This is a genomic window from Isoptericola sp. NPDC056573 (assembly GCF_042793335.1).
GTDB lineage: Bacteria > Actinomycetota > Actinomycetes > Actinomycetales > Cellulomonadaceae > Isoptericola.
Map to the genome: position 1 here is coordinate 56,391 of NZ_JBHTUY010000008.1, position 54,795 is coordinate 111,185.

Below are 54,795 nucleotides of genomic sequence, written 5' to 3' on the forward strand. Positions count from 1 at the left end.
CCGCACCGACTCTGTCCCACCTAGAGCGCGCACCGCCGTCGTCGTCAGGCACGACCCGATTGTTCCCGGGCCACGCCCCGTCGCGCCAGCCCCGGGGATCGACGTAGTACCTGGTGAGGGTTCACGACGATGAAGCGTCACCAGGTACTACGTCGAGGGGCGTCAGCGGTGCAGCACCTTGCGCGCCAGGCGGTTCCCCACCCACTGCACGACCTGCACGATGACGATGATCACGGCGACGGTGACCAGCACGACCATCCAGTTGTAGCGCTGGTAGCCGTACCGCAGGGCGAAGTCACCGAGCCCGCCACCGCCGATGAGGCCGGCGATCGCCGACATGTCGAGCACCGCGATGAACAGGAACGTGTAGCCGAGGATCAGCGGGGCGAGGGCCTCGGGGACCAGCACCGTGGTGATGATGCGCCACGACGACGCCCCCATCGCGCGGGCCGCCTCGACGACGCCGGGGTCGATGCCGACGAGGTTCTGCTCCACGATCCGCGACGTGCCGAACGCCGTCATGACCGACAGCGGGAAGATGAACGCCTCGGTGCCGAGCGTCGTGCCCACGACCTGCAGCGTCACGGGCCCGAGCAGCGTCACGAAGATGATGAACGGGATCGGGCGGACGATGTTGACGATCACGTTGAGGATGCCGAACACGGCCTTGTTGGCCAGCAGGTTGCCCGGCCGGGTCACGTAGAGCGCGAGCCCCAGCGCCAGGCCGGCGATGCCGCCGGTGAGCAGCGCGATCGTGACCATCTGCAGGGTCTGGCCGAACGCCTCCCACAGCAGCGGCCACAGGGTGGACCAGTCGCGGTTCATGAGCGACCTCCCAGGTTGCCGAAGAAGCCGTGGCGGGTGATCGCGTCACGCGCCTCGCGGTACGGGTCGCCGAGCTCGTCATCCTCGTCCGGCGCAGGCGTGCCGCCCTGTGGACCACGGTCGGCCCGGATCGCCCGCGGGTCGTCGACCGGGTGCTCGGCCGTGCCCAGGTCGACGACGTCGGCCCGCTCGCGCAGCGCGGCGAGGAGCGCCGCGATGCGGTCGTCGGGCGCGACGAGCTCGACGGTGAGCGAGCCGAACGGCCGCTGGCCGACCTCGCTGATGCCGCCGAAGACGACGGCGCCGTCCACCTCGTGCTCGCGCAGCAGGCGGAACAGCTCGGTGCCGGAGCTCGCGCCCTCCCGCACGCCGACGGTGACGAGCCGCCCGGGGTGGCGCTCGCGCAGGCGGGCGAGCGCGTCGGGCGAGGGCCGGTCGTGCATGGACGTGCCGACGAACCGCTGGGCGGCGTCGGCGCTGGGCGCGGAGAAGACGTCGTACACGTCGCCGACCTCGACCACCTTGCCGTGCTCCATGACGGCGACGCGGTCGCACAGGGAACGCACGACGTCCATCTCGTGGGTGATGACGACGATGGTGAGGCCGAGCTCCGCGTTGACGCGGCGCAGCAGCGCCAGCACGTCGCGGGTGGTCTCGGGGTCGAGGGCGGACGTCGCCTCGTCGGCGAGCAGGATGGTGGGCGACGTCGCCAGGGCGCGGGCGATGCCCACGCGCTGCTTCTGCCCGCCGGAGAGCTGGCGCGGGTACGCGCGCGCCTTGTCGGAGAGCCCCACGAACTCGAGCAGCTCGGCCACCCGGGCCGCGCGCTTCTCCTTCGGCCAGCGCGCCACCTTGAGCGGGTAGGCGACGTTGCCCGCGACGGTGCGCGAGCTCAGCAGGTTGAACTGCTGGAAGATCATGCCGATCCGCGCGCGGATCCCGCGGACCTTGCGCTCCGGCAGGCCGGTGAGGTCCGTGCCCTCGACGAGCACCGAGCCCGACGTGACGGTCTCCAGCGCGTTGACGAGGCGCACCAGCGTGGACTTACCCGCGCCGGAGTAGCCGATGACGCCGAAGATCTCGCCCGCGCGCACCGTGAGGGACACGTCGTCGACGGCGTGCACGGCTCGGTCGCCCTCGCCGAACGTCTTCGACACCCCGCGCAGCTCGATCGCCGGCGTCCCGGGGGCCGGTCCGGCCTGGTTGTCGCTCACCTGTTCGTCCTCACTGGTCTGCGCTCGCTCGTCGTCGCCCGTGGTCGGCCCGTCGTCCGCTCGACCGGTCGTGCTGCCCATCGTGCCCAGCACGACGGCCGGGGCGCGCGGGCTGGCCCGCGCTCCCCGGCCGTCGTCGGGTCAGGACGCGTTGCGGATGTCGTCCTCGAGGCCGGCCAGGATCTCCTGCAGCTCCTCGGGCGAGTTGTCCTTGATGACGGCGGTGCCGCCGGACTGCTTCTGCTCGGCCGCGACGACCTCGTCGGAGTGCGAGATCTCGACCAGCTTCGCCAGGTCGGGGTCGCCGGAGTCCTCGGCCCGCGCCACCCACACGTTGATGTAGGGGGCGGCGGCCTCGGAGTCGGGGTCGTCCTGGAAGAGGGCGTCGTCCGCGGACAGCCCGGAGTCCTCGAGGAAGTCGTTGTTGACGATGGACGCGTCCACCGACTTGAGCTGGATCGGCGTCTGCTCGGCGGCGACCGGCGTCACGGTGACCTTGGAGCTGGGCAGCACGTCGGCCTCGGTGGAGACGGCGCTGCCGCCGTCCTTGAGCTCGATGAGGCCGGCGTCCTGCAGCACGAGGAGCGCGCGGGCCAGGTTGGTCGGGTCGTTCGGCACGGCGACCTCGCCGCCGGCGGGGATCTGGTCGACGGAGGTGTGCTTCTCCGAGTACAGGCCCAGCGGGTAGACGGCCGTGGCGCCGATCGGCGTCAGGTCGTCGTCGGCGTCGACGTTGTAGCCGGCGAGGAACTGCAGGTGCTGGAACTGGTTCGCGTCCAGCTCGCCCTGCGAGAGGGAGGGGTTGGCCTGCGTGTAGTCCTGCAGGTCGACCAGCTCGATGTCGAGGCCCTCCTCCTTCGCCTTGTCGGTGAAGACGGCCCACTTGTCGTCGGACGCGCCGACGACGCCGATGCGGAGCGTGCCGTCACCCTCGGCGTTGCCGGAGCCGCCGCCGCAGGCGGACAGGGTGAGGGTGGTGGCCGCCGCGATCGCGGTGACGGCGAGGAAGCGGGTGCGGGTGGTACGGGACACGGGTGGGTCCTTCCGGGCGGGCGCCGGGTACGGCGCCGGTGAGGGGTGGGGTGCGGCAGCCACGGCCATCAGCTCGAGGCGGCGGGAAGAGTGGTCCCCCGGCGGGCCGGGGAGGGCGACGACGACGTCGTCGGGCGATGCCGGTGCGGCGTCAGCCGAGCTCACACATTCGGCCCGGGATCATCGCGGGGCGGCACATCTCGCCGCGACGGCGGGTGCGCGCGGTCGAGGTGGCTGCGGGAGCGATGCGGGGCATGCCATCAGAGTGACCACCCGCGGCCCGGTTCACCAAGCCGACGCGGGGAGAATCTCACGCAGTGGACGATTCTGCGTCCACATCATGGATTCTGTGACCCGCGGCACTGTCGCGACGCTGCGAAGGCGGGACCAGCCGACCGGCCTGGACGTAGAGGACCCCCCGCACACCCACCAGAGCTCACTTACCCTTGCTGCCTTCCGGCCCTGGGGGAGTTCGGCGAGATGGTGCCGCACGAGGGGTCTGCCCGACAGCCTAACCGAGACCCCGCCCCGTCCCGAAACTCGGGGGCGAGACCGCCGTCACCCCCGCAGGATTCGGAGCCACGGCGGGGTGTCGGCTATTCTTCTGGGGCTGCCCGCGCAGGATGCGGGTCGCGCTCCAGGAGGATTCGCCTAGCGGCCTATGGCGCACGCTTGGAAAGCGTGTTGGGTTCACGCCCTCGGGGGTTCGAATCCCCCATCCTCCGCCGACCGACGGGGCCCGCACCACACGGTGCGGGCCCCGTCGTCGTTCACGCGCCCTTCTCGTCGGCGGGTCGCCAGATGATGTCGCCCACGTAGGCCTCGACCTGGGGGCGGACCCCCGCGAAGTCCGTCACGACGCGCGTCATCGGGCCCGCACCGCCCGGACCCCGACCACGGCGACGACGACGCCGACGGCCGCGGCGACCGCCGGTATCACCAGTGCGGCCTGGTACGACCCCAGGAGCGCGGCCGACGACGTCTCCGCACCGAGCGCCGCCACCTGGACGGCCGTCACGCCCGAGATGCCGAGCGCGGCGCCCAGCTGGAAGGACGTGTTCACGAGCCCGCCGGCCAGCCCCTGCTCCTCGGCCGCCACGCCGTCCGTGGCCGCGCTCACCAGCGGCCCGTAGGTGAGCCCGATGGCCAGCGCGACGAGCAGGAAGCTCGGGAGCATCGCCGCGTACGGCCAGTCGGCACCGACGCCCAGGAAGATCACGTAGGCGACCGTGGCGATGACGAACCCGCCCACCACGACCCGGACGTTGCCGAACCGACGCACCAGCACCGGGGTGAGCAGCGGGGCCAGGACGACGTCCGCACCGAGGACCAGGAAGGCGAGGCCGGCCTCCAGGCTGCTCCAGCCGCGCAGCTCCTGCAGGTAGAGCGTCACGACGAACTGGAAGCCGAAGAACGACGCCGTGAGCAGCGCCGCGCCCAGGTTCGCCCGGACCAGGGGCGACGAGCGCAGGATCCCGAGCCGCACCAGCGGCGACGCCGACCGGCGCTCGACGGCGACGAAGGCGGCCAGGAGCGCGGCGGCGCCGACGAAGACGCCGACGGTGGTGGCCACGCCGTCGCCCGGGTGCTCCAGCCGGACGACGCCGTAGACGAGCAGCAGCATGCCTGCCGTGATCGTCGCGGCGCCGGCCAGGTCGAAGCCGGCCCGCGTCGCGGCACGCGCGGGGTCGCGGGGCAGGACACGGACGGCGGTCGCGAGCAGCACGGCCGCGAGCACGACCGGGGCGAAGAACACCCACCGCCACCCGAGCGACGTCAGCAGCCCGCCGGCCACGACCCCCAGCGAGAACCCACCCGCCGCGATCCCCGAGTACACGAGTACCGCACGGTCGCGCCGGGGCCCCTCGGGGAACGTCGTGGTGAGCAACGACAGCCCGGCCGGGGTGAGGAACGCCGCGGCGACGCCGGTGACGAACCGGGAGAGCAGCAGCACCCCGCCGCTGTCCGCGAGCCCGCCGAGACCGGAGAACACGAGGAAGACGACCAACCACACGAGGAACATCCGGCGGCGCCCGAGCAGGTCGGCCGTCCGCCCGCCGAGGAGCATGAACCCGCCGTAGCCGAGGACGTACGCGCTGACGATGCCGCTGAGGGTGGCCGTGGACAGCCCGAGGTCGGCGCGGATCGCCGGCAGCGCGACGTTGAGCATGCCGATGTCGATCCCCTCGAGGAAGATCGCGCCGCTGACGACCACCAGCACCGCGAGCTCGCGGCCCGCCGGTCGGCCCGGTGGGCGGGCGGGTGCCGCCGGGCGGCTCGCGGCGGCGTCCGTTGCGGGTCGTGACATGGGCGGCTCCGTTCTGTCCGAGGGTTCGGTTCCTGTTCGACCTGTCGGTTCCCTCTTGTAACTGACCTCACCCTGGGGCAGCATCGACGGGTATGGAAGAAGGCACTTTTCCCGCACCCGGTTCCTGCGAAGGAACCGACGGGGAGTTCGACGTCATGAACTGGGACTCCCGAGAGGACTGCGAGGTGCGGCAGATCCTCGACCGCGTCGCCGACAAGTGGTCGCTCCTGGTGATCGCGCTGCTCGAGCGCCGCAGCCTGCGGTTCACCGAGCTCAAGCGCGAGATCGACGGCATCAGCCAGCGGATGCTCACCCAGACGCTGCGGCACCTCGAGCGCGACGGCCTCGTGCGTCGCACGGTGTACCCCGTCGTCCCGCCCCGCGTGGACTACGACCTGACGCCCCTCGGCGCGAGCCTGCACTCCACGATCAAGGCGCTCGTCACGTGGACGGAGGAGCACCAGCGGGAGATCGCCGTCGCCCGCACCCGGTACGACCGGCAGTCCGAGGCCGACGACGCCCCGCGGCCGGCCGCCGCGCGGGCCTGACCCGGCTCCCCGTCCGCGCCGAATTCCCGTGCCCGGGCAGGGCGGCTCTGGGCAGGATGTGCGGCATGGACCGCACGTTCGACGAGCTCGTCGCCGAGGCCGACGCCGCACCGATGTCCGGCTGGGACTTCTCCTGGCTGGAGGGCCGCGCCACGGAGGAGCGCCCGAGCTGGCGGTACTCCCGCCTCCTGCACGAGCGGCTCGGCACCGTCGAGGCCGCGCTCGACCTGCAGACCGGCGGGGGCGAGGTGCTGGCCGCCGCGCCGTCGTTCCCCCGTCTCCTCGTCGCCACCGAGGGGTGGCCCCCGAACGTCGCGGCGGCGACCGCGCGGCTGCACCCGCGCGGCATCGCGCTGGTCGCGCACGACGACGAGTCGCCGCTCCCCTTCGGCGACGCGTCGTTCGACCTGGTCACGAGCCGGCACCCCGTCGTCCCCCGCTGGGCGGAGATCGCCCGCGTGCTGCGCCCGGGCGGCGCCTACCTCGCCCAGCACGTCGGGCCGGCGAGCGTCTTCGAGCTCGTCGAGCTCTTCCTCGGCCCCCAGCCCGAGGACGTCCGGCGCGGCCGCGACCCGCAGGACGAGGTGGCCGCCGCCCGCGCGGCCGGGCTCGAGCTCGTCGACCTGCGGGCGGAGCGCCTGCGGATCGAGTTCCACGACGTCGGCGCCGTCGTCTGGTTCCTGCGGAAGGTGGTGTGGATGGTGCCGGGCTTCACCGTCGACGCCTACCGGACCGAGCTGCGCGACCTGCACGAACGGATCGTGGCCGACGGCCCGTTCGTCGCGCACTCGGCCCGGCACCTGGTGGAGCTGCGCCGGTAGCCCGGGGCCCGGCCGCCCCGGGCGGCCCGGCCGCCCCGGGCGGCCCGGGCGGCCCGCTCAGGTGAGGGCGGGCACCGCGAGGTCGACCAGCTCGTCCGCCTGCTCCACGAACCACTGCCCGGCGGGCGGGTCCACCGTGCCGCGCTCAGGGTCGAGCGGCCCGCCGGTGCCGCGGAAGCACTGGCCGTCGGACTCCCCCGGCACCTTGATCCACAGGTAGGCGTCCACCAGCGGCTCGCCGGTGTCCAGGGTGGGCCGCAGGCCCAGACCGCGCGCCGGCGGGTTGCACCAGTCCTCGGCGTCCGCGTACACGTTCTCGGACGTCGCCGGGTCCCACGGCCCCCGCCCGTTGCGCGACGTGTCGACGACGAACGGCGTCGTGGCCCGCACGTCACCGAGCTGCTGGGCGTACCGGGAGTCGACGCCGGCCGTGCTCAGGGCCGGGTCGGCCGCGTCGGCCGACCACCGTCCGTACGGCGACATCTCCACGCCCGACCAGCCGTTCGCGGGGCCGCCGTTCCAGTACTGGTTCCCGCAGTCGCCGAACGCCCCGCCCGCCTGGGTGACGAGCGCGAGGCACGACGAGATCCACCGCCCGTACGCCACCGAGTTCTCGGTGTACTGGTAGTTCGAGGCGTTGAGGAAGAACCCGTCCGCGCGCTCGACGCCCGCCTTCAGGAGCCGGTCGGCGTTGTCGCCCACGTTGAGCCACTTGCTGTTGCCGGCGTCGAGGTAGACCTTCGTGCCCGGCAGGGCGCCGAGGGTGTCGACGGCGTGGCGCAGCATGGTGAACCGTTCCGCCGCGGCCGTCGCCGGGTCCGCCTCCTCCGGCTGGCACCACTCCTGGTTCCCCTCGACGGTCGTGTACCAGGGGATGATGCCGAGCCCGTCCGGCTCGAGGACCACGACCGCCCGCTTGTTCCCGATCCCACGTGCGAACCCGTCGATCCACGCGGTGTACTCCGCGAGGGACGTGGCGCCGCCCGCGGAGTACTGCGCGCAGTCTCGGAAGGGGAGGTTGTAGGCGACCAGCACGGGGACCGCCTTGTCGGCGTGCGCGTGCACGACGACGTCCTTGACGTCCTGCCTCACCTCGCGCGGCGTGCCCCCGGTGAACCAGGTCGCCGTGGGGACGCCCGCGAGCGCGAGCGCGTCGTCGCGCGCGTCCCCGGTCAGGCCCAGCTCCTCGACGTGGCCGATCGTCGAGCTGTCCGGGTCCACCCACAGCTGCGGGTCCGGCCGCGGTGGCGGCGCCGCGGACGCCGAGAGCCCGCCCAGGGCGAGACCCGCGGCCGCGGCGAGGACGGCGACCGCCCGGACCGTCGGGCTGGAGGGACGACGAGAGGAACCGAGGACCACGGCGATCTCCTTTGATCGGCGCCCGCGCGATGAGAGCGCTCCCACGCTGCTGTCGGTCCCAGCGTGCCACAGGGTTCCGACCGAGGCCAGGGTGGGCACGCGTCGCAGCCCCGCCGGGCGCCCGTGACGGGATCGTGACGGGATCGTGTCCGTATCGCGAGGCAACGAGACGGCCGGTCACAGGCCCACCCCTACGATGGCAGCCATGATCTTCAAGGCCGTGGGGGACGGCCGTCCCTACCCCGACCACGGGCACGTCACCGCCAAGGACTGGGTGGACGTGCCGCCGCGCCAGGTACGGCTCGACGAGCTCGTCACCACCAAGCGCACGCTGGACCTCGACCACCTGCTCGCGGAGGACTCCACGTTCTTCGGCGATCTCTTCGCCCACGTCGTCGAGTACCAGGGCGTGCTGTACCTCGAGGACGGTCTGCACCGCGCCGTGCGGGCCGCGCTCCAGCAGCGGCCCGTGCTGCACGCCCGGGTCCTCGTGCTCCGGTGACTCCCGCCACGACCGGCGGCGCTCCCGCGAACGTTCCCGCGAACTCGGGTAGTTTCTTCGCGTGACATCACCTGCCCCCGACCCGGTCCGCGAGACGCGCCGCAAGCGCGAGCACGAGCGGCAGGCCGTGGTCTTCGGGCTCATCATCGCGTTCCTGCTGCTCGCGGGCCTGGCGGCCGCCGCGATGTACTCGGGCGCGTTCAGCTCGCCGTTCTCGCGGCCCATCCACACGCCCGTCGCCGAGGCCCCCCAGCCCGAGCCGTGCCTGCCGCAGGTCAAGGGCCAGCCCGACGGCGCCCTGCCCGTGGCGTACTCCAAGGTCAAGGTGCGCGTCTACAACGCCGCCGACGGCAGCGAGCCCCTCGCCGGCGCGAACGAGGACGTTCTCAGCGAGCGCGGCTTCAACATCGTCGACACCGGCAACTGGGTGGAGCAGCTGGGGCAGTCGGAGGTGCGCTTCGGCACCAAGGGCATCACCCGCGCCTACACCCTCGCGGCCCAGTACCCCGACGTCCGCCTCGTGCTCGACGACCGCAAGGGCAACACCGTCGACCTCCTGGTCGGCGAGGAGTACAGCCCGCCGCTCAGCGAGGACAGCGTGCTGCTCGACGCCGAGACCCCGATGAAGGACGCCGAGGGGTGCGAGCCCGCCGACGAGATCACGCCGATCCCCCAGGTGACCCTGCCCAAGAAGTAGGGCCGGGCCACCCGGGCGGACGTCAGTCCGTCACGTCGGCCGCGGCGGGGGCCGACGCCGGCGAGGCCGGCTCCTGGCCGGTGCCGCGCCACCGGGCGATCGCGCGCATGCCGTGGTAGATCACGAGCGCGGACGCGGTGCCGATCGCGATGCCCTCGAAGGTGAGGTCGCCGGCGGCGAACGTGAAGTTCGCGATGCCGATGATCAGCGGGACGGCGGCGGTGGTGAGGTTCACCGGGTTGCCGAAGTCCACCTTGCCCTGCACCCAGATGCGGGCGCCGAGGATGCCGATCATGCCGTAGAGCATCGTCGTCGCCCCGCCGAGCACGCCCGCGGGGATCGTGGCGACGAGCGCGCCGAACTTGGGCGACATCGACAGCAGCAGCGCCGTCGCCGCCGCCACCCAGTACGCCGCCGTCGAGTACACGCGGGTCGCGGCCATGACGCCGATGTTCTCGGCGTAGGTCGTGGTGCCGGAGCCGCCGCCGACGCCCGCGAACGTGGTCGCGAGACCGTCGGCGAAAAGCGCCCGGCCCGCGACGTCGTCGAGGTTCTTGCCGGTCATCGCCGCGACCGACTTCACGTGCCCCACGTTCTCCGCGATGAGCACCAGCACCACGGGCACGAAGAGGCCCAGCACCGCCGGGTCGAACGACGGCGTGACGAAGTGCGGGAAGCCGAACCAGCCGGCCTTCGTGACCGCGGCGAAGCTCACCTGGCCCTGGAGCAGCGCCGCCACGTAGCCGATCACGACGCCGACCAGGATCGACAGGCGGCCGATGATGCCCTTGAACAGCACCGTCACGAGGATGATCGCCGCCAGCGTGATCGTCGCCGTGAGCGGCGCGGCGCGGAAGCCGCTGTCGCACGCCTGCACGATCTCGCCGTCCACGACGGACTCCGTGCAGGTGCCCCAGGCCGCCGGCGCCAGGTTCAGGCCGATGAGCGCGACGATCGTGCCGGTGACGACCGGCGGCATCACGACGTCGATCCAGCGGGCGCCGGCGAAGTGCACCAGCGCGCCGATCGCCGCGAGCACGACGCCCGTGACGAGGATGCCGCCCACGGCCACGGACTCGCCGTGCGAGGCCGTCGCCGCGGTGATGGGGGCGATGAACGCGAAGCTCGACCCCAGGTAGCTGGGCAGGCGGTTCCGTGTGATCAGCAGGAACAGCGCCGTGCCGATGGCCGAGAAGAACAGCGTCGTCGCGGGCGAGAACCCGGTGATCAGCGGCACGATGAACGTGGAGCCGAACATCGCCACCACGTGCTGCATGCCGATGCCGATGGTGCGCGGCCAGCTCAGCCGCTCGTCGGGTGCGACGACGTCGCCGGGGGCGACGTGCCTGCCGTCACCGTGCTTGGTCCAGCCGAGGCTCATGGTGCTCCGTCCGTCGGGCCCGCGTGCGGGCCGTCGTGCTCACCGCTGTCGCTCGCCCGTGAACGTCCGGTGAAGATTGCCGCCGCACAGCGTACTGGCCGGACGCCGAGGTAGTTCACCTCCTGCCGAGGTAGTTCGTGACACGGTGTCACGAACTACCTCGGCGGGACCGGAGCTACCTCGGCGGGAGGCGGTGGCCGACGAGCGCGAGGTTCTGGATCGTGGCGAGGCTGCACTGGGCGGCGTCGTTCGTGGACAGCGTCCGCGCCTCGTCGATCCGCACCAGGGTCTCGGGCGGCAGCACCGGCACGGGGTGGAAGGCCTCCTCCCCCATGAACTCCCCGCCCCGGAAGTAGGCGCGCCACGCGACGTCGGCCAGGGCGTCGTCACCGAGCTGCGCCGCGGCGTACGCGGCGAGGCGCGAGTGCGCCTGCTCGAGGTTCGTGCCCGACGGCGCGACGCCGAGCTCGGCCTCCTGCTCCGCCGGCGTCGCGAGGTACAGGCGGCAGTACTGCAGCCATGCCTCCTTGAAGCCGGGCGCGTCGACGAGGCCCGCGTCGACCAGCGACACGAGCTCCGAGCAGATCTCCACGAGCCCGAAGACCGCGGACAGGTGCGACACGGTCACCCGGTCGCGGTCGGTGGCGAACCGGCCGGTGCCCAGGTCGTACAGCGCCTCGCCGGTGAAGAAGCCGTGCCTCAGCGAGCCGATGTCGGTCATGGTGCCGACCAGCCGGTCGCGCGACCGCTCGTTCCCCGTGGTCTCCCAGTCCGCGAGCCAGGTGGCGGCCAGGGCGCTCCAGTCCGTGCCGAGCCCGACGGCGAGCGCCTCCGGCCGCGGACGGTAGGTCGCGGCGTCGGGCCGCACCTTGCGCGTCGGGTCGAGCCCGAGGAAGCTCCGGTCGGAGTCGCGCAGCTCGAGCATCAGGTCGCGCGTGTGCTCGTCACCCGTGAGGAAGTAGTGCGGCCGCCGGTAGGCCGGCGTCGAGATGCGCACCTGCTTGGCGCTGCACCCCCAGTGCTGCACGTTGTGCCGGCTGCCCAGGCCCTGCCAGGGGCCCGCGTGGTAGACGTCCACGTCCCCCGTGTGGCGGGTCATGCGCTCGGCGAGCCGGAAGACGTCGGCCCTGCCCGTGCGCAGGAACGACGTCCACAGCCACAGGTCCGGCGACAGCTCGGAGTTGTCCCAGGCGTAGCCGCCCACGTCGTAGCGCCACACGTGCCGGTCGGGGTCGTAGGCGTGCATGACGTCGCCGTAGCTCCAGAACCCGTACCAGGACCGCTGGTCCACCTGTCCGACGTAGAAGTCGAGCATCGTGGCGAGCCGGTCCTCCAGCGCCGCCCGCTCGGGGGTGCCCCGGTCGACGAGGTCCCAGTCGCCGAGCACGCGCGCGGCGTGCAGCGCCTCGGGGGCGGGCACGAGCTGGGGCCGGGCCGCGGTGCCCGCGGCGAGGCGGGCCAGCGCGTCGGCGTCGGGCGTGGAGGCGAACGCGGTGACGGTGAGCTCGTGCGTGCGGCCGATGCCGTGCGCGTTCCCGAACCCCGGCTCGTAGTCCTCGTAGGTGATCTCGAGGGCGTCGAGCTGGTCGTCGTACGTGTCCTGGCCGAGGCCGTCGTGGTAGAAGCGCAGGTCCATCGGCGCGGCGTCGGGCGACCAGAGCCAGGTCGTGAGGGAGCCGACGTCGGAGGTCGCGCGCTCGACGTCGATCCCGGTGGGGTGCGACTGCCAGAAGCCGGTGAGCCCCACGGCCAGGCCGCCGCCGGTGTCCCCCAGGTAGCCCAGGCCCTCGGACCGGGTGCCCTGCGCGACGTCGATCCACGGCCGGTCGGGGGCCGTGCGCTTGTGCACGGTGAAGCCGTGGGCGGAGAGCTGGCGCAGCGACCAGGCCTCCCAGGTCGGCACCCACCGCAGGCGCCCGGAGACGCTCTCGTCCCACTCCTCCGGCGGCGGGGTGGCGCGGCCCGCGACCTGCGCGGCACGCACCTCCTCGCCCGGGTCACGACGCAGCCCGGTGATCCCCTGCACCGCCTCGCGCACCAGCCCGCCGTCAGCCCCCGCGAGGCGCACGTGCCGGTCGTAGGGCGCGGCACGCAGCGGGACGTCGAAGCGCAGGCCGAGGGACGACAGGAAGTCGCGCTCGGGGTCGCCGTCCCACACGAACGAGTGCACCAGCCGGAACGTCGGCGCCCCGGCCGCGAGCACCAGCCGCAGCGTGAACGGCAGCCAGGCGGGCGCGCCGTCCTCGTGGGCGCGGTCGACGTCGCGGTGCACGCCCGTCACCCGCACGACGGCGCGCACCGGGCCGGCCTGCTCCACGACGACGTCGCGCACCACGCCCACCGACTCGCGCCGCGCCCGGTGGTCGGGCTCCGGCCGGTCCTGGCGGCTGGACACCAGCCGCCCCGCGCGGGCCACCTCCGCGCCCCGTACCCGCACGGACCGCACGACGTCCGGCCCGGAACGCCCCACGACCACCGTGCACGCGCCGGTGTCCACGACGACCTCGTCGGCGTGCTCCGTCACCGTGACGGCGGGCCCGGTGCCGCCTTGCGCGTCCCTCGGGTCGGCGGCGACCACGCGGTACGACGCGCTGGGCGGCGTCGCCGCGCCGAGCGCGACACCGGACCACTTCACGCTGCCGTCGGGCCACGTCGCGAGCGGCCACGTCTGCGCCGGGACGGTGCGGTCCCAGGCGTCGACGACGGCGAGCGCCGCGGCGTCGCGCACCGCGCCCGGCCGGAACGGGACGCCGCAGGTGACGCCCCCGACCGTGAGGTCCGGCGCGACGTCGTCGAGCCAGCGCAGCGGGACGTCGACCGCCCGCGGGGCGTCGGCGGAGTCGGCGGTGTGGACGGCGGTAGCGGTGGTCATGACAGCGGGGTCACCTCGAGGTTGCGGTAGTGGGCGACGAGCGGGGCCATCTGCCGGAAGCCGATCCGGCCGGCGCCCAGCGGCGCGTCGTCGTGGAACGTGAAGAGGGTGAGGTCGTCGATCGCGAAGGCGACGTCGGCGCCGCGCTTGGTCACGCGCACCCGGTAGGGGCCGTCGGCGTCGTCGGGGCCCGGCAGCGGGTCGGCCCCCTGCGCGACGAGGCGGAAGCCGGGGCTCTTGCGCAGGTTGCAGGTGCGGAACCGCTTCTCGGACGCCCACTTGCGGCGCAGGTAGCTCACGTGGAGCGTCGACACGTCGCCCGAGTGGTACTGCGGGTAGAACCCGGTGCGCTCGGCCAGCGACGGGTCGAAGAGGTCGCGGCCGTCGGTGCCCGTGGCGGCGAAGAACAGCATCGCCAGGCCGTCGCCGGCCAACGGGCGGAAGTCCCAGGAGATCTCGACGTCCGCCGCGAAGACCTCCGGGCACCAGTAGGTGACGTGCGCGTGGTCCCCGCGGCCGTCGGCCACCAGCGCGGCCTCGTCGGCCGTGCTGCGCAGCACCAGGCCGTCGTCGCCGTGCTCGACGCCGACCGGGCCCTCCGCCACCCACCCGGCGAGGTCGGCGGGGTCGGCCAGGGCGTTCCGGTAGGTCCCCGCCACCGTGACGTGCGAGCCGGCGACGGGCGCCGTCACGGCTGCATCACCCACGCCCCGAGCGGCTCCTCGGCGTCGTGCACGCCGTCGAGCGACGCCAGCGCCTCGCCCACGTAGCGGGCGACGGCGCGCGCCCCCGCCGTCGTGAAGTGGGTGTTGTCCTTGCTCAGCGCGTCGTCGACGGGAAGCGCGTCCGCATCGGCCGCGCCGTGCGGGAACAGCGCGGCCGAGGCGTCGCGACCCAGCCACCCGTACAGCCAGCGCGTGAACGCCGTGAGGTCGAGCACCGGCACGTCGAGCTCGTGCCCGAGCGTCCGCACCGCCGCCGGGTAGGGCCCGTGCGACCAGCGCAGCGGCGCGTCGGGGCCGTCGCCGTCGTAGAGGCGGCGCTCGACGCTCGTGGCCAGCACCGGCCGCCCCCCGTTCGCGCGCGCCTCCGCCACGAACTGCGCGAGCCGGTCGGTGTATCCGCCCTCGGCGGCGAGCTCGTCCGGCTGCTTCTGGTCGTTGTGGCCGAACTGGATCACCACCGTGTCGCCGGGGCGCAGCTCGGCGAGCAGCGCGTCCCAGCGCCCCTCGGCGCGGAACGACGCCGTGGTGGCGCCGCCGATCGCGTGGTTGCGGACGACGTCGCCGGTGAACGGGGCGAGCTCGTCGCCCCAGCCCAGCAGGGGGATCGCGGCGTACCCGGAGGTGCGGCCGTGGTCGGTGGGGGCGACGGTCGAGTCGCCCGCGAGGTGGATGGTCATGTCAGCCCTTCACGCTCCCGATGAGCATTCCCTTGGCGAAGTGCTTCTGGAGGAACGGGTAGGCCAGCAGCACGGGGATGGTGGCCACGATGACCACCGCGAACTTGATGCCCTGCGCGGGCGGGGGCAGCTCGGTGCCCATGTCCTGCGCGGACATCGACGCCGAGGCCGTCACCTGCCGCAGGAACATCTGCAGGGTCCACATGTCCTGGTCGTTCAGGTACAGCAGCGGGGACATGTAGTCGTTCCAGATCCCCACCGCGTAGAACAGGGCGAACGTCGCGAGCACCGGCTTGGACAGCGGCACCACCACGTGCCGCAGGATCTGCAGCTCGTGCGCGCCGTCGATCTTGGCGGACTCCTCCAGCTCCTGCGGCAGCTGCTGGAAGAAGTTCTTGATGATGATGAGGCTGAAGGGGTTGATCGCCGCGGGCAGGATCAGCGCCCAGTAGGAGTCGAGCAGGCCGAGCTCCTTGACCACGAGGAACGTGGGGATCATGCCCGCGGAGAACACCATCGTGAACACGACGACGGTCATGATGGTGCGCCGCCCGGGCAGGTCGACCTTCGACAGCGGGTAGGCCATCAGCGCCGTCAGGGCGAGCTGGACGAGCGTGCCGACCAGCGTGACGAGCACGGTGGTGACGAAGGCGCGCACGAACGCGTCCGAGGACAGGATCGAGGCGTAGGAGCCGGTCGTGAACTCGCGCGGCCACAGGAAGAACGGGCGCGTGGTGATCTCGAGCTCGGTCGCGAACGAGCCCGCGAGCACGTACAGGAACGGCAGCAGCGCGAGCAGCCCGACGGCGACGAGCAGCACCACGTTGACGACGTCGAACGCCCGCCCCGCGCGGGTGTTGAACCGCTGGTGCTGGGTGGACGGCTTCGAGGCCCGCCGGGCGCGGGGCGTCGGCACGGGCGCGGGCGCGGGGACAACGGTCTCGGTCGTGGCCATCAGAAGATCCCCTGCTGGTTGAAGCGCTTGGCGAGCCAGTTGGTGCCGAAGATCAGCACCAGCCCGACGATCGCCTTCGACAGGCCCACCGCGGTGGAGTAGGAGTACGCGCCCTGCTGGATGCCGGTGAAGTACACGTACGTGTCGAACACGTCCGCGACGGTGCGGTTGAGCGCGTTGGACATCAGGTAGATCTGCTCGAAGCCGGTGTTGAGGATCTCCCCGGTCTGCAGGATGAGCATGACGATGATCGTCGGGCGGATCGCGGGCAGGGTGATGTGCCAGGTGCGCTGCCAGCGGCCCGCGCCGTCGATGACGGCGGCCTCGTACTGCTCCTGGTCCACGCTGGCCAGGGCGGCGAGGAAGATGATCGTGCCCCAGCCGGTGGACTTCCAGACGGTCTGCAGCAGGATCAGCGGCCGGAACCAGTCCGGGTCGGCGAGGTAGTTCGTCTCGGTGCCCGTCAGGCCGTCCAGGAAGGACGACAGCGGCCCGGTGCCGATCGCGAACAGCAGCGCGGTCAGCGACACGACCACGGTCCAGGACAGGAAGTGCGGGATGTAGACCAGCGTCTGCACCGTGCGCTTGAGCACCGACAGCCGCACCTCGTTGAGCAGCAGCGCCAGCACGATGGTCAGCGGGAACGCGACGAACAGGCTCAGCGCCGCCAGGATCAGCGTGTTGCCCAGCAGCCGCGGGAAGTCGGGGTTGGAGAAGAACTCCTGGAAGTGGTGCCAGCCCACCCACTCGGAGCCCTGGATCCCCAGGAACGGCACGTAGTTCTTGAACGCGATCTGCGCGCCCCACATCGGCCAGATGCGGAACAGCAGGAAGTACAGGATGCCCGGCAGCAGCATCACCAGCAGCCACCGGTAGCGCACCACCCGCGCCCAGCCGCGGTGCGGCCGGCGGGGCGCGGGAGGGGCGGCGGGCACGGGGGTGCCGGCCTGCTCGACGTCGACGACGGCGGTCATCGCAGCCTCCTTCTCAGACGGGGCGCGGGGCCGGGCCGCCGGGCCCGCGGGAGCGGGCCGGCCCCGCGCCGGGAGGGGATCAGCCGAGCTGGCCGTAGAGCTCGTTCATCTCGGCGGTCACGGCGTCGCCGCCGCTGGACTTCCACTGCGCGATCGCGGCGTCGAGGCCCGCCTCGTCGATCTGCCCGCTGATGTACTGGATGCGGGCGTCGGCGATGACCTGGTCGAGCTGCACGCCGTTGGTCATGTAGGTCTCGGAGACGAGCGCCGCCCCCGGGTTGAAGACGGCCCTCTCGAGGTCCTTGGCCTGCAGGTCGATGCGCTCCTGCTCGAGCTCGGCGTCGAACTCCGTCTCGGGCTTGGCCTTGTACGCCTCGTAGCCGGCGATGTTCGTGCCGATCTGCGCCCACGAGCCCGAGACGAGGTCCGTGTAGTCCTGCTTCGACGTGTCGAAGACGGCGAACTCGCCGTCGACCGTGAAGTTGTCGCCCTCGATGCCGTTGTTCTCGAGGATCTGCGCGTCCTTGGCGGCCAGCTTGTCCAGCGCGGTGAGCACCTGCTCGAGCTGGTCCTCCGTCTGCACCGACGCCTTCGGGACCGCGAGGAAGCCGCTGTAGCCGGGCGTCGGGAGCGCGAAGTCGCCGTTCGGGCCGGCGATGTTGCCCTGGAGCGCGACGAACTGGTCGTACGTCTTCGGGTCCGCCTCCTTGAACAGGCCCGCGAGCTGGGAGGCGCGCGACTGGACGTCGATGATGATGCCGCCCTTGCCGTTGACGAACGGCTCGTTCCACTGCGTGGAGCCGTCCCGCGTGGCGTAGTCCTTGTTGACGTAGCCGTTCTCGATGAGCTGCTTCTCGTACTCCAGCGCCTGCTTCCACTCCGGGGTGGTGAACGACGGGACGAGCTGGCCGCCGTCCTCCTTCCAGACGTTGCCCGCGCCGAACCAGGTCTCGATCGCGTCGTACGGGCTGCCCGTGCCGATCGACGCGCCCCAGGCGGGGATGATCATCCCGTAGGTGTCGTCCTTGCCGTTGCCGTCGGGGTCGTCCTCGGTGAACGCCTTGGCGAGCGCCATGAGCTCGTCGGTGTTCGTGGGCTCCTCGAGGCCGAGGTTCTTCAGCCAGTCCTTGCGGATCGTGATGGACGTGCGCACGACGTCGCGGGCCCGGTACACGCCGTAGACCTTGCCGTTGACGCTCGACGCCTCCTGGACGTCCGGGTTCTCCGTGACGAGGTTCGGGTAGTCGCCCGAGGCCAGGTGCTCGGTGAGGTCCCAGAAGCCGCCGGCCTCGGCCGTCTGCACGAAGCCCTGGCTCTTCTGCTGGATCACCATGACGTCGGGGATCTCGTCGCCGGCCAGCACCACGTTGGTGCGGTCGCCGTACTCCGCGTTGGGCACCCACCGCATGTCGAGGTCCAGGCCCGCCAGCTCGGAGAGCTTCGCGCCCACCGGGTCGTCGTCCTCCGGCGGCGTCGTCGAGAAGTACGGCGCCATGATGGACAGCGAGTCGAGCGCCTCACCGCCACCACCGTCGCCGCCGTCGCCGGAGCCGCCGCTGCCGCAGGCCGAGAGCGCGAGGCTCCCGACCGCGAGCAGGGCCAAGGGGGCCAGCCGTCGTGTGCGCATGGTCTTCCTTTCGTCGGAGTGCACGTCGTCGTTCACTCGTCGAGGGGGTCGGTGCCGGCCGGGTGGTCGCCGAGGTGGCGGTCGTTGGCGGCGTAGAAGGACAGGCAGAGGGCCGTGCACAGGTACGCCCACGCGCCGATCGAGACGACGGGCAGGAGTCCGGGCACGAACGCGGTGACGACCCCGACCAGCACCGTCGTCGCCGCGAGCAGGAAGGGCGCCCCGGGGGCGCGCAGCAGGAACGCCCAGGCCAGGCGCGGCACGTCGCCGCGGCGCAGGTCGTAGTGGGCGTCCATCGTCAGGGAGAGCAGCAGGTGGACCACGCCGAGGCCGGCGACGACGGCGAGCGCGACGCGCAGCACCGTGGGCGCGTCGTCGAGCAGGAGCAGGCTCGTGCCGGTGAGCGCGAGGGCCAGCAGGCCCGGCGCCGCGAGGAGGTTGGCGCGGCCGAAGCCGGAGACCCAGGTGCGGACGAAGACGCGCACGGCGCGCTGGGTGTCGCCCCGCAGCCGCGTGCGGCTGACGACGGTCGCCGCCGCCAGCGCGGGCGCGACGCCGAGCACCGCTCCCCCGGCCAGGGTGCCCGCGAGCACGAGGAGGTTGAGCAGGCCCAGGAACGCCAGCGTGTCGACCCAGCCGAACCACCGATCGAGCCGGGCGCCGCCGTCGGCGTAGGCCACGGTGCGCGCCGCGGTCGCGGCGTCCGCGCGTGTGCCCTCGTGCGCCATGGCCCGGTCCCATCTCCGTCGATGTCCGGACACGTCGTCGGCCCGGTCAGCCTCCGGGACGGCGGCGTCGTCGACCCGGTACGGGAAAGCGATTCCCCGCGTTGAATGGATTCACCGTAGGGCTCGGGACTTCACCCGTCAACAGGCGTCTGCAACGTTGAGGTCACGATCGCGCCGAGGTAGTCGAGAACCCCCCGAGGTAGTCGCGATCGCGCCGAGGTAGTTCAGAACTCGCCGAGGTAGTTCGAGACCTCGAGGACGTCGCGGCCAGAACTACCTCGCGATGGATCCGACTACGTCGCGGGCTCCAGGACTACCTCGCGGAGGTTCGAACTACCTCGCGGAGGTTCGAACTACCTCGCGGAGGTTCGAACTACCTCGCGGAGGTTCGAACTACCTCGCGGAGGTTCGGACTACCTCGGCGGTCGGGACGCGTGCGTCAGGAGCCAGGCCAGGAGGTATGCACGGGTGTTCCCGTCGTCGATGCGCTCGTCGGGCAGGTCACGGGCGACGGCGAGCGCCGCGGCCGCGTCGTCGGGACCGGCCAGCGCGGCGTACATCAGGAGCTGGTCGCCGAACATCACGTCCCACGACGCGGGGTCGTCCCGCGGTCCCGCGAGCGCCTCGTCGAGGTTGGCCCGGATGCGGGCCGGGTCCCCGGCGAGAGAGGGCGCGACCGGCTGCGCCGGCAGCACGAGGATCCCGAGCATCGCGCTCGGCTCGGCGCTGAACCACGTGGCCCAGTCCCGCTTGCCGCCCCACACGAGCGACGTCACCTGGTGACCGAAGCCCTCCAGGGCAGGGTCGTCGCGGTCGAAGTCGGTCCAGTAGGCGCGCGCCGAGGCGGCCTCCGCGCCGAGCATCCACCGCGCCTGCTCCTCGAGCTCCGAGTCGCCCGTCGCCTGCGCCCACAGGGCCAGCCCGTTCCAGGCCGAGACGGCCTCGGACACCGACTCCTGGTTGTTGCCGTCGGCGAACGGCGCGTACCCGGACGCCCACGAGTGCCCGGCGTAGACGTCGAACACCCGCAGCGAGGGCATGCCGCCGACCCCCGTGCCCGACGCGACGTCCGCGGCGAGCAGGTCCAGGACCGGCGCGAGGTCGGCGGCGAGCGCCGGGTCGTCGGCGGCCACCACGCCCGCCGCGTACAGGAAGTACCCGTAGTGGAAGTGGTGGTCGTTGGCCTCCTCCGAGCCGAAGCCGGGCACCTTCCCGACCACCGTCGCGAGCACGGGGTCGTGCACGAAGCAGCGCTCGGCGCGGCGCTCGCAGCCGTCGGGCTCGGCCCACTGCCGCAGTCGTTCCGCGAGGCCCGACCGCAGCGCGGCGGCCGCGTCCTCGAGGCCGAGCCCGTCGGCCAGGGTGAGCAGGTTGGCGTCCCGGGCCAGGGCCTTGCCCCCGAAGTACGTGTCGGACGGCGACTCGAGCGTCCCCGCCTCGACGGCGGCCGCGTCGGCGCGCACCTGGTCGGCGAGCTCGGCGCGCGCGTCGTCGTCCAGGACCGACAGGTCGAGCCGGCCGCCCGGCTCGACCGCCGGGCTCGACCACCCGAGGGTCGACGCCGTGCACACGTCGACCGTGCCGTGCACGGTCGCGTACGTGCCCAGGTCGCAGGTGGCCCCCGCGGAGTCCGCCTGGTGCGGCATGCGGACGACCGCCGTCGGCCCGCCGTCCGCGGTCGCGTACGTCAGCGCGGTGCTCACGCCGTCGTCCCCCGCGCCGTACGCGGCGCTCACCTCGGTCACGGGCCGCGAGGCCGCCTCGACCAGCGTGTCCACCGCGGCCCCCGAGGCCCCGTCCGGCACCGGGAACCACGCGACCGACTCGCCCGCGGCGAGCGAGAGGACGCGCCCGTCGCCCGAGAGCCCGGCGCCGGGGTCGTCGGCGCCGCCGGGACCCACGAGGACGTGCTCGCGGTCGAGGACCTCCGTCGACGCACGACCGTCGGCCACGGTGAACGCCGCGGTCATCGCGACGTCGTGGTCGGTCGCCGCCGTGTACCGCAGCACGGGAGACCCCTCCACGACCTGCAGGTGCCCGAGAGCCGCACCGGCGCCGTCGCGCAGCTCCACCGTCACGGACGCGACGTCGTACGCCGACACCACCGCCGACGCGGCGCCGACGTCCGCGCCGACCTGCGGGTCGAACGGTCCGAGGATCGAGGTCTCGGTCACCTGGACCTGCGGCAGCCCGTAGGCGAACCCGCCCCCGGTGAGCGCGACCGCGAGCGGCATCGGGAACACGGGCTGCGGCGCGTCGCCGAGCGCCAGGCTGGAGAACCACCGGTTGGTGGGTGGCGCGAGGCCGTCGGCCAGGCGCATCCGGGGCGCCGGGGCGACCTGCTCCTCGGGCAGCAGCGACACGTCGACGTCGGGCGCCGCGAGGCTCTCCTCCGGCGCCGGGGCCTCGACCGCCTCCGCGCCCTCCCCGCCGGGCGCCGGCCCGCCGAGGATGCTGCACCCGGCCAGCGCCAGGGCCGCCGCGAGCACGCCGCCCGCCGCTGCCGCCACGCGCCTCGTCCCCGCCCCGGAGCGGCCCCGCCCGGGCGCCGTCACAGGCCCACCCTGCGCAGGAACTGGCTGAACGAGGCGTCCACCCCGGCGAGCGGGCCGTCGTCGTGCAGGTCGATCACCGCGGTGACCGGGGTGCCGGGCACGACGAGCCCGTGCTCCGCGCCGCGCACCAGACCGGCGCTGGAGACCGTCACGGTCGCCTCCGCCTGGTTCTTCGTGTTCTGCACGGCCACCGAGTCGACGACGCCGCTGACCTCGGCCTGGTTGGGCAGCACCACGGTGACCGTGGCGCCGTCGCGGACGCGGGCGAAGTCGGCCGGGTCGAGCACCAGCCTCGCGTCGACGAACAGCGAGCCCTGGCGCTCGACGGTGGCGAGCACCTCCCCGGACTGCGCGAACGCGCCCTGGGCCACGGCGAGGTCGGTGACGACGCCGTCGGCGGGCGCGACGACGGTCATCGCGCCGTCCTCGGTCACCTCGTAGGCGCCGCCGTCCCGGCTGACGAGGCCGACGGCGAGGTCGTGCTGCAGCGTGAGGCTGCGCACGACCAGCAGAGGGTCGCCGGCGCGCACCTCGTCGCCCTCCGCGACGAGCGCCTCGGTGACCGTCCCGGCGTAGTCGGTGCCGACGTCGAACGTCTCCGCGGCGATGGTCGCAGCCGACGACGTGGCCTGCGACTCGCGACGGTTCATGACCAGGGTGAGCGCGGCGCACAGGAGCACCACGCCGAGCAGCCCTCCCACCAGGCGCAGGCGGGTGGTCCAGGTCATGCGGCACCTCCGGCGGACGGGGCGGCGGCGCGTGCGCGGTGCGACTCGCGCAGCGCGGTCACGACGAACGCGCCGAGGATGAACGTGTTGGTGAGGTTCCAGGCCAGCGCCAGGCTGGGCATCGGGTCGCCGCCCCACTCCGTCCAGACGCCGACGGCAGACGTCAGCAGCAGGAACGCGAAGCACAGCACCTGCGGCAGCATGAAGGTGAACGGTGAGTCGGCGCGACCGGCGCGGCCCGTGACGTGCCAGGCCTGCTCCTTGCCCGTCAGGGCGTTCCACAAGGCCTTGGTGTAGATCGGGAACGACACGGACGCGAGCATCAGCACCTCCCACCGGAACGACCCGAGCGTGAAGAACGCGATCGCGATCTGCATGCCGTAGAAGCCCAGGTAGTACAGCAACCAGGTGCCCGGCGAGATCGCGAGGTCCATCGGCGTGAGGTCCAGGTAGATCTGCAGCGGGGGCACCAGCAGCAGCACGAGGGGCGCGATCCCCGACAGGTAGTGCGTGGCCGTGACCGTGTACTGGAGGCGCTGGTCGAGGGTGAGCCGGCGCCGCGGGCTCAGCGGGTTGCGCTGGAGCATGATCTCGAAGCCGCCGGTGGCCCAGCGCAGCTGCTGCTTGGTGTACGCCTCGACGGTCTCGGGGGTGTCGCCCACCGCGAGGACGGTCGGGATGTAGACCGTGCGCCAGCCGCGCTCGTGCAGCAGCAGCGACGTCCAGACGTCCTCCGACTTGGAGTCGGTGTACATGCCGCCGATGTCGTCGACCGCCGCCCGGCGGAAGACCACGTTGGTGCCGACGCAGAACGCCGCGTTGAAACGGTTCCGGCCGGGCTGCACGAAGCGGTAGAACACCGCCTGCATGTAGCCGGCGCCGCGCGAGATGAGGTTGTCGAGGTTCCCGTACGTCTGCGGGGTCTGCACGAAGGCGACGTCGTCGGAGACGAAGAACGGGACCGTCTCGACCAGGAGCTCCGGCCTGGCCACGAAGTCGGCGTCGAGGATGACGAAGTAGTCCCCCTTGGCGATCGTCAGCGCGTGGTTGACGTTGCCGGCCTTGGCCCCGTGGCTCGACAGGCGGCGCACGTAGCGGGCGCCGAGCGTGGCGGCGAGGTCGCGCACGTCGTCGGAGCGGCCGTCGTCGAGCACCCAGGTGCGGTGCCGGCCGCGCAGGGCGACGGCGGCGCGCACCGTGCGCGCGACGGTGTCGAGGCTCTCGCCGTACGTCGTGACGAAGACGTCGACGGTCACGGGTCTGTCGTGCAGGTACAGGCTCCAGCGCGTGGGGTCGTCCTCGGCCTCGTCCCGCACGATCTCGGGCAGGTCGAACAGGCGGTCCTGCGCGTGGTGGAACGAGAACCCGCGCGGGTCGTAGCCGCTGGAGAGCACGGTCCACATCGCGAGGAGCGCCTGCACGACGAGAACGGTCTCCGCCGTGATCACCATGGCGTACGGCAGGGCGTCCCCGCGGTTCGCGGGGTTGAGCAGGAAGACGGCATAGGCCACGACGCCCAGCGTCGCGAGCAGCATGATCAGGGCGAGCGACGGCGACCGCGAGGCGGCGTTCTCGTCCCTCGGCGGAGCGGTGGGGCGCGGCGGCTCCACGGGGAGCGGGCCGTGCGGGCGGGAGCGGACGTGCTCGGTGCGGCGCGGGGTGACGACGAGACGGTCGAACTCGGAGACGGACATGGCGTGTCCTCCGGGCGGGCGCGGTCGTGCGGCGGGGAGCGTGGACGGCGTCGTCCGTGCGACGGCTGCGTCGTGACGGTCCTGCTGGCCTGCAGCGGGCGCGACGTGGGCCCTGAACGAGTCGAGGTGACCCGCTCCGGAGAGCGGGCCACCTCGTCGTCTGTCGCGAACCTAACCCCGGCGCGCCCCCTTGTCACGGGTTCGGCGGGGGTGAGTCCAGCTGGCGAGACTGTCGCCCTGACCGACTGTCGCCGCAGGTCACAGGCTCGCGCCGGGTCTCAGAGCTGCGTCGCGACCTCGCGCGCCACCAGGTCCAGGTGGTCGAGGTCGTGCAGGTCGAGCGCCTGCAGGTACACGCGCTGGATCCCCTGGTCGCGCAGGGAGCCGAGCAGGTCGACGGCCTCGGAGACGGTGCCGGCGACGCCGTGCTCGCGCAGCTCGGCCGGCTCGCGGCCGATCGCCGCCGCGCGCCGCGTGAACTCCGCCTCGTCCTTGCCGACCGCGAGCACCAGGGCGACGGACTGCACGATCGAGTCCGGCGTGCGGCCCGCCGCCGCCAGCGCCTCGTTGATGACGCCGATGCGCGGCGCGACCGTGTCCAGCTCGGGGAACGCCTGGTTGTACTCGTCGCCGAACCGGGCGGCGAGGGCCGGCGTCCGCGTCGGACCGCCGCCGCCCACGATGACCGGGATCTTCGCCTGGGCGGGCTTGGGCAGCGCCGGCGAGTCGACGAGCGTGTAGTGCTCGCCGTCGAACGAGTACGAGCCACCCACCGGCGTGCCCCACAGGCCGGTGAGGATCTCCAGCTGCTCCTCCAGGAGCCCGAACCGCTTCGCCGGGAACGGGATGCCGTACGCCTCGTGCTCGCGCGCGAACCAGCCGGCGCCGAGGCCGATCTCCACGCGGCCGCCGGACATCTGGTCCACCTGCGCCACCTGGATCGCCAGCACGCCGGGGTGGCGGAACGTGGCCGACGTGACGAGGGTGCCGAGGCGCACGGTGGAGGTGTCGCGGGCCAGGCCGGCGAGCGTCGTCCACGCGTCGGTGGGGCCCGGAAGACCGTCGCCGCCCATCGTCAGGTAGTGGTCGGAGCGGAAGAACGCGCTGAAGCCGAGCGTCTCGGTCGCCTTCGCGACGGCGAGCAGGTCGTCGTACGACGCACCCTGCTGGGGCTCGGTGAAGACACGCAGGTCGAGGGTCACGGTTCGCCTCTCGGTGATGCGGGGAGGTGGTGCGGGGAGGTGGTGGGGGTGGAGCGGGGAGGTCAGTCGAACGTCGGCGAGCTGGTGCGCGACCGCTTGAGCTCGAAGAAGTCCGGGAACGACGCGAGCGCGACGGCGCCGTCGAAGATCCGCAGCGCGTCCTCACCGCGCGGGATGCGCGTGAGGACCGGGCCGAAGAACGCCACGCCGTCGACGTGGATCGTCGGCGTGCCGACGTCCTCGCCCACCGGCTTCATGCCCTCCTCGTGCGACACGGCGAGGGCGGCGTCGTAGGCGTCCGACCTCGCGGCGTCGGCGAGCGACGCGGGCAGGCCGGCCTCGGCCAGGGCCTCCGCGGCGACGGCGTCGAGGTCGTCCCGGCGGCCGCCGGGGTGGATGCGCGTGCCGGCCGCGGTGTAGAAGGTGCTGAACGCCTCCGGGCCGTGCTCCGTCTGCACCGCCGCGGCGACGCGACCGATGCCACGCGAGGCCTCGATCCTCGCCCGGTAGTCCGCCGGGATGTCCCGGTCCTTGTTCAGCAGGTACAGGCTCATCAGGCGGAACGTGAGCTCCACGTCCCGGTGCTCCGCGACCTCGAGCGCCCAGCGCGACGTGATCCACGCGAACGGACACAGCGGGTCGACGTACACGTCCACGACGGGGACGGTCGTGCGGGGGGCGGCGGTGGTCTCAGGCGCGGTGGTGGTCCCGGAAGTCACGACCGCCACCCTACCCATGCCGGGGGCACGTGTTCCGCGGGAGGGCGCAGCGGTAGCCTCGGCCCGTGCGCAAGGTGCGGTGGGCGAGCGTGTGGACCGTGGTCGGGGCGTGCGTCGTCGCGCTCGCGATGCTGTGGGTCGTGCTGCGCGGCAAGGTCTGGGCGTGGATCCCGTTCTTCATCGCCGCCGGGGTCGCGGTGCGCGAGATCCGGTACCTGCAGCGGGCCCGCCGCCCCGCCGAGGCGGGCTTCGACGAGCGCCGCCGCGGGGAGCCGGACGACGGTCGCGAGCGCCGCCGCCGCTGAGCCGGACGACCGACCGGACGACCGACCGGACGACCGAAGAGTCACCCGCCCGAGGCATCGACGGGGGCCGAACCCCACGGTTACCGTCGAGTGGGAGGCGCCGCGGCCGACCGGCGCACCGAGGCGGCCCGTGCGGCGCGCGGGCCCCGGGACGGAGGCGTCGCCATGTCGGACGTGACCCGGTCCACCGGGACGACCACCACCACGACCACCGCCACACCCGACGCCACGCCCGCCGAGACGACGGCCGTGGAGGAGTTCGCCGACCGGCTGTTCGGCGCGACGCTGGGCGCGATCGACACCCTGGCGGTGTACGTCGGGGACTCGCTCGGCTGGTACCGCGCGCTCGACGCGTCGGGACCCCAGACGTCCGCGGAGCTGGCCGCCGCGACCGGCACGTCCGAGCGCTACGCCCGCGAGTGGCTGGAGCAGCAGGCGGCCACGGGGATCCTCGTGGCCCACGAGCCCGCCGGGTCGTCCGACGGGACCCGGTCCGCGGACCGCACCTTCGAGCTCCCCGAGGCGCACGCCGAGGTGCTGGCCGACCCCCAGTCGCTGTCCTACCTCGCGCCGCTGGCGCGGTTCGTCGGCGCCGTGGGGCCCCAGCTCCCGCACCTGCTGCGGTCGTACCGCACCGGCGGCGGGGTGTCGTGGGACCAGCTCGGGGACGACGCCCGGCGCGCACAGGCCGACGTCAACCGCCCCTGGTTCGAGCACCGTCTCGCCTCCGCCCTGACGGCCGTCGAGCCGGTGCGCGAGGTGCTGAGCCGTCCCGGGGCCCGTGTCGTCGACGTGGGGTGCGGGTTCGGCTGGTCGACGCTCGCGCTCGCGCGCGCGTTCCCGACGGCGGAGCTGCACGGGGTGGACCTCGACCGGCCGTCCGTGGAGGCGGCCCGGGTCGCCGCGGCCCGGCGCGGGCTCGAGGAACGCGTCACCTTCCACCTGTCCGACGCCGCGGAGCTGCGCACCGCCGAGCCGTTCGACGCGGCGTTCGCCTTCGAGTGCCTGCACGACATGCCGCGACCCGTCGCCGTGCTGGAGGCGGTCCGGGAGTCGGTGCGGCCCGACGGCGTCGTCGTGGTGATGGACGAGGCGGTCGCCGAGGAGTTCCGGGCGCCGGCCGACGACGTCGACCGGATCATGTACGGCTACAGCCTGTTCGTGTGCCTGCCGGACAGCCTGTCGTCGTGGCCCTCCGCCGCGACGGGCACCGTCATGCGACCCGCCACGCTCCGCCGGTACGCGCTCGAGGCGGGCTTCGCCGGCGTCGAGGTGCTGCCCGTCGACGACTTCGGCTTCTTCCGGTTCTACCGGCTGCTGCTGGACGGGCAGGACGGGCGGACGTCGTCGGGTGGGAACGGGTCCCCGGAGTAATCTCCCTGGCATGACCGCCGTCCGGACGCACACCCACGCCCAGGCCGTCGACGCCGCGATCGACCTCTTCTCCCGGCAGGGCTACGAGCAGACCACCGTCGAGGAGATCGCCGACGCCGCCCGCGTCAGCCGCGCGACGTTCTTCCGCCGCTTCCGTTCCAAGGAGGACGTGGTCTTCGCCGACCACGAGCTGCTCCTGGAGGAGGTCGTGGTCATGCTCGCGGAGACCCGCCCCGAGGCGAGGGCGAGCGAGGAGTCCGGCCGCGCGCCCGAGCGGGCGTGGGACCCGACCACCGACCCATACCTCGAGGTCTGCCGGGCCGCCCGGCTCGTCTTCGACCACCACGTCGGCCAGCGCGAGACGTCGATCGCCCGGCACCAGCTCCTGCAGCAGGTGCCGGCGCTGCGCGACCGCGAGCTGGTCACGACGCACCGCTACGAGCGCGCCTTCACCGCCTACCTGCGCGACACGCTGCCGCCGGACCGGTCCACCACCACGATGTCGATCGCGTTCGCGGCGTCCGTCGTCGCGGTGCACAACGCGATCCTGCGCCGCTGGCTGCGCAACCCCCACCTCGACCTGCGTCCCGAGCTGGAGGAGGCGTTCGCCGACCTCCGACGCGCCGCCGGCGCCCCGTTCCCGCACGGCGACGGCGAGCCGTCGGCCGACGCTCCGGCGGCCGACGCCGACACCGTCGACGGCCCGGGCGAGGCACGGACGGTCGCGACGGGCGGCGACGGGCGGCGCGTCGTGGTCACGGTGCTGGAGCCCGGGGCCGGGCCGGACGACGTCGCGCGCGCCGTCCGCGACGCGCTGGCCTGAGCCGCCCCGCGCACCTCTTGCCGGGGCCGCCCCGCACCGCTACCTTCCAGACACCCGGCACCCGGGGCGACGAGACCCTGGGGGCACCGATGGCGGCACGAGCACCACGGCACGTCACCGCGGCGGCCGGCGCCCTCCTCGCCACCCTCCTGGCGACGGCCCTCGGCGGCTGCTCGGGAACCCCACGGGTGAGCACCCCGGGGGGCGACGGCGACGGGATCCTCGCCGAGATCGGCGTCTCCGACGTCGCCGACGGCGAGGTCCACACGATCATGGTCGCGGAGGTCTGCCTGAGGGACAGCAGCGGCGGCACGGTGACCGCCGTCGTCCCGGACCCCGGCTCCGGCCTGGTGGTGCGGCGGTTCACGGTCGGGCAGCCGGCCGACCCGTCGAACGGCGTGGGTGGTGCGGAGGGCACGCTGGACGAGAACGGCCTCGGCGCGATCGCGCACGACGTCCTGGCCGTCTGCGACGAGGACCCTCCCGACCAGGTCCACGTCGAGGTGACCCGCACCTCCCCCGCCGCGTACTCGGCACAGCTCACCCTCGATTTCGTGGCGGACGGACGGCGGGGCGAGCTCACGAACCACGTCTCCCTCACCATGTGCGCCCCGGACGCCACGGAGCCGCGCTGCGCGTCCGGCGGCTGACGGCGACGGCGACGGCGACGGCGGGGAATGCCGCTGTGGCATCCTGAGTTGTGCAGGACGCCGCCGGGACCTCCGGTGGCGGAAAGACACGCACGTACGTGCTCCGGGGTCGGTGAAATTCCGAGCCGGCGGTGACAGCCCGCGACCCGGCCTCCACCCGCAGACGCGGGGAGAGGCCGGCTGACCTGGTGTGATTCCAGGGCCGACGGTCAAAGTCCGGATGGGAGGAAGCACGTGCGGCACGCGCCCGACAGGGTGGGTGCCGCCGGGCGTCGTGTCGTCGACGACGGCCCCACGGGGCCCGACGCGGCGAGCGCCGACCCTCACCCCCGGACGCCGCACCTCGGACCGGGAGAGTGAACGATGGACGTGATCGACACGTTCTTCAACGCCACGCTGACCATCGGTGACCAGCACATGTCGTGGCGCGAGATCGTCGGCAACGGCTTCGGCCTCGCCTCCGCGCTCGGCGGCATGCGGCGCAAGGTGTGGGCGTGGCCCGTCGGCATCGTCGGCAACCTCGTCCTGTTCACCGTCTTCATGGGCTCGTGGTTCGGCGACTCGAGCCGCGCGGACATGCTCGGCCAGGCCGGCCGGCAGGTGATGTTCCTCATCGTCTCGATCTACGGCTGGGTGCAGTGGCGGCGGACCGAGCGCGCCGCCCTGGACGTGCGCGCCGACGGCAGGATCCCCGCCGACGGGGGTGCCGCGGTGCACCCGCACTGGGCGTCCTGGCGGGAACGCATCGGGATCGTCGTCGTCATGGTGGGCGGCACCCTGCTGCTCACCCCCTTGTTCCGCGCCCTCGGCTCGTACGAGCCCGTGTGGTCGGACGCGTGGATCTTCATGGGCTCCCTCATCGCCACGTACGGCATGGCCAAGGGGTGGGTCGAGTTCTGGCTCGTCTGGGTGGCGGTCGACGTCGTGGGCGTACCCCTGCTCTGGTCGGCCGGGTACTACGCCACGGCGCTGATGTACGTGTTCTACGGCGTCTTCACCCTGACCGGGTTCTTCGTCTGGTGGCGCGTGCACCGGCGCGAGCAGGCCGAGACGGGGACGACGACGCCCGCCGTCGCACCCTGACGGCGCCGCCCGTCAGTCGTCGATGTCGAGCTCGGTGCCCGGCGCTGCGGCGCGGGCACCGAGACGCGCGTCGTCGAGGACGGTGGCCACCAGCTCCGCGGGCCCCGCCCAGCGCCCCCTCGGCGGTGTAGATCGGCAGCCCGAGGAACCACGCCCGGTGTTCGGGCCAGACGTGCGAGGGCAGCTCGACGAGGTCGAGGAGCGCGCTGACCGACCGGGGTACCCCCGTCCAGACGTGGTAACCCCGGTGGGGCAGCAGGAGCCGGTCGGCGGAGGGCCGCGCGACCAGCCGGGCGAGCAGGTCCGCCTCCGCCTCGCGCTTCGCCTCGGCGACCTCCTCGGCCGTGGGCTCCGGCCCGTCCGAGTCCCAGGCGAGCCCGACGGCGGTCCCCGACGACGCCACCCCGCCACCCCGGTCGTAGAGGGACGGCCACCCCTCCCAGAGCGTGCCGTGCAGCGGTGCCCCGCCGGTCCACGGGTCGAGCAGGTCGAGCAGCACGTCGAGGCGTTCCGGGACCGCGTCCAGGTCGACGTCGCCCTCGTCGTCCCGGGGCAGGGGCACCACGGCATACGCCGCGTACGCCTGCGGTACGGCGTGGCCGAGGCTCTGACCGAACTCCCCGAGCAGCGGCGAGATCCACTCCCCCGCGCTCGGGTCGTCATCCCAGCGGGCGTCCGCGCGGGCGAGGTCGTCGGTCACTCCTGGACCATAGGCCGTCCGTCCGCCAGGATCGGCGGGTGATCATCGCCGAGGACCTGCTGCTGCTCGCGTACGACGACGCGACCGGGCGCCCGACGCTCGAGCGGACCCAGCTCGACTACCGGCTCGCGGGGGCACTGCTCGTCGAGCTCGCCCTGATGGGCCGGGTCGACGTCACGTCGTCGGGGGGCGCGGACCTGGACGGTCGACGGGTGCCCGCCGGCCGGGTCGTCGCACGCGACGCGTCCCCGACGGGGCACCCCGCCCTCGACCACGCGCTGGCGCTCGTGCGGACCCTGCCACGCGCGCCGAAGAGCCTGATCGCACCGCTCGCCAAGGGGCTGCGCGAGCCGCTGCTGGCCGGCCTCGCGGCACGCGGGGTGCTGCGGCGCGAGGACGAGACGGTCCTCTGGATCTTCCCGACGACGTCGTGGCCCGCCGCCGACGCCTCCCACGAGACGCGGCTGCGCGCGACCTGCTGCGAGGTGCTGCTCGGCCTCCGCGACCCCGACGCCCGCACCGCGGCGCTCCTCGCGACGGCGAACGGCACGCCGCTCGTCCGCCGCCTCGTCGCGCCCGAGGACCGGCGGCGGGCGGAGGCACGCGCCAAGGAGCTCGCCGCGGGGAGCTGGGCGAGCACGGCTGTGAAGAAGGCCGTGGACGAGATGCAGACCGCCGTCATGGTGGCCGTCATGGTGCCCGCCGTGACGGCCACGTCCGGCTGATACGAGGTGCGGATCACCCTGGTGCGACACGCGGCGCCCGCGATCCGCGACGACACTCCTGCGAGCCTGTGGCCGCTCTCCCCGGCCGGCCGCGCGACGGCACGCGGGCTCCGACTACCGGACCGGACGACCGCCGTCGCGAGCGACGAGCTCAAGGCGGTCGAGACGCTGGCCCGGGCGCTCGGCGTCGCCGACGTCCCCACGGACCCGCGCTTCGCGGAGGTCTGGCGCCCTCCCGAACAGGTGTCCCCGGGCTTCCGCGAGATCCGCCGTGCCTGGGTCGAGGGCATGCCCGACGACCGGCACGCCGGGTGGGAGTCCGCGACGTACGCGGCCCGCCGGTTCGATGCTGCGGTGCGCGCTCACGCCGCCGGCGGCGATCTGGTCGTCGCGACGCACGGCATGGTGCTCACGGCGTGGCTGGTCTCGATCGGCCGTGTCGCCCCGGGCCCGCCCGCGGGAGAGTTCTGGCTCCGTCTCGGCCTCCCCGACGTCGTCACGACCGACCTCGGGCCCTGACCGCTCAGAGGGTGTCGTTCATGGCGTCGACGAACCCTTCGGGGTCCAGCTCGCCGGTGAACACCTGGTGGAGGTGGTCGAGCAGCGCCGCCGCCTGGTCGGACGGGACGGCCTGGTCCCAGGAGAGCTGGAAGTGCGGGGCCGAGTCGACCATCTCGTACACCGCCCGCAGGTACTCCGCGCTGTCGCCGTCCGTGAGCCGCTCGTCGATCCCCCGCACGGGAGGCACGGTGCGGACCGTGAGGAACGTGTCGACCGCCCGCTCGGAGTAGGTCTCCGCGTTGAGGAAGTCGATCGCCGCCTGCTGGTCGGCGGGCGACGCGGAGGCGGACACGGACCAGAAGTTCGCGGGGTTGCCGACGACGTTGTCCGGGTCGCCGACGCCGCCCTCCACGGTGGGGAACGCGCCGAAGCCGATGCCGCCCGCGGCGACGAGCTCGGGCATGGAGGTGACGAGGTCCGGATAGATCCACGCCCCCTGCAGCAGGAACGCCGCGCTCCCGGACACGAGCATCCCGACGTCGCCGCTCGAGTCCGCCGTGACCTCCGTGAAGTCGTCGCCGAACGCGCCCGCGTCGACGAGCGCGCGGATCTTGCGGAGCGCCTCGACGAGGGCGGGGTCGGACCAGGCGTCCGGCTCGCCCGCGACGACGCGCTGGAAGACCTCGGGTCCGCCGATCCGGTCGGTGAGGTACTGCAGGTACATCAGCTCGGGCCAGCGGCTCCCGCCCGCCAGCGCGACGGGCCGCACGCCCGCCTTCCGGAGCGCGGGCACGGCGTCGAGCAGGTCGTCGAACGTCTCCGGCGGCTCGATCCCGGCCTGGGCCAGCACGTCCGCGTTGTGGTAGAGCAGCACCGGCTGGGTCTGGTTGGCGGGGACGGCGTAGGTGCGCCCGTCCACGGTGCCGTTCTTCGCGACGGAGGGCAGCGCCTTGTCGAGCGCGGGGTCCACCCGGCCGGTGAGGTCGAGGACGTCCCCGTCGGCCACGTAGCCCGCGAGGTCGCTCCCGGCCCAGCCGTAGACGAGCGTCGGCGCCGCGTCCGCATCGATGGCCGCGCGGATCTCGTCCTTGTAGACGTCGTTCTCGAGCCAGCCCACCTCGAACGGCCGGTCGGGGTGCTCGTCGTTCCAGCTCTCGAAGGACCGCTCCAGCACGATGTCGCTGCCGCCGGAGAGCGACCAGGCCGTGAGGCCCTGGACCGGCGGGCCGGAGGACGTGTCCGGCTCGGCCGCAGGCACCGTCGTCGAGCCGCACGCCGCCACCGCCGTCGACAGCGCCAGAACCCCCACCGTCAGGCAGACCTGCCTGAGCCGCATCGCAACCTCCACCTCGTCGTGGCATCGAAAACGATTTCCAGCGCCCGACTCTGACAGCGGCCCAGGAATGCGTCAAGCCCCCGTCTCTCCAGGTGAGAGACGGGGGCCTGCGGGTCGACGACGCCGCGGGGTGTCAGGCGAAGGCCGAGACCCCCGTGATGTCGCGACCGACAATGAGCGCCTGCATCGACTCGGTGCCCTCGTAGGTGTGCAGGGCCTCGAGGTCGGCGAAGTGCCGCGCGACGCGGTTGCCGAGGAGGATGCCGTTGCCGCCGAGCATGTCGCGGGCGATCGACGCGACCTCGCGGGCCTGCCGCGTCGTCGTGTACTTCGCGAGCGACGCCTGCTCGCCCGTGAGCGTGCCGGCGTCGGCGAGGCGGGTGATCTGTGCGACGAGCAGCTGCATCTGCGTGACCAGGGACAGCATGCGCGTGAGCCGCTCCTGCACCATCTGGTTCTTGGCCAGCGGGCGGCCGAACTGGATGCGCTGGGTCGAGTACGCGGCGGCCGCCTCGTAGCAGGCGACGGCGTGCCCGACGGCGGACCAGGCGACGGCGAGGCGGGTGGCGAACAGGACGGCGGCGGTCGCCTTGAACGACGTCGCGCCGGGCAGCGCCGCGCTCGCGGGGACGAACACGTCGTCGAGCACGATGTGCGCCTGCCAGATGGCGCGCAGCGAGACCTTGCCCTCGATCGTCGTGGCGGTGTAGCCCGGGGCGTCCTGCGGGACGATGAAGCCGTGCACCTGGTTGTCGCCGTCGTCGCCGACGAGCCGGGCCCAGACGACGGTGATGTCGCCGCAGGAGCCGAACCCGATCCACTTCTTCTCGCCGTCGAGGACGTAGCCCTCGACCCCGTCGCGGGTCACCTTGCGTGCCGTGGTCTCCAGCGAGACGGAGTCCGAGCCGTGGGTGGGCTCGGTGAGCGCGAACGCGCCGAGGATCTCCCCGCGCGCCATCGGCTCGGCGTACTGCTCGATCTGCTCGGGCGAGCCGTGCATGATGATCGACCGCAGCGCGAGGCCGCCCTGGACGCCGCAGATGGTGGCGACCGAGCCGTCGCCGCGCGACATCTCCATGCTGGCCAGGCCCTCGGCCATGAACGAGACCGACGGGCGGCCGGGGACGTCGACGCCGTCGCGCAGGAAGTCGTGCTCGGCGAGCTTCTTCACGAGCTCGAACGGCACCTCGGCGCGCTCCCAGTAGCCGTCGATGACGGGCAGGACGTCCGCCTGCACGAACTCGCGGACGGCGAGCTGATGGGCGCGCTCCTGCGGCTTCACGTCGGCGAAGGCGCCCACGTAGTCGAGGTCCAGCGGCTGCGAGACGTCGTAGTCGGGGGCGGTCACGCCGGGCATGACGGGGACATCACGGGACGAGCTGCGGGTCATCGACGACCTCTCTCTGCGCGGGGGTCCGGCGTTCCGGGCCCGGTGAGGAGTGTGGACCGGCGCCGTCCGAGGCTGGTGGTGGTCGGCGCCGGTCCTCCACCATCGTCACCCGCGACCGGGTCTCACGTCAAGCGATACTCCGTCTCACGCCCCTGCGTCGAGGGGAGGACGAGCCCCTCGAGGGAGCCCCGGGTCACACTGAGACCATGGCGACGACGAGCGCAGGCCTCCTGCTCTACCGCACCACGGGCGACGGTGGCCTCGAGGTCCTGCTCGGGCACATGGGCGGACCGTTCTGGGCGCGCAAGGACGAGGGTGCGTGGACGGTGCTCAAGGGCGAGCTCGAACCCGACGAGGAGCCGCACGCCGCCGCGCTGCGCGAGGCGGCGGAGGAGCTCGGGCTGCCGCTCCCCGCGCCGTCGTCCCCCGGCGTCGGCACCGACATCGACCTCGGCGAGGTCCGCCAGAGGTCCGGCAAGCGCGTCCTCGCGTGGGCGCGCGAGTGGCCCGCGCCGGGCCCGGACCTGGACCAGGTCCGCAGCAACACCGTCGAGATCGAGTGGCCGCCGCGGTCGGGGAAGCGGATCGAGGTGCCCGAGATCGACCGGGTGGCCTGGTGGGGGCCCGACGACGCGCGGCGACTCGTCGTCAGCGCCCAGGCCGCGTTCGTCGACCGGCTGGAGGCCGCGCTCGGCAGGTAGCGCGAGGGGGCGCGGGCCCGGAATTCCCTGGCCCGCGCACCGTGGTGGACGTAGCGTCGGGGCCGGCTCGCACGGAGCCACGCCCTGCGCCTCCGGCCGACAGGGCGACACCAGGAAGGACCTGATGCCCGATGACGGTCTCGACGTCGGTGAGCGGAACCGCCCGCTCCCACCCGAGCAACCCTGTCGCAACCGTCCAAGGAGCATCACCATGTCCGACCTTCGAATCTTCTCCGTCCGGGAGTCTCGCCACCGGATCCACAACCCGCTGACCGAGGGGCAGCTCGCCGGCCTCGGGGCCGCCCTCGAGCTGCCCGCCGGGGCTCCCGTGCTCGACCTCGCCTGCGGGTCGGGCGAGCTGTTGAGCACCTGGGCCCGTGACCACCGGATCACCGGGCTCGGCGTGGACCTCAACCCGGACTTCGTCTCCGACGCGAGGGCGCGCGCCGCCGAGCTCGGCGTGGGCGACCTGGTCCGTTCGTCGAGGCCGACGCGTCCGGCTACGTCGTCGACGAGCCCGTGGACGTCGCCGCGTGTGTCGGCGCGACGTGGATCGGCGGCGGAGTGCCCGGCACGATCGACCTGCTGCGACGGAGCCTCGCACCCGGGGGCCTGCTGCTGGTCGGCGAGCCGTACTGGCGCACGGTGCCCACCACGCCGGAGGCCCTCGCCGCCTGCGGGGTGCGGTCGGCCGACGACTACCTCACGCTGCCGGACCTCCTGGCGTCGTTCGGCGCCCTGGGGTACGACGTCGTCGAGATGGTCTGCGCGACCGAGGAGTCCTGGGACCGCTACATGACGCCCCAGTGGCTGACCATGCGGCGCTGGGCCGACGCCCACCCGGACGACGAGCTGCACGACGAGGTCCGCGGCCTGCTGGCGACCGAGCCGCAGCAGTACGCCGCCGGGGCACGCACGCACTTCGGCTGGGGCGTCTTCGCGCTGATCGCGCGCTAGCCGCCCGGGCGACGGGCGGGCCGCGGGCCCGCCCGTCGCCGTCGGCGTCAGCCGGTGAACGTCAGCCAGAGCAGCGCGACGTTCAGCGCCACGATGACGGCGGCCACCGCCCACGCCGCGAGCTGGGTGACGAGGCCGTTGCGGAAGCCGCCGAGCAGGCCGGCGTCGCGCGTGATCCGCACCAGCGGGACCATCGCGAACGGGATGCCGAAGCTCAGCACCACCTGGCTCACGACCAGCAGCCACGTGGGCGACACCCCCGTCGCGAGCAGCACGATCGCGGGCACCAGGGTGACCAGCCGCCGCGCGAGCAGCGAGACGCGCACGTGCAGCAGGCCCGACATGATCTCGGCGCCGGCGTAGGCACCCACCGACGTCGACGCCAGCCCGGACGCCAGCAGCCCCACGCCGAACAGCACGGCGACGGCGGGCCCGAGCGACGACTCGATCGCCGCGTGCGCGCCCTCGATCGAGTCGGTGCCGGTGCGGCCCGGAAGGTTGGCGGCCGCGAGCAGGAGCATCGCGATGTTCACGCTGCCCGCCAGCACCAGCGCGGCGACGACGTCCCAGCGCGTGGCGGTCAGCAGGCGACGGATCACCGGCGGCGAGGGCGGACCCGGCACGGCGACGTCGTCCTCCCCCACCACGTCGTCGCGCCCCTCGGCTCCCGCGGCCAGGGCGTGGCGACGCTCGACCCGGGCGTCGTGGCGCACGCGGTCGCGGGCGAGCGAGGAGTGCAGGTAAATCGCGTGCGGCATGACCGTGGCGCCGAGCATCGACGCGGCGAGCAGCACCGACTCCGGGCCGTCGAGGCGCGGCACGAGCCCGCCGAGCACCGCGCCCAGGTCCGGCGGCGAGAAGAACAGGCCGGCGCAGAACCCCACGGTGAGGACCCCGAGCATCGACGTCACGACCGTCTCGAAGACGCGCTGGCCGCGGCGCTGCTGCACGGCGAGCACCAGCATCGACACGACGCCGGTGATGATCCCACCGAGCACGAGCGGCACCCCGAACAGCAGGTGCAGGGCGATGGCGCCGCCGATCACCTCGGCGACGTCGGTGGCCATCGCGACCACCTCCGCCTGCGCCCAGTAGGCGATCCGGCCGCGCCGGGAGAGCCGCTCGCCCAGCACCTCGGGCAGCGACCGCCCGGTGACCACCCCGAGCTTGGCGGACAGGTACTGCACCAGCACGGCCATCACGTTGGCGACGACCAGCACCCACACCAGCAGGTACCCGAACCGCGCCCCCGCCGTGAGGTTGGCGGCGACGTTCCCCGGGTCGACGTAGGCGATGGCCGCGACGAACGCCGGCCCGAGCAGGGTCACCAGGCGCGCGTGACGCACCCCCTGGGCGGGTCGGTCGAGGGTCGGTCGGCTCATGCGGTCCTCCGGGGGGATCGAGAAATTTCGGCTATCCGAAACCTTAGACGTCCATACCCGCATCGCGCATCCCCGTGGAGGCTCCGGGGCGGCGGTGAGCCTGGTCTGTCACCATGTCGGGCGTGCCATCCACGCAGACCTCCGCCGCGCGGAACGCCCCCGGTCCCCTCGGCGCCGTGCTGAGGTCCCGGTGGCTGCTGGCGCTCGGCTTCGTCGCCGTGCACGCCTGGGTGGTCGGGCAGGCCATCACCTGGGGCTACACGATCTACGGCGACGTCACGCTCTACGAGTGGTGGGCCCGCCACGGGCTCGACACCGGGCAGTGGCCGGTCCTCGACTACGACTGGGTGTACCCCGCGGGGGCGCTCGTCCCGGTCACGCTGCCCGCGCTCGTGACCGACGGCCTGCTGGGCTACGAGATCGTCTGGACGGCGATGGTCGTGGCCCTGAACGCCGTGGCCACGGTGGTGCTGGTGCGGTCCGCGCCGCGCGGAGTGCTCGGAGCCTGGTGGTGGCTCGCCTTCCTGCTCGCCCTCGGGCCGATCTTCCTGGGCCGGCTGGACGGCGTCGTCGCGCCGCTCATCCTGATCTCCCTCGCGGTCGCGGCACGCCGCCCGACGCTCGCGACCGCCGTCGCCACGGCGGGCGCATGGATCAAGATCGCGCCGGGTGCCGTGGTCGTGGCGCTGGCCGCGACCCGCGCCCGCTGGCGCGACGTGCTGCGGCAGGTCGTGGTGCCGGGCGCGGCGGTCAGCCTCGTGGTGGTGGGGCTGGCCCTGGCGGGCGGCGCGGGGCAGCGCGCGTTCAGCGTGTTCGGCCAGCAGGAGGCGCGCACGCTGCAGGCGGAGTCGGTGTTCGCGACCTGGTTCAGCGTGGCGCGACTGTGGGACCCGTCGGTGCGGATCGACTACAACGACGTGATCTTCACCTACGAGGTGCAGGGCGACACCGCCCGGCAGGTCGCGACCCTGCTCGACTGGCTGCTGCCGGTCGCGGTGCTGCTGATCGCCGCGCTCACGTGGTGGACGGCGCGCCGCCGTCCCGACCACGCCGGCGACGTCCTGCTGCTCAGCACCGCCGCCCTGCTCCTGTCGCTCATCGTGTTCAACAAGGTGGGCTCGCCGCAGTTCGTGGCGTGGATCGGGCCGCCGCTGGCCGCCGCGGTCGCCCTGGCCGGCCCCGGCACGCGGCGGCTGTGGGGGCCGCCCGCGGTCGGGGTGCTGCTGGCCGCGCTCGGCACGCAGATCGTCTACCCGGTGGCGTACGGCGAGTTCCTCGGCGGGCAGCCCGCGATGGTGATCGTCGAGGGGCTGCGGAACCTGGCACTCGTGGTGCTGCTCGCCGGCGCGGTGTGGCGCATCGTGCAGCTCGGCCGCGACGGCGTGCGCACGGACACCGGCACACCCGCCTGAGCGGCCCGCGAGGCCGTCGTTCACCGACGGGTCGGCGCCCGTTCACCCCGAGCCCCCCGGGCCGCCATCCGTCCTCCCTACGGTCACCCCGACGGCGCGCTCGGCGCGCGCCCCGGCCCCGGAGGACCCCTTGCGCACACCGCTCCCCCGCACCCTGTTCCCCCGCACCCCGCGACGCGCCGTCGTCGCCGGCTGCGCCACCGCCCTCGCCGTCACGCTGACCGTGCCCGTCGCGCTCACCGCGTCGGCCCACCGCGACGTGACGCCGGGCGCCGGCGTCGTCGCCGACCCGGTCGCGCTGTCGGCCGACGACGCCCGCGTCGCCCTCACGCCCCTCGGCTCGTACGCCACGGGCGTGTTCGACGAGTCCGCGGCGGAGATCGTCGCCTACCACGCCCGCTCGGAGCGCCTGTTCTCCGTGAACGCGCAGGCGGGCGAGGTGACCGTGCTCGACGTCGGGCGCCCGTCGTCGCCCCGCAGGCTCTTCGCGCTCGAGACGACCGGGGTGCGCGCCGCGGACGGCTCGACCGTGCCCGACGGCGCGGTCGCGAACTCGGTCGCCGTGCGCCCGGACGGGCTCGGCGTCGTCGCGGTGGAGTCGCCCGACAAGGTCTCCGACGGCTGGCTGGTGCTGTTCGACGCCGCCGGCGCCGGCGAGGCGATCGGCGCGTGGCGAGTGGGCGCCCTGCCCGACATGGTGACGATCACGCCCGACGGCCGCAGCGCCGTCGTCGCGAACGAGGGCGAGCCGGCGGACGACTTCGGCGTGGACCCCGAGGGCACCGTCTCCGTCGTCGCGCTCCCCGACCGCGTCTCGGGGCGGAAGGCCCCGGCCGTGCGCCAGGCCGCGGTCCGCACCGCGACGTTCCACGCCTTCGAGGGCGACCGGCTGCCCGACGGCGTCCGCGTCTTCGGGCCGGACGTCGCCGGCCCGGACGGGTCGCTGGAGCACCGTGTGTCGCGCAACCTCGAGCCCGAGTACGTGACGGTGTCGAAAGACTCCCGCACCGCGTACGTCGCGCTCCAGGAGGCGAACGCCGTCGCCGAGGTCGACCTGCGCAGCGCCCGCACCACCGACCTGTGGTCGCTCGGCAGCAAGGACCACTCCGTGCCCGGGCAGGGCATCGATCCCTCGGACAAGGACGGCGGGGCCGCCGTCCGCGAGGTACCCGTCCGGGGGCTGTACATGCCCGACGGGATCGCGTCGTACACCTCCCGCGGCCAGACCTACCTCGTCACCGCGAACGAGGGCGACGCCCGCGAGTGGGGCGACTACGTCGAGCCCGCGCGGGTCAAGGACCTGGGCGACGACGGCCTCGCGCCCGTGTGCGAGGACTCCCCCGCCGCCGGCCTGCTCGGCGACGCGGACCTCGGCCGGCTGAACGTCACGACGGCGTCCGGCCTGCGCGCCGACGGCTCCTGCTACGAGGAGCTGTACGCCTTCGGCGGCCGGTCGTTCTCGATCTGGAGCACCGACGGCGAGCTCGTCTTCGACTCCGGCGACGAGCTCGAGCGGGTCACCGCGGGCGCGCTCGGCGACGCGTTCAACACCAACCACACCGAGACGAAGGGCGACGGCCGCAGCGACGACAAGGGCCCCGAGCCGGAGAACCTCACCATCGGCGAGGTGTCGGGTCGCACGTACGCCTTCGTCGGCCTGGAGCGTGCGGGCGGCGTCGTGGTCTACGACATCACGCGGCCCGAGCGGGCCGCGTTCGTCACCTACGTCTCGAACCGCGACTACGGGGTGTCCGTCGAGGACGCGATCGACGACGGCGCCACCCCCGCCGACGCGCTGGCCGGCGCCGGCGACCTGGGCCCCGAGGGCCTGGCGTTCATTCCCGCGTCGGACTCCCCCACCCACCGGCCGCTGCTCGCCGTCGCGAACGAGGTCTCCGGCACGACGACGCTCTTCCAGGTGGACCGGCTGGTCGGTCGCCGCTGAGGTGCACCGCTGACGGGCACCGTCGAGGAGACCCGCGGGACGGGGCCGGAGCGCGCGGGTAGCGTGACGCCCATGACCCTGTCCCGCTACCTCGACGAGTGCGCGATCCGTGCCGCGGCCGTGCTCGGCCACGGCGTCGAGGCGAGCATCAGCCTGCGCGAGCACGGCATCTCGCTGCGCGCCGGCAGCAGCACCCCCGGCGCGGGCCGCTGCGACCAGGCCGAGGCGCGCGCCGACACCGGGCCCTGCATCGACGCGATGCGGCGGGGCACGGTGCTGACCACGAGGCTCGCCGACATGGTGCCCGGCTGGGAGGCCTGGCAGGCGGCCGCGGAGGCCGAGGGGTTCGTGCAGGCGCTCGCCGTCCCGGCCGAGGTGGGCCCCGGCGCGCGCGTGGCGATCAACGTGTACAGCCGCACGCCCGGGGACTGGCCCGCCGGCCTGGTCGACGCCGCCGTGGGGCACGCCGCGCTCGCGGCGGACGCCGTGCGTCTCCAGCTCCAGTTCGCCGACCTCGGGGACGCCGTCGCCGGCCTGTACCGCACCATGACCGACCGGGCGACGGTCGAGCAGGCGGTGGGCGCGATCATGGCGTCGAACGACTGCCCCGAGGACGAGGCCCGCGCCGTGCTGCACACGGCGGCGGACCGCCGGGGGCTCACCGAGCGGGAGGTCGCCGAGGCGATCGTGCGGACCCTCGTCCTGGGCGGCGAGGGCGACGTCATCGGCGACCTCGACCGCTGAGCCGGCGTCGCGCTCCGTGTGCATCGCCTATCGGTGCCACACTGGCCGGGAGGCGACAGGACGGAGCGATCGGTGAACACCTCCGAGCTGCTGGGCCTGCTCGCGCGGACCCTGGCCGGACTCGACCCTGACGCGACGGTCGCGGCGCGGATGTGCCGGGCGTGCACCACGATCCTCGGCGCGCAGGGTGGCAGCCTCACGCTCGCCACCCTGGCGGGCGAGCCGGTTGCCGTGACCAGCACGGACGCCGTCGCGGCGCGGGTCGAAGGCATCCAGGAGGTGCTCGGCGAGGGTCCTGGGCGGCAGGCGTTCGAGCACGACACGATCGTCTCCGCGCCCCTCGGCCTCGGGGACGACGACCCGTTCCCCGTGTTCTCGCAGCTCGCCGGCGAGGCCGCCGGCGACGGCAGGTGGTTCGGCATCCCCATGCACGTCGGCGGCCAGCCGGTCGGGGTGCTGGGCCTCGTGGTCGGCCCGGGGCGGGTGCTGGCGCGGGACGTCGAGGACGCGCAGTTCCTCGCGGACGCCATCGGCACCGCCGTGCTCGGGGAGATCGACCAGGTCGGCTGGTCCGCACGGGCGCGCGTGGACCAGGCCACGGGCATGGTGTCCGCGCAGCTGCGGCTGCAGCCGCACGACGCCCTCGCCGTCCTGCGCGCGCACGCGTTCGGGCGGGGCAGCGCGCTCGAGGACGTCGCCGAGGACGTGGTGGCGCGGCGGCTCAGCTTCGCGGACGAGACCGGGCCCGTCGAGACGCGCCGGACCGAGGACTGATCGCGCCCGCGGATCAGCCGCGGCGCAGCACGCGGTCGAGCGTCGCGCGGCGGTCGACGTCGCGGCGGTGCGCGACGTCGACGACGGCGCTCGCCAGGTCCCGCACGGCCACGTTGTGGTCGTTCGACGCCGACCTCATCAGCTCGAAGGCGGCGTCGATCTCGACGTCGTAGACGACGGCAAGCACGCCCTTCGCCTGCTCGATGACGCCGCGGGTCGTCGCCGCCGCCCGGATGTCGGCGGAGGCCCGCGCGCCGGCCCGCTTCGCGACGTCCGAGGTCAGGTCGAGGAAGTAGCCCGCCGCCTCGTCGCGGTGCTGGTCGTCCTCCGCGCTGGCCACGACGGCGACCGTGAGCTCGCGGCGTCGTGCCGTCACGATCCGGTGCACGCTCGAGAACGCCCCCGTCGCGGGTGCCGTCCTGAGGGCGGCGCGGACGTCGTCGCGGTCGTCCGGGTGGGTGTGGGCGAGGACGAGGTCCGTGGTGGGCACCACCTCGTGCGGCTCGAAGCCGTGCAGGCGGAAGACGCCGTCCGACCAGGTCCAGCTGTCGGACGACAGGTCGAGACGGAAGGAGCCCACCAGGCGTGGGGCACGGAGGCCCGAGGGCTCACCGGTCACGGTGGTGTCTGTGGGCACAGTCGCCTCCGACACTGCTCAGAGCGGACCGGCCACTGCTTGACCGGCGGCACGACAATAGCAAGCGCACCACCTGTCGCTCACGGCGTGCCGGCGTCGTGCTCCCGCCCGTAGCGGCGGAACCAGTCGCGGGCGAACCGGCCCGAGGCGAGGCCGTAGTCGAGGGTGGCGCGCTGGAAGGCGAACACCTCGCCGAGCTCGTCGGGGACCTCCTGCACGGCGAGCTGCTGTTCGAGCGCCTCCAGCCGCGCGACGTCCTGCTCGACCCGTGCCGTGAGCCGCGGCAGCACGGCGGCGCGCTCGTCCGGCTCGAGCAGACCGAGGAAGAACAGGCGCGGCAGGACGGCGGCCTCCGCGTCGGGACCCGTCACCGGGCCGGTCAGCCAGGCACGGAAGTCCGCGCGTCCGGCGTCGGTGACGCGGTAGGTCTTGCGGCCGCGCGCGCCGGGCGTGACGTCGGCGACCTCGATGAGCCCGCCGGTCAGCAGCGTCTCCAGCGCGCGCCGGATGCTGCCCGAGCTGGCGCTGTAGAACAACGAGACCGACGCCTCGAAGTGCTTGACGAGGTCGTACAGGCTGGCCGGCCGCAGCAGGAGCAGCCCGAGGATCACGTGCGCCATGGTCCGACCCTAGACCGTTGACCCTCATAGACCTGTCTAGTAGACATGTCTATGAGACAGGTTGGGGATGTCGGAGGAGGAGCCATGAGCACGTCACGCGAGGTCGACCGCCTGGGGTCGGCGCTGGACAGGATCGCCCGACGGCGCCCGTCGATGCCGCCGCCTCAGGTGCTCGTCGTCGCGCCGGGCCTGGAGCTCGAGTCCGGCGGGTCGCGGCCGTTCCACGCGGCCAGCGTCGGCAAGGTCATGACCGCCACGCTCGTCGCGACGCTCGTCGAGCAGGGACGCCTCGGGTTCGACACCCCCGTGGGGAAGGTGCTCCCGGGGAGCGAACTCGACGGCCTCCCCGCGGCCCCCGGCGTCGACCTCGGCACGGACGTCACCGTCGAGCACCTGCTCACGCACACCAGCGGGCTGCCCGACCTCTTCGAGCCGTCGGGCCTCCGCGAGACGCCGTACTCGATCGAGGTCACGGCCGGGCGGCCCGACCGGCGGTGGACGCCCGCGACGCTGCTCGACGAGGTGCGCGGCCACCCCGCCGTCGGGCGTCCGGGCGAGCGGTTCTGCTACGGCGACCCGGGCTTCGTCCTGCTGGGGAGGGTCGTGGAGGAGGTCACCGGGGGCCGGTTCAACGACGTCCTGCGCGAGCGGGTCCTCGCCCCCGCGGGGATGGAGCGCAGCTCGACCCCGTACACCGACGTCGGCACGCCCGACGACCTCGCCGCCCTCGACGTCGCGCCGTTCTGGATCGGCGACCACGAGCTCAGCCGCGCCCTCAGCATGAGCCTCGACTGGGCCGGCGGCGGCATCGTCGCCCCGCCGTCCGACCTCGTGGCCTTCCAGCGCGCCCTGCACGGTGGCCGCCTCGTCTCCCCCGCGACGCTCGCCTGGATGAGCCGGCCCCGGCACCGGCTGCGGCGCGGCATCCACTACGGGGCCGGCACCGTCACGATCCGGTTCGGTGAGTTCACCCCGCCCTTCCTGCGCGGGCTCCCCGAGCCCGTCGGCGGGCTGGGGCACTTCGCCACCCACCTGTTCTTCTACCCGCGCCAGGACGCCCACGTGGTGCTGAACTTCCACGCCTACCGGCGCATGAACCAGTCGTTCATGACGCACGCCCGCATCGCGCGGCTGCTCGCCAAGCGGTGAGGGCGGTCAGCCGCGCCGCACCCGCACCCGCACCCGTCGGACGACGCGCGGCACCTGGAGCACGACCAGCGCCACGAGCGCCCCGCCGCTGACGGCGTACAGGACCGGCGGGACGGCGGAGTGGTCACCGCCGGTGATCATGAAGGTGTCGGCGAGGTTCATGCCCATGCCGAAGCTGCCCCAGAAGTACGCCGGCGCGCCCAGCGCAAGTACGGCGAGCTGCCACGCCACCGCGGTGTCGGGGGCCACCCGCCGTCGGAGCGCGACGGTGCACCCCGCGACCGACAGCCCGACCCCGAGCGCGGCCCACGCCACCAGGAACGGGACGTTGCCCGCCACCGTCCAGCCCGCCGCCGCCAGGGCCCCGAAGATCTCCGCCTGGGTCATGCCGGGCATCGCCGCCAGCGGCTCCAGCACCAGGATCGTCAGCACCATCACCGTCGCGTAGCACGCCACGAGCGCCGGGCCGAGCGGGAGCCACCACATGCCCCATCGTGTCCAGGCGGCGTCGTACGACCGCGGTGCGGGGACGAGGACCGTCGACGGTCGTGGGTGCATCTGGACTCCGTGTCTCGGGCGGGCTCCCCGGATCGTACGGCGGCCAGGCGCGACGACGCCCTGCCGCCGCGATCCCTCCTCGACATCCCCACCGACGGTCGAGGACCGCTACGTTCGTGCCATGTCGAGGACCAGCCGACGTCGGAGCGTGCTCGCCACCTGCCTCGTCGCAGTGACAGCAGTGCTCGCCGGGTGCGGCGGCCTCGCCGACGCGCTCCGCCCCACTGCCTACTGCTCCCCCGAGGACCCGGTCGTGAACCCGACGAGCGCCGCTCCCGGCGACGAGCTGACGGTCGTGGTCAGCGGTGTCGGCCACCATGCCGAGTGCTCGTCCACGTTGCCGGGCGGTGCCCGGTACGGGATCTCGATCGGCTCGCGGGTGGATGGGACGGGCAATGACGACCTCGGCAGCCGCTACTACTCCGCCAGCGTCGCGGTTCTCGATCCCGACGACGCTGGCGCCGCCGAGGCCACCGTCCGAGTGCCGGACGACATGCCCATCGGCGAGGCGCGGATCTCCGTCGACCTCCAGGGCGCCAAGACGCTCTGCGAGATCGACCCGAGCGCGTCCTGCGCACCGGACCCGTTCGCCGTCGTGGGGATCGTCGACTGAAGGCCCCTTCCCTCGCCGACCCCGGGCCGGCGATGAGTTCGCGCTGTCGTAGCGGTCCGCCATCCATGACCAGAGTGGTGGGCGACATCTCGATCTCGTTGGACGGGTTCGTCACCGGGCCGAACCCGGGGCCCGAGAACGGCCTCGGCGACGGCGGCGAGGCGCTGCACACGTGGGCGTTCAGCGACGACCCGGTGGACCGGGAGCAGCTGCGCTCCGCCACGGCGAGCAGCGGCGCCGTCGTGCTGGGGCGGAACCTGTTCGACGTCGTCGACGGGCCGCAGGGCTGGAACGACGAGGTGGGCTACGGCGCCCGCGAGGTCGGCCGGCCTCCGTTCTTCGTCGTCACGAGCAACCCGCCCGTACGCACGCGGCTCGCGTTCTGGACGTTCGTCACCACGGGCCTGCGCGACGCCGTCGCGCAGGCCCGTGAGGCGGCGGAAGCCGGCGACGGAGACCGGGACGTCGTCCTCATGGGCGGCGGCGCGACCGTCGGTTCCGCGCTGGACGCCGGCCTGCTCGACGTCCTGAGCCTGCACCTCTCCCCCGTCGTCCTCGGCGACGGGACGCCGCTCTTCGTGGGCGGCCACCGCCACGCCCTGGTGCAGCGCAGCGCGACGCCGTCGACGACGGCGGTGCACGTGGTCTACGACGTCGTCCGCTGAGCGTCGCTCAGCACGAGGCCGTCGAGCGCGCGGCGCAGCGCGTCCGTGTCCGGTCCGGGCACGAAGGCGGGGATGCGCAGGAAGTCCTCGAGGTCAGTGCGGGAGAAGTCGGCGAGCAGGTCCGCCCGGCCGTCGCGGATGGACTCGAACACCGTGGGGCCGTGCACGAAGACGGGGTCGGTGAGCCGGAGCTCGCCGTCCGCGGTCTGCAGGATGTTGCCGGGACGGATGTCCGCGCCGCCCCACAGCCGGTAGCGGCGGGCGCCGTCGGCGAGCAGGTCCTCGATCCGCCGGCGCAGGTCGACGACGTCGGGGTGGTCGGCGAGCTCGGCGCTCGCGCCGGCGGGCGGCGTCGGGTCGGACGCGCTCGTGATGCCGAGGGACGCGACGAGGTCCCGGGCGCGGCCCTCGTCCGCCGGGTGGAGCCGCTCCATGACGACGACGTAGCCGCGGTGGCGGAGCGGGACGACGTCGTCCACCCGCACCAGGAACGGGTTCGGCGGTCCGGCGAGGCAGGCGTCGGCGAACATCCGGAACGCCGGGTCGAACGGCGTGACGCGCGCGGCGAGCGTGCCGTCCGGGGACGCGAGCACCCATGCCCAGTCGCCGGTTCCGATCTCCCGCCAGCCGGCGGCCTCGAGGGCGGCGCGGGCGTCGTCGGCGGTGGCGTCGGGGGCGAGCGTCGGGAGCACGCCTCAGCATCGCCGGTGCCCGGCCGCTCCGTCAGGTTCTTTCTGCCTGGGGCACCGTCAGCGGGGCGTGAGCACCTCGAGCAGCAGCACGACGACGGTGGCGGCGGCCCCGAGCGAGACCACCAGCAGCGGCGACCGCCGTCCGCGCACCAGCCCGCGGATCTCCGCGACGACGACCCACACGAACAGCACCGCCGACAGCAGCCGGAAGAGCGCCGGCAGCACCTCCGGCGACTCGACGACGTTCTGCACGTGGCGCCACCAGGTGGTCACGAACAGCCCGGCGAGGCCCGCCTGGATGAGCGCAACGCCGACCACCGCGGCTGCGCGGAGCGGGCTCGGTCCCTGCTCGTCCGGGTATCCGTCGTGGTGCGTGGTCATGCGGTGCTGGTCTCCTGCTGAGGGGGGCCGTCGGGCCGGGTGACGCCGGCCGGTGCCCGGCCGCCGCAGGCCAAGGTACAGCGCCCGCCGGTCAGGCCAGCTTCCGCCACGTCCCCTCGGACACGACCTCGACGGCGCCGTCGGCGACCACGAACGCCGTCTCGTCGTCGACGGCGTAGGCGGACCCACCGAGCCTCGCCGCCCACCGTTCGGCCGCGGCCTCCGTGTTGTCGGGCAGGTCGGGATGGCCGAGGTGGGGGAACATCGAGAAGTCGACGACGCCGAGCGTGGCCGCGTCCTCGCCGTCGGGCGGCAGCCAGCCGACGAACTCCTCCCCGATCGCGGGCGTCATCACCATGCTGCCGCCGCTCATCCCGACCCACACGGTGTCGTCCAGCGTGGGCAGCAGGTCGGACAGGCCCGAACGGCGCATCCAGTACGCGAGGTAACCGGCGTCGCCGCCCGCGGCCAGCAGGACGTCCGTCTCCCGTACCAGCGGCACCCAGCGTTCCACCGGGATGCTCGGCAGCGCGGTCAGCTCGAGCACGCCCACCGACTTCCAGCCGAGGCCGGTCATGTGGTCCGTGGTGCCGCTGATGAAGTTCCACGCGTTCCGCCCCGGGCCCACCCACGGGTGCCCGTACAGCGCGGTGGGGATGGCGAGGGCCGTGCAGTCCGCGACCGGTCGTGGGAGCAGGTCGTCCAGCGCGGTGCGGATGGTCGCGTTCCGCACGCCTGCGGACGTCAGCAGCAGCTTCATCGTGTGCCTCTCGGTCGACGGACACCCTGCAGACGGTGCGACGACGGCGGAATCATCGGCGCGACGTCGTGCGGTCGGACGGGGAATTCGCCGTGACGGCCGCACCGCATTCGCTCACGATGGGCGCATGCCGCTGCCCACCCCCACGCTGACCACCGACCGTCTGCGGCTGCGGCCGGTCGCCGACGACGACGCCGACGCCCTGTACGCGATGCACAGCAGCGCCCACGTGCTGCGCTACTGGGACTCCCCGCCGTGGACCGACCGGGCCCGCGCCGACCGCTTCGTCGCCATGTCCCGGACGATCGAGGAGGAGGGCACGGGCGCCCGGGTGGCCATCGACCGCACCTCCGACGGCGCCTTCGTCGGCTGGTGCGGCCTGTTCGAGTGGAACCCCGACTTCCGCAGCGCGACGCTGGGCTACTGCCTCGGCGAGTCGATGTGGGGCCACGGCTACGCGACCGAGGCCGCGCGAGCGCTGCTGGGGTGGGCCTTCGGCACGCTGCCCCTCAACCGCGTCCAGTCCGAGACCGACACCCGCAACGCGGCGTCCGCCCGCGTCCTGGAGAAGCTGGGGTTCGTGCACGAAGGCACCCTCCGCGAGGACTGCGTCGTCAACGGCGACGTCTCCGACTCGTGGGTGTTCGGGCTGCTCCGGCGGGACTGGGAGGGTCGTCGCTAACCGCAGGCCCAGGGGCAACCTGGCTACGGTGTTCCTCGTGACAGAAACCAGCCGTGGATCTCGGTGGTTGCGGACGCGCATTGGCCTTGCGCTCGTTGTCGCCCTGTTCACGGGCTTGTTCGCGTACGTGTTCGCATACGTGTGGACGGACGAACTCGTCGACGGCAGCCCGTACGCCATCGCGGACCCGGCGGGCACCGGGGTCGAGGGCGCCCTGGCGGGTCTGCTCCCCATGGTGATCGGCCTGGGGCTCTGCGTGCCCATCCTCTGGAACACCGGCGTGACGTGGTGGTGGCCGGCACTTCTCGTCGTCGCAGGTGGCGGAGTCGGTGCCGTCGCTGGCGTGTCCACCCGCTTCACTGAAGGCATGCCGGCGTGGGCACCAGCGATCCTCGCGGCCGTCGCGCTCGCGGGAGCGGTCGGCCTGGTAGCCGATGCCCGGTCGCGTCTGCGCACGGCGAGTACCCACGCGTAGCGCTCGTGGCCTAGCCAGGAAAGGCGGCTCTAGTCAGCCCCCGGGCCGCCTGAGCCATGCCGAGAGGCTGATCCGGTCGGGTCGCGGAGCGAGCTGGCGTTCAGGTCCTCGCGGCGACCTCACGCTCCAGGAACGGCAGCCCGTGTTCGCCCACCATCGTCAGGAAGTCACGACAGGTCGCATCGTCGTCCCTGCCATCCGCAGAGAGTGGCCACCAGCAGTCACCGACGCCGGCAACAAGTCCGATCCGCTCGTTGCACACATCCGCGACCGGGGTAAAGACGTTGGGGGTCGGTTTGGCTCCGATATCCGGCCACAACACCAGCGCTTGCTCCCAAGTGCTCCGACTCACGACGTTCAGATTCGCAGTGAATTGCACAGCTGTGCGGTCGCTCCACTTGTGGCGCTGCAACCCGAGCTGCGCCCAACAGGACTCACTCGGAAGCGTGTAGATCTGACCCGATCCACGCAGCCCCATCGACCGCAGGGCAGGGGCAAGACGATCCCGAACGACGGCTCGAAAGTGCTCCTGTGCGGTGATCACGCGGGGACCCTACAACGTGCACGATCGGACGCGCAGGACGGCTGAAGTGCCACCCGCGCCGCCAAGTTCAGCCGTTGTCGACGGTTGATGCGCAAGCATCTAGCCAGCCTGTGTGTCCGTCGCCGACATGCGTCCTCTCGCCGGCGGGACCGGCTGGGACACTCGGAGGCACCGTACCGATAGCGGAGCACCAGAGGTCGTCGGAGGTCCGGGTCAGCGGTGGCCATAGGCCTTCGCGCAGCGACGCCGCAGGCGCCCTTGATGCGGGCCGGAGTCGGCCGGATGTTCGGCTGACGGTGCGGGTCCGGACAGTGAGACGGCGCACGTACTCGGCCATGAGCGACGGGTCGTACACAGTTCGCGTCACCGTCGAGCGAGGTCCCAGAGAGATAGCCCCGCTCCCGGCGATTGACGGTCGACGCCAGGCCCGCAATGATCCCCAGGCGATGCCCGTCACCGTAGACAGGCAAGCCTCGCAGGTGAGCCGCACGCGCAATGTCCTGGGCCCTGAACGAAGGTTGACAGAAGACGTGGAGCAAGCAGGTCCCGAACCGAGGTCGGCCAACCTCGGTGCCACCGGAGTGTGGAGCTCGCCGACCGCGACGTGATCTATCGGGTGTCACCTGGCCTCCGCGTGGGCTCAGCCGTGCTCGCGCCGCTGTGGATTCTCGTGCTCCTCGCCCTCACTACCCTCCCCCCTCACCCCGATGACACGCTCGGCAGCATCCTGTTCGGATACGCCCTCGTCGGGGGAGGCGGTGTCTTCATCCTCCTGATCGGTCGCGGATGGATCCGCGTCTCCGACGAGGGCATCAGCGCTCGCAACATCGTGACGTCGACATGGGTCCCGTGGAACGAGGTGGAGGCGGTCGAGGCCGGATCGAAGGTCGGCATCGTCAAGCGCAACGGCCAGACATGGTGGTGCTGGGCGGTCCAGCGAGCGAACATCTCCGGAATGCTCAATCGCCGCTCCCGAGTCGACGTGTCGTCAGTGAGATCGAGTTGCGGCGCGCCGACGCCATCTCGGTCCACGCGCCCGACGGCGACAGGTCCCGGAGATCGCTGGTACGACCTGCATGGTGGGAATGGATCGTCGTCGCCGGGCACGTGGCCACTGCGGTCGTGGGGCTCATCGGCGCCATGTGAACGCCGTCCGCCGTCACCGTCCGCGACGCGGTGACAACACGAACGCGGTCCTACAAGTGCCGCCAGCCGCGTCCTTCTCGTGAGGCACGCCGGCCGGAGCGGGTGGGGGGTGCACGCAGCGAGCGGAGTGAGCGAAGCGCGGGCCCCCGACGCCCGCGCCGGCCGGCGTGCCGTGCGCGGAGTACGCCGCGCCTTGAGTCGGTAAGAAAACTCCTCACGGCGTGCGGGACAGCCCCGGGATCTGCATGCCGCCAGGCCCACAGGACGCATGAAGCACGCGCTTCCGGCACGAGTTCGCACCAGGAGCACGAACTTTCACGCCAAGTGCGGTCGCCGAACTGGGCCGGCCACCATGGCGCCCGCTCTGAGCGATCTCCGCTTCGACGAGCGGGAGCACTTGGTGATCACGCTGATACCAAGACTTCTCCGTTCGGTTTAGCCCGTCAAGATCGCGCTCCCCACGCCTCGCGAATCGCGCGGATATCGGAAAGCGCGTCGCTTCGATCATCATTGACGTATCGCTCGACCCATTCGAAGAACTTTTCCGCCTCCGTGAGCACACCAGGAACAAAGAGGTGCGGGTCGACAATAAAGTCTTGCTCATGGATGCCGAACACCGCACCCCCACGCTGTTGAGACATCCGGATCTCCACAGGCTGATCGGGAAACAGCGCCTCCCCCTTGCCCTGCGCAACAAACTGACCGATCACATCGACGATCTCGTACCAGATACCCATCACTTCGTCCCAGAGGCTTGGGGCGAACATTTCGCGACCGAAATACGACAGGCTAAGGAAGCCGTCGCTCCCGACGGGCGCATCCTGGAGACGCTCTTTCCAGATCGCTGCGGCTCGCGCAGGTTCGCGATACATGCTGACAAGATACATATCATGGTTCGCGGCGAAATGATCTAGATCTGTCACCTCCGCGTCAAGCAGGAGAATGAACGGCTCGCTCGCGACGGCCTGCAGCCCCGCTTGGTTCATATTTCCGCACCTTTCGGCTACTTTGTAGGATACATCTGAACGACTCGACCCTTGTCGATGACCATTTTCAGGTTAACTCCGTTCACTCTGCCAGTCAGGGCGATCCGCGTGTTTGTGCCGCGGCCGGCGAGCGTTTTAGGATACTTCTTCATCAACCCGAGTGCCAGGCCGCGCACATTATTGACGGACATCCCCGGATGGAAGAACGTCTGTCCACTCTTCACTGTTCCGGTCCAGTATCGGGGGTGGTGTCGCTGCAGGACGTGCTTCATCGCGCTCTTGTCGAACTTGTACACGTGCTTTCCTGCTCGGTAGGAGAGCGTCTTGTAGGACTTGAGCGCGTTGACTGCCCGTGACGCGGGCGCCTTCACGTACTTAACAGACCTGGATCCGGTCTTGATCACGACCGACACCCCGGCGCGTATCGCAGTGACGATGGCGGGAATCCAGAACGGATCGGCGACAACAGGGTAGGCCGTTGTGGCTGAGGTGTGCTCGACTACCTGGGCGAGCCTGGTGCCGCGCAGCTCGTATCGGGTGTCGATGGCCCGGCCGTTTGCGTCGATCGCCCAGGGCGGCTCGAAGCGGCTGACCAATAGCTTGACGTCTTCGTCCGGGAACGACTCGTACAGGTCAACGCCGCCGTCGGGCGCCATTCGGGCACTCACGCCCTTGGGCAGGGAGAGTTGATAGGAGTATTCGGTGGGGGCAGACGAGTCGTGGATGATCGTTTCAGCCCGCACCGCACCGTCATCATGCGCGCTGACTGCGACCTCGACGTCTTCGTCACTAAGGACGACGGTCCCGTCGTCGAGTACGTCGACGTCGTCCAGGTCTCCGTCGACAGGAAGACCGATGGCGGGGCCGACGTCGCCGGTGTCGATCGCCACGCCCTGAGGCGTGTCGTCGATGACGACGGCACCCTGGTCTGTCTCGAACTCCAGTCCTTGAGCAGCGTGGTCCGGGTCGACCAACTCCTCGGTGTCGTCGACGCCGACATTCTCACGTGCTGCGTCGAGAATCTGTTCATGATCGACGCCGGGCGGACGTTCGGATTCCTCGCCCGTGGCGGCGGTTGCAGGGCCGATTCCGGCAGTGAGAAGGGCAGTGCTGAGCGAAACGGCTATGAGCCTGCTCAGCGGGTGGGACAACCTCGTCGTCATTTGATTCAACGTGAACCTTCTCGTCTGTGAGCAGTTGATCCGAACAGAAGGAGATGCTGCCACGAAGGTTGCGACAGCGGCCACCGCCGCTCGACTTCCGCCGCACCGTAGCCACCCAGGTCGCCAACTCGACCACCAGCTCCAACGTGACCGCGCTGCTCCGTCACGGCACACTGACACCATCTGCGCCATGGCGTGGTGGCGGAAGCGACAGCAGAACGGCGACGTGCCCATCGACACCGAGACTGTGGACGTCATGGGGCGCCTCGCGGAGGAGTTCGTCATCGCCTCCGGCGCTCCGGACGTTTTCGACTTCACTGTCGAGTCGATCAAGGCACTGGACCTTCTCGTCGACTCCATGCTGGAGTCGGCGTCTGCCGAGATACTCGACGAGCGATTCGGACTGAGCATGGGTGCCTACGCCGGCGAGGTCATCGTGAGGCGGAGTGACGAAGCTCGGTGGACCTACGAAATTGATCAGCGCGCCGCTGCTGTCCGGAGCACGCAGTTCGATGCCTTCCCGCAAGTCAAGGTGTCGAAGAGGATCACCATCGGACCTGAGCACTCGCTGGAGCAGTTCGTCCGGGTCGCCCTTGACGACCGGATGCCGCCCGAGGCGCGCCCGATGAGGACCAAGGGATCCGGTGAGTTTCCGGTGACCTGGGTACGACGAAGGACCCCATAGCCGCAAGATTCTGCGGGTGGGGCCCTTCAGGTGGCGGTAGCGGTGGGCTTGAAAACGGTGCGTTGGCCCGCCCTGCTCGCCTGGCTGGTTCTGG

The 54,795-nt window shown here is 72.7% G+C and carries 55 protein-coding genes, 1 tRNA gene, 1 other RNA gene and 1 riboswitch (1 of these 58 cut by a window edge); of the genes, 24 read left to right on the plus strand and 33 right to left on the minus strand.

Annotated elements, in window-relative coordinates:
- The 5 genes from ACFQ8E_RS14775 to ffs all read right to left on the minus strand — a co-directional run.
- Position 1: a 1-nt sliver of a hypothetical protein gene (locus ACFQ8E_RS14775; RefSeq protein ID WP_430551322.1), read on the minus strand. Its footprint begins 782 nt before the window's first position; only 1 of the gene's 783 nt is visible here; its start codon straddles the left edge of the window (only 1 of its three bases is visible, at position 1); its stop codon lies off the left edge, out of view.
- Positions 2-162: 161 nt separating this feature from the next.
- Positions 163-825, minus strand: a complete 663-nt coding sequence (locus tag ACFQ8E_RS14780) for a methionine ABC transporter permease (RefSeq protein WP_430551323.1) — start codon at positions 823-825, stop codon at positions 163-165.
- Positions 822-2,120, minus strand: coding sequence for a methionine ABC transporter ATP-binding protein (locus ACFQ8E_RS14785; RefSeq protein ID WP_430551324.1), 1,299 nt, complete (start codon positions 2,118-2,120; stop codon positions 822-824). The genes ACFQ8E_RS14780 and ACFQ8E_RS14785 overlap by 4 nt, the downstream gene beginning before the upstream one ends.
- A 60-nt stretch (positions 2,121-2,180) precedes the next feature.
- Entirely contained in the window at positions 2,181-3,071 is an 891-nt protein-coding gene (locus tag ACFQ8E_RS14790) for a MetQ/NlpA family ABC transporter substrate-binding protein (RefSeq protein ID WP_430551325.1), read from the minus strand.
- 406 nt (positions 3,072-3,477) lie between these two features.
- Positions 3,478-3,574, minus strand: an RNA gene (ffs, locus tag ACFQ8E_RS14795) — signal recognition particle sRNA small type.
- Between the two features lie 137 nt (positions 3,575-3,711).
- On the opposite strand from ffs, the gene ACFQ8E_RS14800 reads away from it, so the two are divergent.
- A tRNA-Ser gene (locus tag ACFQ8E_RS14800) sits at positions 3,712-3,796 on the plus strand.
- A gap of 140 nt (positions 3,797-3,936) precedes the next feature.
- Here ACFQ8E_RS14800 and ACFQ8E_RS14805 read toward each other — a convergent pair.
- On the minus strand, positions 3,937-5,379 hold the full coding sequence (locus ACFQ8E_RS14805) for an MFS transporter (protein ID WP_430551326.1): 1,443 nt from the start codon (positions 5,377-5,379) through the stop codon (positions 3,937-3,939).
- A 155-nt stretch (positions 5,380-5,534) separates the two neighbouring features.
- On the opposite strand from ACFQ8E_RS14805, the gene ACFQ8E_RS14810 reads away from it, so the two are divergent.
- Entirely contained in the window at positions 5,535-5,927 is a 393-nt protein-coding gene (locus ACFQ8E_RS14810) for a winged helix-turn-helix transcriptional regulator (protein ID WP_430551327.1), read from the plus strand.
- A gap of 65 nt (positions 5,928-5,992) precedes the next feature.
- On the plus strand, positions 5,993-6,748 hold the full coding sequence (locus tag ACFQ8E_RS14815) for a class I SAM-dependent methyltransferase (RefSeq protein WP_430551328.1): 756 nt from the start codon (positions 5,993-5,995) through the stop codon (positions 6,746-6,748).
- A gap of 57 nt (positions 6,749-6,805) precedes the next feature.
- Here the strand turns inward: ACFQ8E_RS14815 and ACFQ8E_RS14820 are convergent, their stop codons facing one another.
- Positions 6,806-8,107 carry a glycoside hydrolase family 6 protein gene (locus ACFQ8E_RS14820; RefSeq protein WP_430551329.1) on the minus strand — a complete coding sequence of 434 codons (1,302 nt, stop codon included), beginning with the start codon at positions 8,105-8,107 and terminating at the stop codon, positions 6,806-6,808.
- Between the two features lie 205 nt (positions 8,108-8,312).
- Between ACFQ8E_RS14820 and ACFQ8E_RS14825 the strand changes: the two genes are divergently transcribed.
- Both ACFQ8E_RS14825 and ACFQ8E_RS14830 read left to right on the plus strand, forming a co-directional pair.
- Positions 8,313-8,609 (plus strand): type II toxin-antitoxin system VapB family antitoxin, encoded by a 297-nt coding sequence (locus ACFQ8E_RS14825; RefSeq protein WP_380320948.1) that lies wholly within the window; start codon positions 8,313-8,315, stop codon positions 8,607-8,609.
- A 61-nt stretch (positions 8,610-8,670) separates the two neighbouring features.
- Positions 8,671-9,306 (plus strand): LytR C-terminal domain-containing protein, encoded by a 636-nt coding sequence (locus tag ACFQ8E_RS14830; protein ID WP_430551330.1) that lies wholly within the window; start codon positions 8,671-8,673, stop codon positions 9,304-9,306.
- 22 nt (positions 9,307-9,328) lie between these two features.
- Here ACFQ8E_RS14830 and ACFQ8E_RS14835 read toward each other — a convergent pair whose 3' ends face one another.
- From ACFQ8E_RS14835 to ACFQ8E_RS14895, 13 genes are all read right to left on the minus strand, one after another.
- Positions 9,329-10,687 carry a uracil-xanthine permease family protein gene (locus tag ACFQ8E_RS14835; RefSeq protein WP_430551331.1) on the minus strand — a complete coding sequence of 453 codons (1,359 nt, stop codon included), beginning with the start codon at positions 10,685-10,687 and terminating at the stop codon, positions 9,329-9,331.
- A 175-nt stretch (positions 10,688-10,862) separates the two neighbouring features.
- Entirely contained in the window at positions 10,863-13,559 is a 2,697-nt protein-coding gene (locus ACFQ8E_RS14840; protein WP_430551332.1) for a Tat pathway signal sequence domain protein, read from the minus strand.
- Complete coding sequence (locus ACFQ8E_RS14845; RefSeq protein WP_430551333.1) at positions 13,556-14,266, minus strand: DUF1961 family protein; 711 nt, start codon at positions 14,264-14,266, stop codon at positions 13,556-13,558. Before ACFQ8E_RS14845 ends, ACFQ8E_RS14840 begins: the two co-directional genes overlap by 4 nt.
- On the minus strand, positions 14,248-14,961 hold the full coding sequence (locus ACFQ8E_RS14850; RefSeq protein WP_430551334.1) for a rhamnogalacturonan acetylesterase: 714 nt from the start codon (positions 14,959-14,961) through the stop codon (positions 14,248-14,250). The genes ACFQ8E_RS14845 and ACFQ8E_RS14850 overlap by 19 nt, the downstream gene beginning before the upstream one ends.
- A gap of 1 nt (position 14,962) precedes the next feature.
- Complete coding sequence (locus ACFQ8E_RS14855) at positions 14,963-15,916, minus strand: carbohydrate ABC transporter permease (protein ID WP_430551335.1); 954 nt, start codon at positions 15,914-15,916, stop codon at positions 14,963-14,965.
- Positions 15,916-16,890, minus strand: a complete 975-nt coding sequence (locus tag ACFQ8E_RS14860; RefSeq protein WP_430551336.1) for an ABC transporter permease — start codon at positions 16,888-16,890, stop codon at positions 15,916-15,918. The genes ACFQ8E_RS14855 and ACFQ8E_RS14860 overlap by 1 nt, the downstream gene beginning before the upstream one ends.
- A gap of 79 nt (positions 16,891-16,969) precedes the next feature.
- A complete protein-coding gene (locus tag ACFQ8E_RS14865) occupies positions 16,970-18,517 on the minus strand; it encodes an extracellular solute-binding protein (protein ID WP_430551337.1) in 1,548 nt (515 codons plus the stop codon).
- A gap of 32 nt (positions 18,518-18,549) precedes the next feature.
- Positions 18,550-19,245, minus strand: a complete 696-nt coding sequence (locus tag ACFQ8E_RS14870; protein WP_430551338.1) for a DUF624 domain-containing protein — start codon at positions 19,243-19,245, stop codon at positions 18,550-18,552.
- Between the two features lie 413 nt (positions 19,246-19,658).
- Positions 19,659-21,755, minus strand: a complete 2,097-nt coding sequence (locus tag ACFQ8E_RS14875; protein WP_430551339.1) for a glycosyl hydrolase — start codon at positions 21,753-21,755, stop codon at positions 19,659-19,661.
- A 41-nt stretch (positions 21,756-21,796) separates the two neighbouring features.
- Positions 21,797-22,528, minus strand: coding sequence for an HlyD family efflux transporter periplasmic adaptor subunit (locus ACFQ8E_RS14880; protein ID WP_430551340.1), 732 nt, complete (start codon positions 22,526-22,528; stop codon positions 21,797-21,799).
- A complete protein-coding gene (locus ACFQ8E_RS14885; RefSeq protein ID WP_430551341.1) occupies positions 22,525-24,222 on the minus strand; it encodes a glycosyltransferase in 1,698 nt (565 codons plus the stop codon). Before ACFQ8E_RS14885 ends, ACFQ8E_RS14880 begins: the two co-directional genes overlap by 4 nt.
- A gap of 278 nt (positions 24,223-24,500) precedes the next feature.
- Entirely contained in the window at positions 24,501-25,424 is a 924-nt protein-coding gene (locus tag ACFQ8E_RS14890; RefSeq protein ID WP_430551342.1) for an LLM class F420-dependent oxidoreductase, read from the minus strand.
- A gap of 62 nt (positions 25,425-25,486) precedes the next feature.
- Positions 25,487-26,143 carry a disulfide bond formation protein DsbA gene (locus ACFQ8E_RS14895; RefSeq protein ID WP_430551343.1) on the minus strand — a complete coding sequence of 219 codons (657 nt, stop codon included), beginning with the start codon at positions 26,141-26,143 and terminating at the stop codon, positions 25,487-25,489.
- Positions 26,144-26,208: 65 nt separating this feature from the next.
- Here ACFQ8E_RS14895 and ACFQ8E_RS14900 point away from each other — a divergent pair, with 65 nt between their 5' ends.
- From ACFQ8E_RS14900 to pnuC, 5 genes are all read left to right on the plus strand, one after another.
- On the plus strand, positions 26,209-26,448 hold the full coding sequence (locus ACFQ8E_RS14900) for a hypothetical protein (protein ID WP_430551344.1): 240 nt from the start codon (positions 26,209-26,211) through the stop codon (positions 26,446-26,448).
- A gap of 165 nt (positions 26,449-26,613) precedes the next feature.
- A complete protein-coding gene (locus ACFQ8E_RS14905; protein WP_430551345.1) occupies positions 26,614-27,822 on the plus strand; it encodes a class I SAM-dependent methyltransferase in 1,209 nt (402 codons plus the stop codon).
- Between the two features lie 10 nt (positions 27,823-27,832).
- Positions 27,833-28,645, plus strand: coding sequence for a TetR family transcriptional regulator (locus ACFQ8E_RS14910; RefSeq protein WP_430551346.1), 813 nt, complete (start codon positions 27,833-27,835; stop codon positions 28,643-28,645).
- Between the two features lie 89 nt (positions 28,646-28,734).
- Positions 28,735-29,295, plus strand: coding sequence for a hypothetical protein (locus ACFQ8E_RS14915; protein WP_430551347.1), 561 nt, complete (start codon positions 28,735-28,737; stop codon positions 29,293-29,295).
- A gap of 94 nt (positions 29,296-29,389) precedes the next feature.
- A riboswitch (FMN riboswitch) is annotated at positions 29,390-29,533 on the plus strand.
- Positions 29,534-29,658: 125 nt separating this feature from the next.
- Positions 29,659-30,378, plus strand: coding sequence for a nicotinamide riboside transporter PnuC (gene pnuC, locus ACFQ8E_RS14920; RefSeq protein ID WP_430551348.1), 720 nt, complete (start codon positions 29,659-29,661; stop codon positions 30,376-30,378).
- Here the strand turns inward: pnuC and ACFQ8E_RS14925 are convergent.
- Entirely contained in the window at positions 30,290-31,078 is a 789-nt protein-coding gene (locus ACFQ8E_RS14925; RefSeq protein WP_430551349.1) for a hypothetical protein, read from the minus strand. The two genes, pnuC and ACFQ8E_RS14925, sit on opposite strands and share 89 nt — an antisense overlap.
- Positions 31,079-31,116: 38 nt before the next feature.
- Here ACFQ8E_RS14925 and ACFQ8E_RS14930 point away from each other — a divergent pair, with 38 nt between their 5' ends.
- Together ACFQ8E_RS14930 and ACFQ8E_RS14935 are read left to right on the plus strand one after the other, a co-directional pair.
- On the plus strand, positions 31,117-31,803 hold the full coding sequence (locus tag ACFQ8E_RS14930) for a GPP34 family phosphoprotein (RefSeq protein WP_430551350.1): 687 nt from the start codon (positions 31,117-31,119) through the stop codon (positions 31,801-31,803).
- A 21-nt stretch (positions 31,804-31,824) separates the two neighbouring features.
- Positions 31,825-32,322, plus strand: coding sequence for a histidine phosphatase family protein (locus ACFQ8E_RS14935; RefSeq protein ID WP_430551351.1), 498 nt, complete (start codon positions 31,825-31,827; stop codon positions 32,320-32,322).
- A 4-nt stretch (positions 32,323-32,326) separates the two neighbouring features.
- Here the strand turns inward: ACFQ8E_RS14935 and ACFQ8E_RS14940 are convergent, their stop codons facing one another.
- Together ACFQ8E_RS14940 and ACFQ8E_RS14945 are read right to left on the minus strand one after the other, a co-directional pair.
- Positions 32,327-33,640: an extracellular solute-binding protein gene (locus ACFQ8E_RS14940; protein ID WP_430551352.1), complete on the minus strand. Its 1,314-nt coding sequence runs from the start codon at positions 33,638-33,640 to the stop codon at positions 32,327-32,329.
- A gap of 133 nt (positions 33,641-33,773) precedes the next feature.
- Positions 33,774-35,030, minus strand: coding sequence for an acyl-CoA dehydrogenase family protein (locus ACFQ8E_RS14945; protein ID WP_430551353.1), 1,257 nt, complete (start codon positions 35,028-35,030; stop codon positions 33,774-33,776).
- Positions 35,031-35,236: 206 nt separating this feature from the next.
- On the opposite strand from ACFQ8E_RS14945, the gene ACFQ8E_RS14950 reads away from it, so the two are divergent.
- Positions 35,237-35,731, plus strand: coding sequence for an NUDIX domain-containing protein (locus tag ACFQ8E_RS14950; RefSeq protein ID WP_430551354.1), 495 nt, complete (start codon positions 35,237-35,239; stop codon positions 35,729-35,731).
- Between the two features lie 519 nt (positions 35,732-36,250).
- Positions 36,251-36,688 carry a hypothetical protein gene (locus tag ACFQ8E_RS14955; RefSeq protein ID WP_430551355.1) on the plus strand — a complete coding sequence of 146 codons (438 nt, stop codon included), beginning with the start codon at positions 36,251-36,253 and terminating at the stop codon, positions 36,686-36,688.
- Positions 36,689-36,735: 47 nt separating this feature from the next.
- Here the strand turns inward: ACFQ8E_RS14955 and ACFQ8E_RS14960 are convergent, their stop codons facing one another.
- Positions 36,736-38,070, minus strand: a complete 1,335-nt coding sequence (locus ACFQ8E_RS14960) for an Nramp family divalent metal transporter (protein ID WP_430551356.1) — start codon at positions 38,068-38,070, stop codon at positions 36,736-36,738.
- 113 nt (positions 38,071-38,183) lie between these two features.
- Between ACFQ8E_RS14960 and ACFQ8E_RS14965 the strand changes: the two genes are divergently transcribed.
- The 4 genes from ACFQ8E_RS14965 to ACFQ8E_RS14980 all read left to right on the plus strand — a co-directional run bounded on the left by ACFQ8E_RS14965 (position 38,184) and on the right by ACFQ8E_RS14980 (position 42,945).
- Positions 38,184-39,482: a glycosyltransferase 87 family protein gene (locus tag ACFQ8E_RS14965; protein ID WP_430551357.1), complete on the plus strand. Its 1,299-nt coding sequence runs from the start codon at positions 38,184-38,186 to the stop codon at positions 39,480-39,482.
- 130 nt (positions 39,483-39,612) lie between these two features.
- On the plus strand, positions 39,613-41,427 hold the full coding sequence (locus ACFQ8E_RS14970; protein ID WP_430551358.1) for a choice-of-anchor I family protein: 1,815 nt from the start codon (positions 39,613-39,615) through the stop codon (positions 41,425-41,427).
- A 72-nt stretch (positions 41,428-41,499) separates the two neighbouring features.
- Positions 41,500-42,171: an ANTAR domain-containing protein gene (locus ACFQ8E_RS14975; RefSeq protein ID WP_430551359.1), complete on the plus strand. Its 672-nt coding sequence runs from the start codon at positions 41,500-41,502 to the stop codon at positions 42,169-42,171.
- Between the two features lie 72 nt (positions 42,172-42,243).
- Entirely contained in the window at positions 42,244-42,945 is a 702-nt protein-coding gene (locus tag ACFQ8E_RS14980) for an ANTAR domain-containing protein (protein ID WP_430551360.1), read from the plus strand.
- Positions 42,946-42,958: 13 nt separating this feature from the next.
- Here the strand turns inward: ACFQ8E_RS14980 and ACFQ8E_RS14985 are convergent, their stop codons facing one another.
- Both ACFQ8E_RS14985 and ACFQ8E_RS14990 read right to left on the minus strand, forming a co-directional pair.
- Complete coding sequence (locus ACFQ8E_RS14985) at positions 42,959-43,582, minus strand: PAS and ANTAR domain-containing protein (RefSeq protein WP_430551361.1); 624 nt, start codon at positions 43,580-43,582, stop codon at positions 42,959-42,961.
- Between the two features lie 80 nt (positions 43,583-43,662).
- Positions 43,663-44,202 (minus strand): PadR family transcriptional regulator, encoded by a 540-nt coding sequence (locus tag ACFQ8E_RS14990; RefSeq protein ID WP_430551362.1) that lies wholly within the window; start codon positions 44,200-44,202, stop codon positions 43,663-43,665.
- Between the two features lie 84 nt (positions 44,203-44,286).
- On the opposite strand from ACFQ8E_RS14990, the gene ACFQ8E_RS14995 reads away from it, so the two are divergent.
- Positions 44,287-45,351 carry a serine hydrolase domain-containing protein gene (locus ACFQ8E_RS14995; RefSeq protein WP_430551363.1) on the plus strand — a complete coding sequence of 355 codons (1,065 nt, stop codon included), beginning with the start codon at positions 44,287-44,289 and terminating at the stop codon, positions 45,349-45,351.
- 6 nt (positions 45,352-45,357) lie between these two features.
- On the opposite strand, the gene ACFQ8E_RS15000 is transcribed toward ACFQ8E_RS14995, so the two are convergent.
- Positions 45,358-45,909, minus strand: a complete 552-nt coding sequence (locus tag ACFQ8E_RS15000; protein ID WP_430551364.1) for a hypothetical protein — start codon at positions 45,907-45,909, stop codon at positions 45,358-45,360.
- A gap of 121 nt (positions 45,910-46,030) precedes the next feature.
- On the opposite strand from ACFQ8E_RS15000, the gene ACFQ8E_RS15005 reads away from it, so the two are divergent.
- Both ACFQ8E_RS15005 and ACFQ8E_RS15010 read left to right on the plus strand, forming a co-directional pair.
- Positions 46,031-46,522, plus strand: a complete 492-nt coding sequence (locus ACFQ8E_RS15005; RefSeq protein WP_430551365.1) for a hypothetical protein — start codon at positions 46,031-46,033, stop codon at positions 46,520-46,522.
- 65 nt (positions 46,523-46,587) lie between these two features.
- Complete coding sequence (locus ACFQ8E_RS15010) at positions 46,588-47,187, plus strand: dihydrofolate reductase family protein (protein ID WP_430551366.1); 600 nt, start codon at positions 46,588-46,590, stop codon at positions 47,185-47,187.
- Here the strand turns inward: ACFQ8E_RS15010 and ACFQ8E_RS15015 are convergent.
- From ACFQ8E_RS15015 to ACFQ8E_RS15025, 3 genes are all read right to left on the minus strand, one after another.
- On the minus strand, positions 47,169-47,879 hold the full coding sequence (locus tag ACFQ8E_RS15015) for a hypothetical protein (protein WP_430551367.1): 711 nt from the start codon (positions 47,877-47,879) through the stop codon (positions 47,169-47,171). The genes ACFQ8E_RS15010 and ACFQ8E_RS15015 overlap by 19 nt on opposite strands.
- Positions 47,880-47,936: 57 nt before the next feature.
- Positions 47,937-48,260, minus strand: a complete 324-nt coding sequence (locus ACFQ8E_RS15020; protein WP_430551368.1) for a hypothetical protein — start codon at positions 48,258-48,260, stop codon at positions 47,937-47,939.
- Between the two features lie 91 nt (positions 48,261-48,351).
- Positions 48,352-49,020 carry a Type 1 glutamine amidotransferase-like domain-containing protein gene (locus tag ACFQ8E_RS15025; protein ID WP_430551369.1) on the minus strand — a complete coding sequence of 223 codons (669 nt, stop codon included), beginning with the start codon at positions 49,018-49,020 and terminating at the stop codon, positions 48,352-48,354.
- 127 nt (positions 49,021-49,147) lie between these two features.
- Between ACFQ8E_RS15025 and ACFQ8E_RS15030 the strand changes: the two genes are divergently transcribed.
- Together ACFQ8E_RS15030 and ACFQ8E_RS15035 are read left to right on the plus strand one after the other, a co-directional pair.
- Positions 49,148-49,702 (plus strand): GNAT family N-acetyltransferase, encoded by a 555-nt coding sequence (locus ACFQ8E_RS15030; protein WP_430551370.1) that lies wholly within the window; start codon positions 49,148-49,150, stop codon positions 49,700-49,702.
- Positions 49,703-49,739: 37 nt separating this feature from the next.
- Complete coding sequence (locus ACFQ8E_RS15035) at positions 49,740-50,177, plus strand: hypothetical protein (protein WP_430551371.1); 438 nt, start codon at positions 49,740-49,742, stop codon at positions 50,175-50,177.
- A 100-nt stretch (positions 50,178-50,277) separates the two neighbouring features.
- Here the strand turns inward: ACFQ8E_RS15035 and ACFQ8E_RS15040 are convergent, their stop codons facing one another.
- The 3 genes from ACFQ8E_RS15040 to ACFQ8E_RS15050 form a co-directional block, all read right to left on the minus strand.
- Entirely contained in the window at positions 50,278-50,721 is a 444-nt protein-coding gene (locus tag ACFQ8E_RS15040; RefSeq protein WP_430551372.1) for a DUF4304 domain-containing protein, read from the minus strand.
- A gap of 1,589 nt (positions 50,722-52,310) precedes the next feature.
- Positions 52,311-52,853 (minus strand): hypothetical protein, encoded by a 543-nt coding sequence (locus ACFQ8E_RS15045; protein ID WP_430551373.1) that lies wholly within the window; start codon positions 52,851-52,853, stop codon positions 52,311-52,313.
- Positions 52,854-52,870: 17 nt separating this feature from the next.
- On the minus strand, positions 52,871-54,016 hold the full coding sequence (locus ACFQ8E_RS15050) for a hypothetical protein (protein ID WP_430551374.1): 1,146 nt from the start codon (positions 54,014-54,016) through the stop codon (positions 52,871-52,873).
- Positions 54,017-54,242: 226 nt separating this feature from the next.
- Between ACFQ8E_RS15050 and ACFQ8E_RS15055 the strand changes: the two genes are divergently transcribed.
- The gene (locus tag ACFQ8E_RS15055; RefSeq protein WP_430551375.1) at positions 54,243-54,701 is read left to right on the plus strand and encodes a hypothetical protein; all 459 of its coding nucleotides are present in this window, start codon (positions 54,243-54,245) and stop codon (positions 54,699-54,701) included.
- Positions 54,702-54,795: the final 94 nt, after the last annotated feature.

Coding starts and splice junctions, on each gene's coding strand:
- ACFQ8E_RS14780 (WP_430551323.1), bottom strand. CDS start 825: ATGAACCGCGACTGGTCCACCCTGTGGCCGCTGCTGTGGGAGGCGTTC.
- ACFQ8E_RS14785 (WP_430551324.1), bottom strand. CDS start 2,120: ATGGGCAGCACGACCGGTCGAGCGGACGACGGGCCGACCACGGGCGAC.
- ACFQ8E_RS14805 (WP_430551326.1), bottom strand. CDS start 5,379: ATGTCACGACCCGCAACGGACGCCGCCGCGAGCCGCCCGGCGGCACCC.
- ACFQ8E_RS14810 (WP_430551327.1), top strand. CDS start 5,535: ATGAACTGGGACTCCCGAGAGGACTGCGAGGTGCGGCAGATCCTCGAC.
- ACFQ8E_RS14815 (WP_430551328.1), top strand. CDS start 5,993: ATGGACCGCACGTTCGACGAGCTCGTCGCCGAGGCCGACGCCGCACCG.
- ACFQ8E_RS14825 (WP_380320948.1), top strand. CDS start 8,313: ATGATCTTCAAGGCCGTGGGGGACGGCCGTCCCTACCCCGACCACGGG.
- ACFQ8E_RS14835 (WP_430551331.1), bottom strand. CDS start 10,687: ATGAGCCTCGGCTGGACCAAGCACGGTGACGGCAGGCACGTCGCCCCC.
- ACFQ8E_RS14840 (WP_430551332.1), bottom strand. CDS start 13,559: ATGACCACCGCTACCGCCGTCCACACCGCCGACTCCGCCGACGCCCCG.
- ACFQ8E_RS14850 (WP_430551334.1), bottom strand. CDS start 14,961: ATGACCATCCACCTCGCGGGCGACTCGACCGTCGCCCCCACCGACCAC.
- ACFQ8E_RS14855 (WP_430551335.1), bottom strand. CDS start 15,916: ATGGCCACGACCGAGACCGTTGTCCCCGCGCCCGCGCCCGTGCCGACG.
- ACFQ8E_RS14860 (WP_430551336.1), bottom strand. CDS start 16,890: ATGACCGCCGTCGTCGACGTCGAGCAGGCCGGCACCCCCGTGCCCGCC.
- ACFQ8E_RS14865 (WP_430551337.1), bottom strand. CDS start 18,517: ATGCGCACACGACGGCTGGCCCCCTTGGCCCTGCTCGCGGTCGGGAGC.
- ACFQ8E_RS14870 (WP_430551338.1), bottom strand. CDS start 19,245: ATGGCGCACGAGGGCACACGCGCGGACGCCGCGACCGCGGCGCGCACC.
- ACFQ8E_RS14880 (WP_430551340.1), bottom strand. CDS start 22,528: ATGACCTGGACCACCCGCCTGCGCCTGGTGGGAGGGCTGCTCGGCGTG.
- ACFQ8E_RS14885 (WP_430551341.1), bottom strand. CDS start 24,222: ATGTCCGTCTCCGAGTTCGACCGTCTCGTCGTCACCCCGCGCCGCACC.
- ACFQ8E_RS14905 (WP_430551345.1), top strand. CDS start 26,614: ATGTCGGACGTGACCCGGTCCACCGGGACGACCACCACCACGACCACC.
- ACFQ8E_RS14910 (WP_430551346.1), top strand. CDS start 27,833: ATGACCGCCGTCCGGACGCACACCCACGCCCAGGCCGTCGACGCCGCG.
- ACFQ8E_RS14915 (WP_430551347.1), top strand. CDS start 28,735: ATGGCGGCACGAGCACCACGGCACGTCACCGCGGCGGCCGGCGCCCTC.
- pnuC (WP_430551348.1), top strand. CDS start 29,659: ATGGACGTGATCGACACGTTCTTCAACGCCACGCTGACCATCGGTGAC.
- ACFQ8E_RS14940 (WP_430551352.1), bottom strand. CDS start 33,640: ATGCGGCTCAGGCAGGTCTGCCTGACGGTGGGGGTTCTGGCGCTGTCG.
- ACFQ8E_RS14945 (WP_430551353.1), bottom strand. CDS start 35,030: ATGACCCGCAGCTCGTCCCGTGATGTCCCCGTCATGCCCGGCGTGACC.
- ACFQ8E_RS14950 (WP_430551354.1), top strand. CDS start 35,237: ATGGCGACGACGAGCGCAGGCCTCCTGCTCTACCGCACCACGGGCGAC.
- ACFQ8E_RS14960 (WP_430551356.1), bottom strand. CDS start 38,070: ATGAGCCGACCGACCCTCGACCGACCCGCCCAGGGGGTGCGTCACGCG.
- ACFQ8E_RS14965 (WP_430551357.1), top strand. CDS start 38,184: ATGTCGGGCGTGCCATCCACGCAGACCTCCGCCGCGCGGAACGCCCCC.
- ACFQ8E_RS14975 (WP_430551359.1), top strand. CDS start 41,500: ATGACCCTGTCCCGCTACCTCGACGAGTGCGCGATCCGTGCCGCGGCC.
- ACFQ8E_RS14990 (WP_430551362.1), bottom strand. CDS start 44,202: ATGGCGCACGTGATCCTCGGGCTGCTCCTGCTGCGGCCGGCCAGCCTG.
- ACFQ8E_RS14995 (WP_430551363.1), top strand. CDS start 44,287: ATGAGCACGTCACGCGAGGTCGACCGCCTGGGGTCGGCGCTGGACAGG.
- ACFQ8E_RS15000 (WP_430551364.1), bottom strand. CDS start 45,909: ATGCACCCACGACCGTCGACGGTCCTCGTCCCCGCACCGCGGTCGTAC.
- ACFQ8E_RS15005 (WP_430551365.1), top strand. CDS start 46,031: ATGTCGAGGACCAGCCGACGTCGGAGCGTGCTCGCCACCTGCCTCGTC.
- ACFQ8E_RS15010 (WP_430551366.1), top strand. CDS start 46,588: ATGACCAGAGTGGTGGGCGACATCTCGATCTCGTTGGACGGGTTCGTC.
- ACFQ8E_RS15020 (WP_430551368.1), bottom strand. CDS start 48,260: ATGACCACGCACCACGACGGATACCCGGACGAGCAGGGACCGAGCCCG.
- ACFQ8E_RS15025 (WP_430551369.1), bottom strand. CDS start 49,020: ATGAAGCTGCTGCTGACGTCCGCAGGCGTGCGGAACGCGACCATCCGC.
- ACFQ8E_RS15030 (WP_430551370.1), top strand. CDS start 49,148: ATGCCGCTGCCCACCCCCACGCTGACCACCGACCGTCTGCGGCTGCGG.
- ACFQ8E_RS15045 (WP_430551373.1), bottom strand. CDS start 52,853: ATGAACCAAGCGGGGCTGCAGGCCGTCGCGAGCGAGCCGTTCATTCTC.
- ACFQ8E_RS15050 (WP_430551374.1), bottom strand. CDS start 54,016: ATGACGACGAGGTTGTCCCACCCGCTGAGCAGGCTCATAGCCGTTTCG.